Raw genomic sequence first — 56,927 nt, forward strand, 5'->3', positions numbered from 1 at the left:
AGCAAGCGGAATACCAGGCGCTGTTTACCAGCAAACGCGAGCTGGAAGAGGCCCACGGCGAAGCCCGGGTCAAGGAAGTCTTCGAGTGGACCACCACCCGGGAATACCAGGAGCTGAATTTTAAGCGCGAGGCGCTGACCATCGACCCCGCCAAGGCCTGCCAGCCGCTGGGCGCGGTGCTTTGTTCGCTCGGTTTCGCCCATACGCTGCCCTATGTGCACGGCTCGCAGGGCTGCGTGGCGTATTTCCGTACCTATTTCAACCGCCATTTTAAGGAACCCGTGGCCTGCGTGTCGGATTCGATGACCGAGGACGCGGCGGTGTTCGGCGGCAATAACAACCTGAATACCGGCCTGCAGAACGCCCATGCGCTGTATAAGCCGCAGGCTATCGCCGTCTCCACCACCTGTATGGCGGAGGTGATCGGCGACGACCTGAGCGCCTTTATCGCCAATGCCAAGAAAGACGGCTTTATCGACCCCGCGGTACCGGTGCCTTATGCCCATACCCCGAGCTTTATCGGCAGCCATATCACCGGCTGGGATAATATGTTCGAGGGTTTCGCCCGCGAATATACCGATAAAACCGACGCCCGGGATTACCAGCCCGGCCGTAACGGCAAAATCAACCTGGTGACCGGTTTTGAAACCTATCTCGGCAATTTCCGGGTGCTGAAACGCATGATGGAGCAGATGGGCGTTGGCTACAGCCTGCTGTCCGATCCCTCCGAAGTGCTGGACACCCCGGCGGACGGTGAATACCGCATGTATGCCGGCGGCACTACCCAGGACGAAATGCGCGACGCGCCGAACGCCATCGATACCCTGCTGCTGCAACCCTGGCACCTGCTGAAAACCAAAAAAATGGTGCAGGAGAACTGGCAGCAGCCGGCCACGCCGGTGGATGTGCCGCTGGGACTTGAAGCCACCGACCGGCTGCTGATGACCGTAAGCCAGCTGACCGGCAAACCGATTCCGGACGCCCTGACGCTTGAGCGCGGCCGGCTGGTGGATATGATGCTCGACTCCCATACCTGGATCCACGGTAAAAGCTACGGCCTGTACGGTGATCCGGATTTTGTCATGGGCATGACCAAGTTCCTGCTGGAACTGGGCTGCGAACCGACGGTGATCCTGTGCCATAACGCCAATAAACGCTGGCAGAAAGAGCTGAAGAAGGTGCTGGCCGCGTCGCCTTACGGCCAGGAAAGCGAGGTGTATATCAACTGCGATCTGTGGCATTTCCGTTCGCTGATGTTTACCCGCAAACCGGATTTTATGATTGGCAATTCCTACGGCAAGTTTATCCAGCGCGATACCCTGGCCTTGGGCGAGCAGTTTGAAGTGCCGTTGATCCGCATCGGCTTCCCGATTTTCGACCGGCATCATCTGCATCGTATCGCCACCTGGGGCTACGAGGGCGCCATGACGGTATTGACCACCCTGGTCAACGCCACCCTGGAAAAACTGGACCGCGACACCATGAAAATCGGCAAGACCGATTATAACTTCGACCTGATCCGCTGACCGACCGGCCCAGGCGCGTCCTGGGCCGCCCTACGGGAGAAAGCCGCTATGCCGAGTGTGTTATTCAGTGAAAAAGGCGCCGACCTGTACTGCTATATCGCCAAACAGGATTTGGAGGCGCGGGTCGTGCGCATTGAATTTGACGATGCCGCCTGCTGGGGCGGCATGTTCGAGCTGGAGGGCGGCAAGTCGTATTACATCTTTCCACAGCCGGGGAAACCGCCGTTCCCGGTGCGTTTACGCGCCAGTAAAAATGCCGGATAACCCCATGGCCACAGGAGCCTACCGATGAATGTCGCAACCGACGATCCTTTATTCTGGCGTCTATTCGCCCTGGCGCAGACCCTGCCGCAGCTGCCCCCACGGGAGATGATCCTCTGGCTGGAGAAGGCGTCCGTCCAGCCGTTGACGCCGGCGCGGCTGGCCCGGCTGAGCCTTGATCAACTGGCGCGGGCGTTTCCCGCCGGCGCCGGCCAGCCGACGGTGGCGCTGTGGCAACAGGTGATGTCTTGCCTGGCCGGAGAACTGCCGCAGCATCTGACCACCCAGCCGGAGCGGGCGGAGCCGTTGCAATTACGCGCCGCCTTCGCCTCCGGCGACGGCCTGGCGATCGACGGCCATTTCGGCCAGGCCAAGCTGTTTTTTATCTATGCTTTTGACGATCGGGGGCCTTACCTGCAACAGGTCAGGCGTTATCGCGACGATCCCGACGCGCTGGAGGAAGGCAACGAAGCGCGGGCGCGCATGTTAAGCGATTGTCATTTGCTGTTTTGCGAGGCGATAGGCGGCCCGGCCGCCGCTCGCGTGATCCGCAATAATATCCATCCCATCAAGATTAAGCCGCCGATGACCATTGAACAGCAATTACAGGCGTTGCGCGCCATGCTGGCGGGGCGTATCCCGCCCTGGCTGGCGAAACGCCTGGGAAAAACCCACCCTCTTGCGCAGCACCAGTTTTCGCTGTGACGTCCCGCGGGCTTGCCCGGCAGGCTTGGCCCGGGGGTATAACAGGGGCGCGCGGGGCGCGGCGGGCTCGCCGTCGCCCCGGCCAATCCCGTCGTCAGTCCGTTTAGGCGCCCCTGTGGGCGCCGTTTTTTTTTATCCTGACGAAAGTAGGGTGAAAAGCGGCCATCCTTTAACGCCGCGGCTAATATAGTCAGGATGGGCGTTTCAGCGCTGACGACGGTGATGGGCTGTTGTTCATGGTATCTGGCGATTAAGAGGCTAAGGGATGGTCGGTAAAAAAAGTAACGGCGCGTTTATCTGGCGGCGCGTCTGGCTGGCGTTGTTAGGGGGGATGCTGTGCGGCTGCATGGACATGCCGGGGAAAGTGCCCCAAATCGTCAACGATCCCGCCGCATCCGCAAGGATTGTTGCTACCGCGGACGGCCCGGTGCGGGGTGTCGTCTCGGCGCGCGGGCAAGCCTTCCTGGGGATTCCGTTCGCGGCGCCGCCCGTGGGGGAGCTGCGCTTCGCACCGCCGGCGCCGGCGATCCCCTGGCGCGGGGTGCGAAGCGCCGATCGCATCGGGCCGGCGTGTCCGCAGCCCGCCTTGCCGGTGGCCGGCAATAGCGCCGAGGATTGCCTGACGCTGAATATCTACGCGCCGCATAATGCCGGCAAGGGCGGGGTTTTCCCGGTGATGGTATGGATTTATGGCGGCGCGCTCGAACTGGGCTCCAACGGGCAATATGACCCCAGCGTCCTGGCGGAACGGCAGGGCGTGATCGTCGTCGCGCCCAACTATCGCACCGGCGCGCTGGGCTTCCTGGCGCATCCGGCGCTGCGGGGCCCGGGGGAGGGAAATTATGGCGTGCTGGATCAGCAGGCCGCGCTGCGCTGGGTAAAGCGTAATATCGCCGCGTTCGGCGGCGATGCGGACAACGTCACTCTGTTCGGTGAATCCGCCGGGGCGCTCAGCACCTGCGTTCATCTCCTGTCGCCCGGATCGCGGGGGCTGTTCCAGCGGGCGATCCTGCAAAGCGACAGCTGCGCGCAGCCGGACACGTCATTACCGCGCGCGGAGGCGGAGGCCGGCGGGCTGGTAATGGCGCGCGATCTGGGCTGCGGCGATGAGCGGACCGCGCTGGCGTGTTTGCGTCGCGTGCCGGCGAAAAAGCTTTACCAGGCGACCAGCCATCGGCGCGGCAATAGCGGCAGGGATGGCTGGGCGCCGATGACGGGAGGGGATGCGCTGCCTGAGCCGCCCTACCAGGCGTTTGCGGCGGGCAAGGGCGCACCGGTGCCGGTGCTGATGGGCAGCAACCGCGACGAAGGGCGGCTGTTCGCCAATTTCAAGGCGTTTACCTTTGCCATGAGTCACCGCCGGGGGTATGAGGACGCCGTCGCGCGCGCTTTGCCCGGCGATATCGCCCCCGTGCTGAAGACGTATGCGGACGTCGCCGCCCGGTCGTACTATCAGGCTTTCGCCGATATTGTCACGGACTCGCACTTCGCCTGTCCGATCCTGACGATGCACCGGCTGCTGGGCGGACGGGCGGCCTTCTACGCCTACGAGTTCGACGATCCCCACGCGCCGATGTCATTGCCGCGCGCGCCGTTTACCCCGGCCATGGGAGCCTATCATGCCGCGGAAATCGCCTATGTTTTCCAGCGGCCCTGGGCGCTGGCCGATCCGCGCGACTTCGATGCCCGGCAGCAGGACCTGGCCGCGCGTATTCAGCAGGCGTGGGGGACCTTCGCCCATACCGGCCAGCCCGCGGCTATGCCGGCCTGGCCGGTATTCGACGGCGCGCGGCCCTATGCGCTTGCCGTACAGCATACCGGTTTTGTGGAGGACTTCGCCCTCAGGCATCGCTGCGCATTCTGGAACGCCAGGGGCTACTGAGGGCAGCTTATGTCGCCGGGCAGGTATTCCCCTGTCAGGCCGGTTGTCTGTTTTGTCGCGTTCACGACAATAAAAATTCTTTTCAAAACAGCGGGTAGCCGCTGGCCCGTGATTTGCAAACCAGAGTCATAGCAAGACTATTGCCGGTTACGGAGAGAACCTGATGAAAAATACTGATATCGCCGCCCTGTTCGTGGAGCCTGCCTGCGAGCATAACGGCAAGCATAAAACCGGGTGCAAACCGCCCAAGCCGGGATCCACCGCGGGCGGCTGCGCCTTTGACGGCGCGCAGATTACCCTGCTGCCGGTGGCGGACGTGGCGCATCTGGTGCACGGGCCGATTGGCTGCGCCGGCAGTTCCTGGGATAACCGGGGCAGCCGCAGCTCGGGACCGGCCCTTAACCGGCTGGGTTTCACCACCGATTTAAGCGAGCAGGATGTGATCATGGGACGCGGCGAGCGCCGGCTGTTCCACGCCGTGAAGCATATCGCCGAGCGCTACCACCCCGCGGCGGTCTTTATCTATAACACCTGCGTGCCGGCCATGGAGGGCGACGATATCGAGGCGGTGTGCCGCTCGGCTTCGGCGGCGGCCGGCATTCCGGTCGTGGCCGTCGACGCCGCCGGTTTTTACGGCAGCAAAAACCTGGGCAACCGCATCGCGGGCGATGTGATGCTGCGCCAGGTCGTAGGGCAACGCGAGCCCGCGCCCTGGCCGGCGGATTATCCGGTGCCCGCGGCGCGCGGCCATAACATCTGCCTTATCGGCGAATACAATATCGCCGGCGAGTTCTGGCAGGTGCTGCCGCTGCTTGATGAGCTGGGCGTGCGCGTCCTGTGCACGCTTTCCGGCGACGCGCGTTTCGCTGAAATCCAGACCATGCACCGCGCCGAGGCCAATATGCTGGTCTGCTCCCGCGCCCTGATTAACGTTGCGCGCAGGCTGGAGGAGCGGTACGACACGCCCTGGTTCGAGGGCAGCTTTTACGGCATGCGTGAAATGTCGGCCTCGCTGCGCCAGCTGGCGCAGCTGCTGGACGATGCGGATCTCACCGCGCGCACCGAGCTGCTAATCGCGCGCGAGGAGGCGGCGACCCAGCTGCGCCTTGAGCCCTGGCGCGACCGGCTGCGCGGCAAGCGGGTGTTGCTGTATACGGGCGGCGTTAAGTCCTGGTCGGTGGTCTCGGCATTGCAGGATTTGGGGCTGGACGTGGTGGCCACCGGCACGCGCAAATCCACCGAGGAGGACAAGGCGCGCATCCGCGCCCTGATGGGGGAGGACGCGCTGATGCTTGACGAGGGCAACCCGCGCCTGCTGCTGGATACCGCCTATCGTTTCCGCGCCGACATGATGATCGCCGGCGGCAGGAATATGTATACCGCCTATAAAGCCCGGCTGCCGTTCCTGGATATCAACCAGGAGCGCGAAGAGGCCTTCGCCGGCTACGGCGGCATGGTTAACCTGGCCGAGGCGGTGTGCCGCACGCTGGAAAGCCCGGTCTGGACGCAGGTTAACCAGCCGGCGCCCTGGCAGATAAAAGCCTGAGGAGAAGATCATGACGCACGTTGTCCGTTCGGTAAAACCGCTGGCCACCAGCCCGATCAAGAGCGGTCAGCCGCTGGGCGCCATCCTGGCCGCCATGGGGCTGGAAAGCTGTATCCCGCTGGTGCACGGCGCCCAGGGTTGCAGCGCTTTCGCCAAAGTGTTTTTTATCCAGCATTTCCACGAGCCGGTGCCGCTGCAATCCACCGCCATGGAGCCGATCACCACCATCATGGGCGCCGACGACAATATTTTTACCGCACTGGAGACCTTGTGCGAGCGCAATACGCCGCGCATTATCGTCCTGCTCAGCACCGGCCTGTCGGAAGCGCAGGGCAGCGATTTGGGGCGGGCGGTGGCGCTGTTTCGCGCAAGCCATCCCAAGCACCGGCAGGTCGGCATCCTGACCGTCAGCACGCCGGATTTTTACGGCTCGATGGAAAACGGCTATGCCGCGCTGCTGGAAAGCGTGGTGCAGCAGTGGGTGCCCGCTGAACCCGCGGCCGGAATCCGCGGTAAACGGGTGAATATTTTTCTGAGCCATATGTTTACCCCGGGCGATCAGGAACTGATCCGCAGCTATGTCGAGGCTTTCGGCCTGCAGCCGGTGATCCTGCCCGACCTGACGCAGTCCATGGACGGACATCTGGCGGCGGGCGATTACAGCTCGCTGACCCAGGGCGGCACGCCGCTGCGCCTGATGGAACAGTTGGGACAAAGCGTCGCCACCTTTGTGATCGGCGTTTCGCTCACCCGCGTGGCCGCGCTGATTGAGCCGCGCGGACGCGGCATCTGCGTGCGTTTGCCGCATCTGATGACGCTTGCGCATATGGATGCGTTTATCGGACAGCTGCACCAGATTTCCGGTCGCGAGGTGCCGGCCTGGATAGAGCGGCAGCGCGGGCAGATGCTGGACGCGATGATCGATTGCCACGGCGAGCTGCAGGGCGGGCGCATGGCGGTGGCCGCCGAGGCGGATTTGCTGCGCGGCTGGTGCGATTTCGCCGTCAGCCAGGGCATGAGCGTGGTGAACGCGGTGGCGCCGGTCAACCAGCCCGGGCTGGCCGCGCTGCCGGTGGAAAAAGTCATCATCGGCGATCTGGAGGATTTGGCGGATCTGCTGGCCGAGACCCCCGCCGACATGATTTTTGCCAACTCCCACGCAGCCTCCCTGGCTGAGCGCCTGGACATGCCGCTGGTGCGCACCGGTTTCCCCCTCTACGACCGCCTGGGCGAATTTCGCCGCACCCGGCAGGGGTATGCCGGCATCCGCGACACCCTGTTCGAACTGGGCAACCTGATGCGCCATCGCCATCATCATCAGCCGGTGTACCACTCGCCGCTGAAACAGCAATTTCCTGCCGTCTCACTTGCACAGGACGCCGGCGTATGAACAACTTCCAGCGCAATCTTACGGTGACCACCGCCTCCGACTGGGCGCTGCGGGTCGCGTTCGCCAGCACCGACCTGCACCAGGTCAACCAGCATTTCGGCTCGACGCCCCGGCTGGCGATTTACGGCGTCAAACCCGATCGGGTGACGCTGCTGCAGGTCACGGATTTTATCGTCCAGCCCGGACATGACCTGGATAAGCTGGGCTGTCGTATCGCGGCGCTGGAGGGTTGCCTCTCGCTGTACTGCGTGGCGGTGGGCGAAAGCGTGTTCCGGCAGCTGCTGCGCGTCGGGGTACGGGCGGTGAGCGTGCCCGCCGCCACCTCCATCGTCCATCTGCTGACGGAAATCCAGCAAAACTGGGATGCGCCGACGGTACAGCGCCATCAGGAAAAACGCGATCCCAGGCGCTTCGAGCGTTTCCGGCAGGAGAGCCGCTGGGAGGAAGAGTAGCGCGGGAACAGCGCTGATTTGTGTCAATTCCCTGACAAAACCGACAACCAACCCCGACATGTTCGGGGTTTTTAGTGCGCCGCGCGGCGCTATCTTATTGAAATAACGATAAAGATGTGACTGGCATCACATTTGCTCATGATTAAGTACCCCCCACGCGGAGCGACATCATGATTCAGATTGAAGCGGAAGCCCTGCAACAGCTGCTTTTATTGCGCCGGCAATTGACCGCGCCCTGTGCCGGCCTGCGCCTTTGGCTTGAGGGCGATGCCTGCCAGGGCTGGCGGGTTTCCCTGGAGTGGAGCGCGGCGCAGCGGGAGGAGGAGTATCGCGTCGAGTATCAGGGATTGGTGCTGCTGGCGGCCGTTACGCACTGGCCCTATCTGCAGGGCGCGACGCTCGCGGCGGGCGCCCGGGACGGCGAGCCGGGACTCTGGATAGATCTTCAGGCGTCGGCCTGCCAGTGCGACCACCAGACCTGCGCATCATAACCGGCATTCAGCTAAGGCATTCACCCGGGGTATCGCCAAGCATCGCCCCGTGAACTGGAGAAAAATGTATGTGGAATTATTCAGAAAAAGTTAAAGATCATTTTTTTCATCCGCGCAATGCCAAAGTCGTCGAGCAGGCGAACGCCATAGGCGACGTCGGTTCGCTGAGCTGCGGCGACGCCCTGCGCCTGATGCTTCGCGTCGACCCCGAGACGGAAATTATCGAGGAGGCGGGTTTCCAGACCTTCGGCTGCGGCAGCGCCATCGCCTCTTCCTCGGCCCTGACCGAACTGATTATCGGCCGCACCCTGACGGACGCGGCGCAGCTGACCAATAAGCAGATTGCCGATTACCTCGACGGCCTGCCGCCGGAAAAAATGCACTGCTCGGTGATGGGGCAGGAAGCGCTGCGCGCCGCCATCGCCCAGTTCAGGGGCGAGGCGCCGGACGCCGATCACGAAGAAGGCGCGCTTATCTGCAAGTGTTTCGGCGTCGACGAAGGCCATATCCGTCGCGCGGTGCTGGAAAACGGCCTCACCACCCTTGAGGATGTGATCAACTACACCAAGGCCGGCGGCGGCTGTACCTCCTGCCATGAAAAAATCGAGCAGACCCTCGAGCAGATATTGAGCGCCAGGCCGGCAGTGGCGCAGGCCGTAGGCAAGCCCGCGCCGCAGCCGCAGCCCCGCGATGAAAACTGGCTGGCGGTGGAAGAGGTCATCGCCGGCCTGCGTCCGCACATCCAGGCCGACGGCGGCGATATGCGCCTGCTGAGCGTGAACGATAAACAGGTGACCGTCTCGCTGTCCGGCAGTTGCAGCGGTTGCATGATGACCGATATGACCCTGGCCTGGCTGCAGCAGAAGCTTATCGAACGCCTGGGCCGGTTTATGCACGTGGTGGCCGACCCGGCCACGGTCTCCACCAGCGAAGTTGAATGAGGTAAGCCGATGAAAGCTGTTTATCTGGATAATAACGCCACGACACGTCTGGACCCGATGGTCCTGGAAGCGATGATGCCGTTTCTCAGCGAACACTACGGCAATCCATCCTCGATTCATGATTTCGGCCAGCCCGCGGGTATTGCGCTGGCCAAGGCGCGGGAACAGGTGGCGAGCCTTTTGGGCGCGCGCCACGACAGTGAAATCATTTTTACCTCCTGCGCCACCGAGGCCACGTCCACCGCCATCCTGTCGGCGGTGGCGGCCTACCCTGAACGGCGGGAAATCATTACCAGCATTGTGGAACATCCCGCGACGCTTGCGGTATGCGAATACCTGGAACGGCAGGGCTACCTGATCCACCGCCTGCCGGTGGACGGCGAGGGCGCGCTGGATATGGCCGCCTACCGGGCGGCGCTCAGCGACCGCGTGGCGCTGGTTACCCTGATGTGGGCCAATAACGAAACCGGCGTGGTGTATCCGGTGGCGGCCATGGCCGAGCTTGCCCATGAACAAGGGATACTGTTCCATTGCGACGCGGTGCAGGCGGTGGGTAAATTGCCGGTGGCCGTCGGCGCGAGCGCCATTGATATGCTGTCCTGCTCCGGCCATAAATTTCATGGTCCCAAGGGGATCGGCTGCCTCTATCTGCGCCGCGGCACCCGGTTCCGGCCGTTGCTGCGCGGCGGCCACCAGGAGCGCGGGCGGCGCGCCGGCACCGAGAACATTGCCGGCATTGTCGGCATGGGCGCGGCGGCGGCGCTGGCGGATATCCATTTGCCGATGATGGACAGCGAGATTGCCCGCATGCGCGATCGTCTGCAGGACGGCATTCTCGGCGCCGTCGGCCATACCCTGGTGATGGGCGGCGGGCAGCCGCGCACGCCGAACACGGTCAATATCGCCTTCGAATATATCGAGGGCGAGGCCATCCTGCTGTTGCTAAACCATGTCGGCATCGCCGCCTCCAGCGGCAGCGCCTGTACGTCCGGTTCCCTGGAGCCGTCCCATGTGATGCGCGCCATGGGCATTCCGTATACCGCCGCCCACGGCACCATCCGTTTTTCGCTATCCCGCTATACCCGCGAAAAAGAGATTGAGTATGTCATTGAGCAATTGCCGCCGATCATAGCCCAACTGCGCGCCTTATCGCCGTACTGGCAGGGCGATCGTCCGCTAGCGGTGGAAAACGCCGCCTTTGCGCCGACCTATGGTTAACCCGGGGGAGCCAGGCCGATGACCGCTATCGTGATTAACGACACTACGCTGCGCGACGGCGAACAAAGCCCCGGCGTGGCGTTCAGCGCCGGGGAAAAGGTCGCCATCGCCCGCGCCCTGGCCGGGGCCGGGGCGGGCGAGCTGGAGGTCGGCACGCCGGCGATGGGCGATGAAGAATGCCGGCGCATCGCGCTGGTGCGCCGGGCGCTGCCGCGGCAGACCTTGATGTCCTGGTGCCGGTTGAACCGCCATGATATCCGGCTGTCGGCGGACCTGGGGCTGGACTGGGTGGATATATCGCTGCCGGCGTCCGGGCCGATGCGTGCTTACAAGCTGCATATGGGCTGGCCGCAGCTGGCGCGGGAGCTGTCCGGCCATATTGCCTACGCGCGAACTTTGGGGCTGCGGGTCAGCGTCGGCTGCGAGGACGCCTCGCGCGCCAGCGACGAGGAACTGCGTCAGATAGCCCTGGTGGCCGGCGACGCCGGCGCGCTGCGGCTGCGCTTTGCCGACACGCTGGGCGTGCTCGATCCCTTCGTGACCTTTGAACGCATCACAGCGTTACGCTGTCACTGGCACGGCGAAACCGAAATGCATGCCCATAACGACCTGGGGCTGGCGACCGCCAACACCCTGGCGGCGGTGCGGGCCGGGGCGACCCATGTCAATACCACGGTCTCAGGGCTGGGCGAGCGCGCGGGCAACGCCGCGCTTGAAAGCGTGGCGATGGCGCTGGAGGCCTGCCTGCAGGTCGACACCGGTATCCGGCTCGACCATCTGCCCGGCTTATGCGCGCAGGTGGCGCAGGCGGCGCGGCGCCCGATCGACCCCCAGCAACCGCTGGTGGGGGAACAGGTGTTTACCCATGAATCGGGTATCCACGTGGCCGGGTTGCTGAAAAATCCCGCCTGCTATCAAAGCATCGATCCGGCCCGGCTGGGGCGCGGCCACCGCCTGGTGCTGGGCAAGCATTCAGGGCGGCACGCGGTCGAGCGTATCTACGGCGAGCTGGGATACCGGCTTACCGGCGGCCAGGTGGAGCAACTGCTGCACGCTTTGCGCGCGCGCGCCGAGGAGTGGAAGCAGATTCCAAGCGACGAGCGGCTGCGCGATCTTTACAGCGAATTATTCGCTTTGCCCGGACCGAACTTCGGTTTGGCCCGTTGCGCGGGAGGCTAGAATGGAGTGGTTTAGCACATTACCCGGCGTTGATGAGCTGGAATCCGCCGAGGCGTTTTTCGCTTATTTCGAGCTGCCCTGCGACCCGGCGGTGATCCGCGCGAAACGCCTGCATATCATGCATGATTTCCACCAGCGCCTGGCGGGGGTGATAAGCCTGCCGCTGGCCGATCTGCCGCCGGGCGACGCCGGTGAACTGCGCAGAAACAAGGCGTACTGGTCGCTGGCCAGGAGCCTGCTGAACGACAGCTACCGGCACTTTCTGCAAGGCGAGGTGGCGGCGCAGTCGGGGCTATCGGTGTATCAACGCCACAAACGCTGTTTTATCCCCTGGAGCGGATTAATGGAGGTGCATCCTTGAAACCGACCTATGATTTTGGCGATCGGGTACGGGTTATCCGATCGCTGCGCAATGACGGCACCTTTCCCGGCAAGGCCCGGGGCGAAAAGCTGGTCCGCAAGGGCAGTATCGGCTACGTGCGGGAATGGGGCACGTTTTTACAGGATGAGATTATCTATCAGGTGCATTTCGTCGCGGAGGACTGCATCGTGGGCTGTCGCGAGCATGAGCTGATTTCAGGCTCGGCCCCCTGGATTGCCGGGCAATTCCAGTTCGGCGACTGGGTGAGCGCCGCGCTGCCGCTGGCGATTAACGGCGATCCGGTGGTGACGGAGGGCCAGGTGGGCCAGATTATGGATGAAATCCGCGATGTCCAGCCCATGGCCTATGTGGTGCTGTTCGAAGGCAGGTTGTTCCGGGTGCCGGAGGTGGCGCTGACCCCCCGGGTCTGCGAAAGCTGAGCCAGGCTCCTGGCGGCGCCACGGCGCCACGGCGGCACAGGACACGCCGCGGGCAAACGCATCAACCCACAGGAAACCCTAATGGAAACATGGCAGGTATTTTCCCGCTTAAAGCTGGCGCTGGCATTGTATCAAACGCCGCCGTGGCTATTAACCGCCGATCGGCTGACGGAGTTCGAGCCGCGTTATGTCCGCCAGCTGCGGCTTGAAAGCCGGGTGGTGGACCTGGCCGGGGCGCTTGGGCTGCGCGCCACGGAAAACGATATCCGCGCGGCGGTGGCCGAGCTCGATCAGCGCCTGGCCGATGCCGCGCTGCAGCCGCGGCAATTGGCGGCCATAGGGCTGGACGCCAGGGGCCTCTATGAGGCCATGACCCATGAAGTCCTGCTGGACAAGGTCCTTGAACACGTGGCGCAACAGGCCCCGGCGCCTTCGGCGGCGGACGTGGCGCAGTGGTACGCCGCCCATCGGGACAACTTTATGCGTCCGGAGCAGCGCGCATGCAGTCATATACTGCTGACGGTGGATGAAGAGCAGCCGGGTTGCCAGCCGGACCAGGCGGCGCGGCGCATCGCCATCCTGCACCGGCGCCTGCGCCGCGACGCGCGCGACTTCGCCGTGCTGGCGCAGCGTCATTCGCAATGTCCCACCGCCCTTGACGGCGGCAACCTGGGCTGGGTCAGCCGCGGCCTGTTGTATGCTTCCCTTGATGAAACCCTGTTTGCCCTGCCGGCGCGGCATATCAGTGACGTTGTCACAAGCCCCATGGGGCTGCATATCCTTTACTGCCGGGATATCCGCCCGGCCGCGCCGATACCGCAGGACGAGGCCATGAATGCCGTTGAAACCCGGCTCCGCGCCAAAGCGCGTCAGGCTTACCAGCGCCAGTGGCTGGAAACGCTGGCGCGGGACGGCCAGCCGCCGGCGGCGGCGCGCTAAGCCGGCAGGGCGGGCCGGCAACTAGACGATGGCCGGCAAGGAGGTCCGCGTGGCACGGCGTTATGGCTGTGTCGCCTCCGGCGGTCTGGATCGCGCGCCTGCGACATACTCCCGCGCTGCGGTTTCCAGCCACCGGCAAAAAATGTCGGCCTTGCTGTTTTGCTTTTGGCGACGCAGGGCCACGTAGCCAAGACCGCTGTCGATAAAGCCGAAGGGGGCGATCAGTCGTCCCGCCGCCACATCTTCCGCCACCAGCGGCCAGGGGGATATCGATACGCCCAGCCCCGCGATAGCCGCTTCCAGCATAAAATAAAAATGCTCGAACTCGGCCGCGCCTTCACCGGCTGCGGCGATGCCCGAGCGCGCGCTCCAGTCAGACCAGGCGTTGCGCCGGGAAACCGTGTGCAACAGCGCCGCCGGCCATGGCTTTGCGGCGGCAAGCCGGATTGACGGCGCATGGACCGGGCCGAATTTCTCGCTGAACAAAGGGATGACGTCGACGCCCGGCGGCCAGGGCCCGCGGCCCACCCTGATCGCCACGTCGACATTATCCCGGATGGGATCCGCCGAGGTGCCCGCCGAGTTCAGGCGTACCTCGACCCGGGGATGATGCGCGTTAAAGTGATGCAGGCGCGGTATCAGCCAGCGCATGGTAAAGGTGCCGGGACATGAAACGTCAAGCGTGCCCTCATCGGTATCCGCAATCTGCTGCACGGCCAAATCCACCTGATCAAAGGCGCAGGTCAAGGCCGGCAACAGCCGGTATCCCGCCTCCGTCAGCGTCGGCGCATGTTTCGGGCCGGCGAACAGGGCGACGCCAAGCCAGTTTTCCAGCTGTTTAACCTGCCTGCTGACGGCGCCGTGCGTGACGCACAGCTCCTCAGCCGCCAATTTCATCAGGCCCAGCCGCCCGGCCGCTTCAAAGGCCTTGAGCGCGTTCAGTGAGGGGATGCGGCGTCTCATGGTGATTTTTTCTCACTTAGCTTGTCAGCAAAAGTCGATTAACAGCCATCTAATCAGGAAGTAGGGTGGTATGCAAAAGAAAGGTGCAATGACAACAGGAGGCCGTATGCAACAACAAATGTGCCAGGCAGTGGATGATTATCTTAACCGCCTGCTGGTCCCGGAAGATCCGATCCTGCGGCGGGTCGCGGCGGCAAACCGCCGGGCGGGCCTGCCGCCCCATGATGTCGCCCCTAACCAGGGCAAACTGCTGTTTATATTTGCCCGCATGGTCAGGGCGCGGCGGATTCTTGAAATCGGCACGCTGGGCGGGTACAGCACCCTTTGGCTGGCAAGGGCGCTGCCTGAGGACGGCGAGCTGATAACGCTGGAATGCCAGGAAAAACATGCGGCCGTCGCGCGCGACAATCTCAAGCGCGCCGGCCTTGGCGCACGGGTCAGCCTGCGGGTGGGGCCGGCGCTGGCGACGCTTGCGGCCTGGGATGACATGGCCCCTTTCGACCTGATTTTTATCGACGCCGATAAGGTGAATAATACGGCTTACCTGGATTGGTCGCTGCGTCTGTCCCATCCCGGCACGGTCATTATCGCCGATAATGTGATCCGCGGCGGCGCCATCCTGGACAGCGCCAGCCAGGATGCGAGCGTGATCGGCGTGCGGCGCTTTTTTGCCGCCTTGTCTGCTAATATCAAGCTGACGTCGACAGCCCTGCAAACCGTGGGATGCAAAGGATGGGACGGGTTTTCCCTCTCCATCGTCAATTAAGCCGTCAGGGTCCCGGGCCAGGTATGGATGACGCTTTTACCGCTGCGCCCGCATCCCGCAGGAGAAACCTATGCCACAAGATGACTTTCGCCTCACCACGGCTGCACAGCTGGAGGCGATATACGGCGCGGTAGCGCCCCCCTCGATTGTCAAGGAAACGGATTATCTTCATCCGGCCTACCGGCCGTTTATCGAAGCCGCGCCGTTCGCGGTGCTGGCAACGGCGGGCGGCAGCGGCCTGGATGCGTCGCCGCGCGGCGATCCGGCCGGATTTGTTCATATCGAGGACAGCCGCACGCTGCTCTTGCCCGACCGGCGCGGCAATAACCGCATCGATAGCCTCAGGAACATCGTCGAGGACCCGCGCGTCGCGTTATTATTCCTGATCCCGGGCATCGGCGAAACGCTGCGGGTCAACGGCACGGCCGACATCAGCGTTGAACCGGCGCTGCTGGCGCGTTTCGCCATGGCGGGCAACCCGCCGCGCACGGTGCTGCGCATCAGGGTGCAAAGCGTGTTCTTCCAATGCAGCCGCGCCGTCATCCGCGCGCGCCTGTGGGATCCCGCCACGCAAATCGCGCGCGACAGGCTGCCCAGCGCGGGGGCGGTGCTGAAAGCGATTTCCAACGCCGGCATTGATGGCGACGCCTACGACCAGGCCTTGCCGGACCGGCTGAAAAAGACGCTTTACTGAATCAGCCGCACACGGGACGTAGCGGCCGACACGCCGCACGGCGGGCGGTGGTCCGGGATTAACCCGAAGTGTAATTCGGGAGATGAGGCACAATTTTCCCCGGCCGCCGGTGCATACTAGGCTTAACCTCATAAAGATAAGGGTTAAGCATGAAAAAAATCCTCTTATGCTGCGTTTCCGGCACCTCCTCGTCGGTGCTGGCCCGCAGGATGCAGGCGCTGGCCGCGGCCAAGGGCCTTGCTGTCCAGGTCAGCTTTGTCGATCTGGAGCATATCGGCGATACCTGCGCCGACTACGACTGCCTGCTGCTGGGACCGCATATTCAGTACAAACTGAATGAAATCGTCGGCATCTACAACTCGCCGTCCAAGCCCGTCGCCATTATCCGCAGCATTGACTACGGCATGATGGACGTGGAGAAAATCCTGCACGACGCCCTGGTGATGCTGGACGAGTCGACCCCGGCGGTCTAGAGCGCGGCTTTCACCAGGCTGACCCAGGTTGCCACCCGATCGGCGCTCAGGTCGGCCTGGTTATCCTGGTCCAGCGCCAGTCCGACGAATTCGTCGCCTTCCAGCGCCGCCGACGCGCTGAAGACATAGCCTTCCCGGGGCCAGGCGCCGACGACGTTGGCGCCCGCGTCCGCGACGATATCGTAAAGCTCACCCATGGCGCTGACGAAATTATCCGGATAGGCCTCCTGGTCGCCCAGGCCGAACAGCGCCACGGTTTTGCCGCTTAAATCCGCCTGCGCCAGGGTATCGGCGAATTCCGCCCAGGATTCGCTCTGGCATTCCGCGTCCAGGCCCGGCAACTGGCCGTCGGCCAGCGTCGGCGTGCCGAGGATCAGTACCGGGTAGGCGAGCAGATCCTCAAGGGTGGCGCGGTTGATGTTTTTCGGTTCGTCCGCCTCGCCGTCAAACTGCTGATGGATCAGCTTGGCGATCTTGCGGGTTTTGCCGGTGTCGGTACCAAAAAAAATGCCGATCTTAGCCATAAGAATGTTCCCCAATTGTTAACTTTGCCAAAAAAAGCCCTGGCCGGATAACCCGCGCCCCGACGCACCCCGCCGGGAGCGGGCGCCGGGCGGATAACGTGCCTTGCACCAGAGGATGATCCCGGCCGGCGTTAATCCTGCTCATCTTCATCATCTTCGGCGCGGCGCGTCGCCGGTAAATAAATCTCCACCCGATCGCCTTCGCCGACCTGCGTATCCGGCGGGCACAGCCGGCCGTAGATGCCGATGCGGTGCGTATCCGGGTCAAGATAAGGAAACAGCTGCGGCAGCGGCGAGGCCAGAATGGCCTGGCGCACCGTGACCGGCGCATCGAGTTTCATTTCAATACAGCGGCCCTGCGCGCCGTTGACGTGAGCCACGGAAAATTTCATCAGTGACAACCTCCGCTGGGTTGACGGGCAAGTTTAAGCGATGCGCTTTCCCGGCTGGTCAGGCGCTTTACCAGACGGATGCCGCTGAGCAGCATGCCCATCACCACAAACCCGCCGGGCGGCAGCAGCATCAGCAAAAAGCCGCGGTAGCCGGGCAGCAAATGCAGTTCGAGAAAATGAAAATGGGGACCGAGCAGCAGGGTGGCGCCGCTGAACAGCGTGCCGCTGCCGAGGATCTCGCGTACCGCGCCGACGCTGGTCAGGCCCAGGGTAAACCCCAGTCCGGTGGCCAGGCCGTCCAGCGCCGCCGGTATAATTTTATGGTGGGCGGCAAATGCTTCCGCCCGCCCAAGCAGGGCGCAGTTGGCGACAATCAGCGGAATAAACAGCCCCATGACCTTATGCAAATCGTGCATCCAGGCATTCATGGTCAGATCGAGAATGGTCACCAGCGACGCGATAATGGAAATGTAGACCGGAATACGGATCTGGTTGGGCGTGACCTTGCGCAGCGCCGAGACGATAAAATTGGAGCAGGCCAATACCATGGCGGTCATCAGGCCCAGGCCCAGCCCGTTGGTGGCGGTGGTGGTGATGGCCATCAGCGGGCACAGCCCGAGGATTTGCACAAAGGTGACGTTATTGGTCCATATGCCGGAGGTCAAAATATCCCGCAGCTGCGGCTGGCTGTTTTCACTCATCATTCGTTCCCCCCGTTTTCCGGCGCGCCTTGGCCGCCCAAGAATTCCGCCTGTTTTTCACGATACAGCACCAGGTTTTCATGCACGCCCTTGACCACGGCGCGCGGCGTGATGGTGGCGCCGGTAAAGGCGTCAAACTGACCGCCGTCTTTTTTGACATGCCACTGCTGCTCGGTAAGATTAGTCAGCGACTTGCCGTCAAAGCTGCGGATCCACGGGCTATGGCCGAGCTCGATGGCGTCGCCCAGGCCCGGGGTTTCCTTATGGCTAATCACCCTGACGCCGGTGATGGCGCCCTTGGCGTCAATGCCGGTCAGCAGCTGGATCGGGCCGCCGTAGCCCTGGGTTTCGCTGGTCATGACGATGCCGCTGGGTTGCCCGTTGAGGCTGGCGCGGAAAAAACTCACCGTCCGGCCGTCGATAACCAGGCTTCGCTGCGCGTCCGCCAATGCGTTGTCATAATGACTGGCGGGGAACACCTGCGACAGCATGGCCTGGGTATCCTCCTTTTCGCGCTGCACGATCTGTTCGTGGGTCAGCCACCAGCAGCCGGCCACCAGCAGACAAACGATCAGGGTAAAGGATCCCAGTAAAAACCCCTGGGTAAACGGGCTTTCCCGCGCCGGCAGGTAGTGCGCCGCCGCGCGGCCAGGCAGATTGCTCATGATGATTTCTCCTTGCCGCCCACGTAGCCGTAGGCCTTCGGCTGGGTATAGTTGTCAATCAGGGGCGTGACCGCATTCACCAGCAGCACGGCGAAAGCCATACCCTCGGGGAAATTGCCGAAGGCGCGGATGCAATAGGTGATAAACCCCGCCAGCAGGCCGTAGATCAGCCGGCCGCGCACGCTGCCCGGACCGGTGACCGGATCGGTAAGGATATAAAACGCCCCGAGCAGCAGCCCGCCGCTGGTGAGCTGGGCCAGGGGCGGCACGATGCCCGCCGGCGCGATCAGCCAGTGGATAAGGCCGGGGACCAGGCATCCCAGCAGGGTCGCCACCGGGATATGCCAGCTGAATACCCGCTGCTGAATAAGCCACAGCCCGCCGAGCAGCAGCAGCAGCGACGAGGTTTCGCCCAGGCTGCCGCTGCGGTTGCCCAGCAGGTTGGACAGCAGCTCCAGATGGGCGCGGCCGCTTTCCTTGAAGCCGCCCAGCAGGGTGGCGCCGGTCATGCCGTCCACGCCCAGGTGGTAAAAGGCGCCGTTGTAAAAGGCGGCGGGACTGACCCAACGGGTCATCTCCACCGGGAAGGCGATCAGCAATACCACCCGCGCCAGCATGGCGGGGTTAAACAGGTTTTGCCCCAGGCCGCCGTAGATATGTTTGCCGAAGATAATCGCCACCGCGCTGCCGAAAGCGCCCAGCCACAGCGGCGCATGGGGCGGCAGGCTCAGCGCCAGGATAAGCGCCGTGAGAATGGCGGCGCCGTCGAAGGTATGACCCTGGGCCGCCGGATTGAGTTTCAGGCACAGGGCCTCACAGATAAGCGCGGTCAGCAGGCAGCAAAAAATCAGCAGGACCGACTGGGCGCCAAATTGCAAAAAGGCCAGGATCACGACCGGGAACAGGGAAATATTGACCCGGTACATCAGCCGGTCGACGCTGAGTCCCTGATGGGCATGTGGCGCGGTTAACATGGTGTTTCCTCCGAGGGCGGTGCGGCGCGCCTGGCGCGCCTGGCGGGTTTCGCCGCCTGGGCGGCCGCTTTATCGGCGGCTTCCCGCGCCAGGCGTTCCTGACGTTTGGCGCTGTTGTGCCGGGTGCGCTCCAGCTTGTCTTCCTGGCGCTTGATAAGACGCAACTGCTGCTGACCCCAGTCGAAAAACTGCGTCAACGGCAGCGCCGCCGGGCAGACATACGCGCAGGATCCGCACAACAGGCAGGCATCCAGTCCTTGCTGCCGGGCCTTGGCGAAACCGTCGTTTTTCAGTTCGGCAAACATGGCCTGCGGCGCCAGGCTCATCGGGCAGGCATCCAGGCAACGGCCGCAGCGCAGGCAGGCGCTGGGGCGGGTTTGCGGCAATTCGTCGCCGTTAAGCAGCAGCAGCCCGCTGGTGCCTTTGGTGATGGGCGTATCCAGCGATTCCACCGCCCGGCCCATCATCGGTCCGCCGAGCACCATGCGCGCCGGCTGGGATTTCAGGCCGCCGCACTGGCTGATGATATCCTTAATCGTCGTGCCGATGGGCACCAGCAGATTGGCCGGCTGTTCAATGGCGCGGCCGCTGACGGTAATGACCCGGTGGGTAACCGGTTTGCCGAAACGGATGGCGTGGAAGATGGCGATACAGGTGCCGACATTTTGCACCAGCACGCCCATTTCGGTGGAACGGCGGTTTTGCGGAATCTGGCGCCCGGTCACCGCTTCTATCATTTGTTTGGCCGAACCGATGGGATAGAGCGAGGGTAGGATCACCACCTCGATATGCTCTTCCTGCCGGCACAGCGCGTCCAGTCGGGCGATGGCCTCGGTTTTATTATCCTCGATGCCGATATAAACCTGCCTGGCGTGGGTTATGGCCTGCAGGTAGCGGATGCCGCCGATGATAAATTCCGCCTGCTCACGCATTAAACGATCGTCGGTGGTGAGATAAGGCTCGCATTCGCCGCCGTTGACGATAAGGGTTTCAATGGGATAACGCAGGCTCATGCGTATTTTATCGGCGGCCGGGAACATGGCGCCCCCCATGCCGACAATGCCGGCCTGTTCAATCAGCGACAGCATGGCCTGCGCTTCGTCCAGGCCGGCGGCGGCCAGCAGGCGGGGTGCCGCCGGCTGGTCGGCGGACACGTTGACGGTAACCGCGCCTTGTTCGCCTTCAACGATGCGGGTGACCACGCCGGCCAGTGCGGTGTGTACCGGCGCGGACATTCTTTCGCGCGCCTCGGCGATCCGCTGGCCTGCGGTGACGCTGTCACCCAAGGCGACCAGCGGCACCGCCGCCGGCCCGGTATGCTGGCGCAGCGGGATAATCAGCTGGCGCGGCATGACCAGCGGGCGAATGGCGATATCGCGGGTCAGGGATTTATGGCTATAGGGGCGGATGCCGCCGTGGGGTTTTAAGCGGGCGCTAAACATAGGATGCCTCCCGGACGTCAAAACGGGGTTTTGCGGCCGATGGGGTGAGCTGCGGGTCGGCCCGCAGCGCGATGGCCTGCCGCGGGCAGACGGCGAGACAGGCGGCGCAGCCGGTGCAATCATCGCCCAGGATGCCGTGCTGTTGCCGCGTCGCGCCGATAATAGCGTCGAAATTACACTTTTTCTGGCAGCGGCCGCAGCCGTCGCAGGCCTGGGCGTCGATCACCGCCACCTGCGGTACGCTTTCGGCGCCGTCGTCCGCCGGCCGATCCAACAGCAAGGCGATGCGTTTCGCCAGCGCCGCCCCGCCCGGCGTACAGGCGCCGACCGGCGCTTCGCTGCGCACCATGGCGCCGGCGGCCTGGGCGCAGCCGGGAAAACCGCACTGGCCGCACTGGCCGTTGGGCAGCAGGGCGATGACCGCTTCGATGCGCGGATCTTTTTCCACCTTAAAATAGATGGCGGCATATCCCAGCAGGTAACCGATCAGGGTGCCGATGGCGGGAACCGCCAGCACCGGTAAGATACTCTCCACGCTGTTCTCCTTATCCGGCCAGCCCGGCGAAGCCGGTAAACGCCAGCGCCAGTATGCCGGCGGTAATAAAGTTAATCGGCGCGCCGCGAAACACCAGCGGCGGCGACGCGTTGCCCTGGCGCTCGCGCAGGCCGGAGAAAATCACCATCACCAGCGAATATCCCAGCGACGAACTGAAGCCGAAGACCACGCTGTGCAGGAAACTCAGATTGTCGTCCAGCACCAGCAGCGCCACGCCCAGCACCGCGCAGTTGGTGGTGATAAGCGGCAGGAAGATGCCCAGCGTGCGGTACAGCGCCGGGCTTTGTTTGGCGATAAACAGCTCCAGCAGCTGTACCAGCGAGGCAATCACCATAATCAGCGACAGCAGGCGTAAATATTCCATGCCCAGCGGCACCAGGATCCAGTGATAGATAACCCACCCCAGGCCGGCGGACAGGGTGATGACAAAGGTGGTGGCCATCGACATGCCCAACGCCGAATCCACTTTATTGGTGACGCCCATAAAGGAGCACAGGCCGAGAAAGCGCGCGAGCACGATGTTGTTCACCAGGCCGTTGGCCAGCACTATCAGCAATATTTCTTTCATTCGGATCCCCGACGACGCGATACCTGTTCATAGGGGGTATTGCGAAAGCTGTGCCAATGTGGGCTGGGCAAAAAATGGGCAAATACGGTGCAGTAAAGGGATCATAACGGCGCGCGCCGCCGCCGGCCGGGGCGCGGCAGGGGGATGATGATGGGCGCCGGCGGCCTTTTTTGGCCGCAAAACCCCTGTTCAGATCAAGGTTTTCGCCGGTTTTTCAACATGCGGTATTAATCTTGCACAATTTATCGGGTTACTGCGGTTCACATCATCCTGTCGGAAGATCAGACAAATTGTCGTGAATCGCACAGCCTGTTTTTATCCCGACCCGCAGGAGAGGTTATGCGTATTCCTTTATTTGATGATGCATCGTTGATAGCTACCCCCGTTTGTGCCCCGGCGTTGTCAACATTGCGTCCCGGGCTGTTTTATACGGCGGTGGAACAGTCGTCGGTGGCGATTTCGATAACCGATCCCAACGCGCGCATCGTTTATACCAATCTGGCGTTCCGGCAATTGACCGGTTATGACGAACCTGAGCTGACCGGGGTGAACCACAATATATTGGCCAGCCGCCAGACGCCGAAAAAACATTACCAGGAAATGTGGAGCACCCTCATCCAGGGTTTGCCCTGGGTCGGGCAGTTGATTAACCAGCGCAAGAACGGCAGCCTGTACCTGGCCGAGGTCAGCATATCGCCCATTTTCAGCCCCGACGGCCAGATCGAGCATTTCCTCGGCATGCATAAGGACATCTCCGACAGCTACGCCCTGATGCAGCGCCTGCGCAACCAGATGTCCCTGATCGCCGCGGTATTGAACAACGTGCCGGCGCCGGTGGTGGTGCTGGACGAACATGACGCCATCGTGATGGACAACCTGGCCTATAAAACACTGTGCGCCGACTACGGCGGCCGGGAACTGCTGGCGGAAATGGGGTATCCGGAAAATAAAGCGCGGCTGGCGTCCGGCGAGCGCGTTACCGTGCATATCGGCGGCGTGCCGCGGGTATTCGGGCTGAGTATCTGGCCGCTGTCGGAAGTTAATGAAGAGGTCAGCCGTTATTTTTCCGATATCGCGCCGCCGCGTACCCTGGTGACCCTGATTGATGACAGCGAACGGCAGCGACAGCGCGCGCAGCAACGGCTGGACCAGCTTAAGCAGAAATTGGTCTCCGGCAAACTGCTGGCGGCAATCCGCGAATCACTGGACGCGGCGATGGTACAGTTAAGCGGTCCGCTGAATATGCTGGCCGCCGCGCGCCGCCTGAGCCCCGCCGGCCTGGTGCATCCCGGGCTGGACGCCGCCTGGCAGGAAGGGCAGCAGGCGCTGGCGCGGCTGCAGGCTTGCCGGCCGTCCCTGGAACAAGAAGAAAGCGATTTCTGGTCGATAGGCGATCTGCTGCAGGATTTGACCGATCTGTACCTGCCGCGCATCCGCTCACTGGGCGAACTGCAATGGCGGTGCGAACCGGAAGTGCTGCTGGGCTACGGACAGCGCCACCAGATTCTGGCGTCGTTAAGCCTGTGGCTAGACCGCTGCCTGATCCTCGCCGGTGAACGTCCGGCCTCGCCGCTGCTCCTGACCCTGCATGCCTACACGCAGGATAATGCGTTCTTTTTTGCGCTTCAGGACAATCTGTCCCTGCATCCGGTGCAAAACGCCGTGCCGGCGCAAACCTTTACCCTGCCGGGGCACGGTATGGAGCTGCGGCTGATACAAACCCTGATCGGCAACCATCAGGGCATGATCGATCTTCATATCCACGCGGAGGGCGGGACCTTATTGACCCTGCGCCTGCCGCTGCCCGCTATGCCATTCCGGCGTCCGGTGATGACAGGAGAATCAAAATGAGCCAATTCCCCACTCCCACGCAGGCTTCACGGCGTTTTGATCTTTCCCAGCAGTTTACCGCGCTGCATAAAATAAGCGTGGCGCTCAGCCGTTCACTTGACCTGGGACAGACCCTGGAGGCCATGATCCAGGCCTTGTATGAACACGCCTATATGCAGTACGGCATGGTGTGCCTGTTTGACAAATCCCGCAGCGCCCTGTTTATCGAAGCGCTGTATGGCGCCGATACCGAGGTGGTGAAAGGATGCAAGAATGTCCGTTATCGCATCGGCGAAGGCATTCTGGGCACGGTGATGAGCCAGCAGCGTTCGCTGGTGCTGCCGCGCGTGTCCGACGACCCGCGCTTTCTCGACCGGCTGAACCTGTATGATTACGGGCTGCCGTTTATTTGCGTGCCGATACCGGGACCGGACGGGGTGCCGCTGGGCGTGCTGGCGGCGCAGCCGATGGAACTGCATGAGGATCGGCTGCCGGCCAGCACCCGCTTTCTGGAAATGGTGGCCAATCTGATTTGCCAGACCGTGCGCCTGGTCGGCCATATGAGCGTCGAGACCGAGGCCTTGCGCCAGGAACGCGACACCCTGCGCCGCAAGGTCAAGCATCAGTACGGCTTTGACAACATGGTAGGCAACAGCCAGCCGATGCGCCAGATTTTCGACGTGATCCGCCAGGTGGCGAAATGGGATACCACCGTGCTGGTGCGCGGCGAAAGCGGCACCGGCAAAGAGCTGATTGCCAACGCCATTCATTACAACTCGCCGCGCACCCTTGAGCCGTTCGTGAAGTTTAACTGCGCGGCGTTGCCGGACAACCTGCTGGAAAGCGAACTGTTCGGCCATGAAAAGGGCGCCTTTACCGGCGCGGTGCGCCAGCGCAAAGGCCGGTTCGAGCTGGCCGACGGCGGCACGCTGTTCCTGGATGAAATCGGCGAGAGCAGCGCGTCGTTCCAGGCCAAGCTGCTGCGCATTTTGCAGGAAGGCGAAATGGAGCGCGTGGGAGGCGATACCACCATTAAGGTCAACGTGCGTATCATCGCCGCCACCAACCGCAACCTGGAGGAAGAGGTGCGCGCGGGGCGCTTTCGCGAGGATCTGTACTATCGGCTTAACGTAATGCCTATTAACCTGCCGCCCCTGCGCGAGCGCCAGGACGATATCGTCGGTCTGGCCCAGTTCCTGATCGCCAAGCTGGCGGCAAAGCAGGGACGGGACCTGCGCATCAGCGACGGCGCGCTGCGCCTGCTGATGGGGTATGGCTGGCCGGGCAATGTGCGTGAACTGGAAAACTGTCTGGAGCGGGCGTCGGTAATGTCGGAAGAAGGGCTTATCGATCGCGACGTGATCCTGTTCAACCACAGCGAGGCGTCCGCCATGGCGCCGGCGGCGATACCACGCGGCATGGCGCCCGCGCCGCATGCGGAGGCGCCGGGGGATAGCGATATGGACGATCGGCAAAAGCTTATCGCGGCGCTGGAAAAATCAGGCTGGGTGCAGGCCAAGGCGGCGCGGTTGCTGGGCATGACTCCGCGCCAGGTCGCCTATCGCATCCAGATCCTCAATATCAATATGCACCGTTTGTAAGCGGTACGGCGACGTGTCGGCGGGCACAAAGGGGATGCTCACGGGCCAGGGCGGGCCGTTTGCCCGCAGGCCAGTACGACGACGGCATCAGTGCCAGCGTTCGGCGGCCCATTGCGCGCGCTGTTGCGCGTCATGGAAGGTCCAGGCGATAAAGCGGCTGATTTTCTGGCCCTGGGCCATTTCCACGGTGCGCACGTCGGCGGCCCCGGCCTGCTTTAGGGCCTCATAGAGCGGCGGCAGCGTCGTGTGCTTGGAAATCAGCGAGGTAAACCACAGGCAATTTTTGCTTTTGCCCACGCTCTCCGCCACCATTTTGCCGACAAACGCCAGTTCACCGCCTTCGCACCAGAGTTCGCTGCTTTTGCCGCCAAAGTTCTGCACCGGCTTGGCGGCCACCTCGCCTTTGCCCAGCTTATGCAATTTACGCCGCGTGCTGGCGATCGCTTCTTCCTCCGAGGCATGAAACGGCGGGTTGCACAGGGTGACGTCAAAACGCTCGGCAATACTGATCATGCCGTCAAGGATGGCGTTACTGTCTTTTTGCTGGCGCAACCGCACGCTGTTTTTAAGCGTCGGGTTCATGCTGACGATCATTTTCGCCGCGTTCAGCGACAGGGGATCGTTTTCCGTACCGGTAAAGCGCCAGCCGTATTCGCGCTGGCCGATAATGGGATAAATGCAGTTGGCGCCGATGCCGATATCCAGCACGGCCACACCCTTGCCGGTGGGAATCTCCCCGCCGTTGCTTTCCGCCAGCAGATCCGCGAGATAATGCAGATAGTCGGCGCGCCCCGGGATCGGCGGACAGAGATAATTGGCGGGAATATCCCAATGCTCGATGCCGTAATAATGCTTAAGCAGCGCGCGATTAAGCATTTTTACCGCATTGGGATCGGCGAAATCCACTGAAATATCGTCCCAGGCGTTGGGTTTGACAAAGGGTTCCAGCGCCGGAAGGCTGGCTATCAACGCGGTGAAATCATAGCGTGAACGATGACGGTTGCGCGGATGCAGGTGATTTTTCTGCTGCGGGAAGGTCTTCTTTTTTTCCATCATAAATTCCACCACGTAGTGATCCATCCATAAGCCGTCATGTTCTGACGGGCTTTTCCGGCGCTTAAGATAACACATAGCGGGCTAAAAGGCCGCCAGGCGCCTTCGCCGGCCCGGGGCCAGCGTTGCCTCCGCCGGCGGCGCCCCGCGGGAAAATTGTGGTGGGACAGGCTTGGCATCGCGGCCGGAAAAAGGGATGATGGGCGGCCTCAGGCGAATAAAAGTGTGTGTATTCATATATTTATATGTAAACGAATGCACGCCGTAATTGTTAGGGATAGAAGATTAAATGTTGTTAAAGACTATAAAATGCCGTTTTTCCCGGGCTGACGCCACCGGCGACGGCGCGCACGGCCGGATCCTGCTGCGCCGGGGCGCCTACCTGCTGTTTGCCGCCTATTTTTTGCTGGGTACCTTCGGTCGTTTCCCCTGGAAGGCGGATGAGCCGTATTCGTTCAGCATTGTCTGGAATATGCTGACCTACGGGCATTGGCTGGTGCCGCATGTGGGCGGGGATCCCTTTCTGGAAAAACCGCCGCTGATGTTCTGGCTTGGGGCGCTGTGCGCCAGGCTGATTCCCTGGCTGCCGCCCCATGAGTCCTCCCGGCTGGCGGTGCCGGTATGCCTTGTCGCGACGTTCTGGGCCTGCTGCCGGGTGGCGCGGCGTTTATATGACGAGAGGCATGATACGCGGCGGGAAGAGGGCATTATCACACGGCAAGACTGGCGTCTGACGGCGGTTTGTCTGCTGGCGGGCACCGCCGGGCTTACCGAACACGGGCATAAATTTACCGCCGACCTGGGACAGATGGCGGGCGCGGCGCTGGCGCTGGCCGGCTTGGCGTTGGCGGGTGCGCGGCCAGGTATCTCCGGCCCGGCGGGGTATGCCGCATCGCCGGGAAAGGGCGGTCGTTATGGCCTGCTGTTCGGGCTGGGCGCCGGCGTGGCCTTTTTGAGCAAAGGGCTGCTGGTGCCGGGTATTGCCGGCGTGACGCTGATGCTGTGCCTGGTGCTGATACCCGGCTTCTATCAGCGCGCGGGGCAGCGGTTTTGGCTTGGCGCGGCGACGGCGGCGCTGCCTTTCGCGCTGCCATGGCCATGGGCATTGTATCGCGCGGACCCGGATTTATTCGCCGAGTGGTTCTGGGTTAATAATATCGGCCGTTTCACCGGGAACACCCTGCTTGGCGGGCATGATAATCCATTCCAGGACAGGATCAGGGCGGTGCTGATCGGCGGCGCCCCCGCCTCCGTCATCGTGCTGGCGGGCGTGTTTGCCGGCTTGATGCGGGCCGCACGCGGAGGGCTAGGCCGGCTGGCGACGGGACGCTTATGGCACAAGGCGGCCGGGCCGGAGATGCGCCCGGCCCGCGCCGTGAACGCCGTGCCGCCGGCGGGGCGGATTGGACTATCGGCCTGGCTGGCGCACCGGCCGGCTTATGGCGTGACGGCGCTCTTTTCCGCCGTAGGCGTGGCGGTGCTGTGCGCCTCGGGATCGGCGCGCGATATCTATTTTTTGCCGGTTTATCCCGCCCTGGCGTTGCTGGCCCTGCCGGCGGCAGCCGGGCTGGCGTGCCGGGACGGCAAGGGATGGGCCGTCGCGCGGCGGGCATTGGACGCTCTGTTCGGCATGGCGCTGATGGTGGTCGTCGCCACCTGGTCTGCGCTGGCCAACGGCATCGAACCGGCGTTGCTGCGCGTCATATGGCCCGGGGTGGATCACGTTTTCCCGTTGCCTTTTACGCTGCGCCCCGATCCGCTGGCGGCGATGGCCGCCTGTGGGCTGGTGTCGCTATGGTGGCTGATATTGCGCGCGCGCCGCGGTGTCGGCTTGCTCCTGGCGTGGACTTCCGGTCTGTCGACCCTGTGGGGGGTGGCCTTTGTTCTACTGATGCCCTGGTTTGACGCGGCGCGCAGTTATAAAGAAGTCTTCTCGCCCCTGGCCAATTGGGTGGGTGATGCCGGTTGCCTGGCCACCGATGGCATGGGCGAGTCGGAACTGGGTATGCTGCATTATGTCACCGGTATGGCGGGCCGGCGCCTTTATGCGGGTCATTCCGGTCAGGGTGACGGTGTCACAAAAAATCCGGCCGTCCGGCTCTGCACGCTCCTGCTGGTGCAGGACAGCCTGACCCGCCCGGAGAAAAAACCAGGACCCCGGTGGTTACCGTTATGGCGCGGCGGCCGGCCGGCCGACGACAATGGCTTTACCCTTTACCGCCTGGCCAGCCAGGACGAACGGACGACGGACCAACGCTAAGCCCGGCGTCTTTGGCGTGTTGTCGGGTTTAAGACAATGTCGGCACGCCATGTTGTCATACGCCGGGGACGGTAAATGCTGCAGAGGCGTAATGGCTTGTAAAAAAAGAATTTTATTCTGCTTTTGTCTGGGCATGGCGATTGCAGCACTCCTGTCATGTCGTTTTGCATAAGGCGGTTCACATGGCATCTTGTCAGTCCTCATCCAGCGGCTGCGGCTCTTCCGGCCCCGGCGCTTCCCTGACTCCGCTTCAGGCGGACAAGGCGGCGCAGCATCCGTGCTATTCGCGCTTTGCCCATCACCGCTACGCCCGCATGCACCTGGCGGTGGCGCCGGCTTGCAATCTGCAATGCCATTACTGCAATCGCAAATACGACTGCAGCAACGAATCCCGCCCCGGCGTGGTATCGGAGGTCCTGACTCCCGCCGAGGCCATCGCCAAGGCGCGCCATGTGGCGGCGGCGTTGCCGCAGCTGTCGGTGATTGGCATCGCCGGTCCCGGCGATCCGCTGGCGAATATTGCCCGCACCTTTAAAACCCTGGAAGGACTGCGGCTGGCGCTGCCGGATATGAAACTGTGCCTGTCCACCAATGGACTGGCGCTGCCGGACGTGGTCGACCGGCTGGTGGATATCGGTGTCGATCACGTTACCGTGACGGTGAATGCGCTGGATGCGGATATCGCGGCGCGGATCTATCCCTGGCTCTGGTTTGACGGCGAGCGCCTGGAGGGCCGGGAGGCGGCGGCCCTGCTGCTGGACCGCCAGCAGGAAGGCATCCGCCGTCTCACCGCGCGCGGCGTGCTGGTGAAAATCAATTCGGTGCTTATCCCCGGCATTAACGACCGGCATTTGCCGGCGGTCAGCGAAAAAGCGCGGGAGTGGGGCGCGTTTTTGCATAATGTCATGCCGCTGATTTCCCGTCCGGAGCATGGCACGGTATACGGCCTGCGCGGCCAGCCGGAACCTACCGCCGGGGAAGTCGAGGCGGTGCGCGGTTTATGCGGCGGATCCATGCCGCAAATGGCGCATTGCCAGCAGTGCCGCGCCGATGCCATCGGCATGCTCGGGGAGGATCGCAGCCAGAGCTTCCCGCTGTCGGCGATACCACAGAACGCCGGATCCTACCTGCCGGTGATGCGCCAGCGCGCGCAAATCCAGGCCGGCATCGCCTCGCAGGGCGAGTCTGAGTCCGCCGGCGCCTGCCTGGTGGCGGTGGCGACCGCCCATGGAACCGCCATCGACGAGCATTTCGGCCATGCGCGGCGCTTCCAGATTTACAGCGTATCCGCCGCCGGCGTGATCCCCATCGGCGAACGTTTTACCCCGCCGTTTTGCAGCGGTAAAACCGACTGCGACGACGAGGCGCTCCAGCCGGAGCTGCGCCTGGACGCCGTGGTGGATTTGCTGGCGGACATGGCGGCGGTGTTCTGCGCCCGTATCGGCATGGGACCCTGGGAGCGCCTGGAACAGGCCGGCATCGAGCCTTGTGTCGGCGGCGCCTGGCAGCCTGTCGCCGCCACGCTCGGCCAATGGTGGCGACAGCGGGGCCAAAAGACCGCCGCCGCCGTCAAGGGGGTCGCCTGATGGTCGCCTGTCCCGCGCAACCGCTTAGCGCGCCGCCGGACATTTGGCTGCACCGGCTGCTGGCCAACCATCTGGCGGGAAGCGCGCGTTTTCCCGCCGCCATGGGACTGTCCCCCGAACAATACCAGGCACTGGCGCGGCGCGTAGGGCTGGATCCCGGTTCCCGCGGCGCGGTATTGCAGCAACAGGATGCGCTGCTCGCCCTGCTCGCGCGCACCCGCCAGCAGGAATGCCAGGCGCTCGGCGACTGGCTGGCGCAATATATGTGCGCCGGCGCCGAACCGCTGAACCGGCTGCTTGCCGTCGCCGCGCTGGGATTTAACCATTTGTGGCAGGATTTGGGCCTGGCCTCGCGCGACGAACTGCGGGAACTGATGCAGGCCTGCTTTCCGGCGCTGGTGGCGATGAACGATCGCAATATGCGCTGGAAGAAGTTTTTTTATCGCCAGGTTTGCCTGGCGCAGACCGGCGAGTTAACCTGCCGATCGCCAAGCTGCGACGGCTGCTGCGAATATACCCTCTGTTTCGCCCCCGACGACTGAGCGGGCGACGGCCCGCCGTCCGCTCAGCCGTCCGCTCAGCAAAGGGCCGCGCCGTACAACGCCGTGCGCGCGCCTCGGTAACCGGCGCGACACAACGCTAGCGCGGTTGCTGGCCCCAGCTCAGCAGCGTGGCAACCAGCGAGCGCAGCGCCTGCTGCAGCTGGCCGGCGCGCTCCGGCAGGTAGTCGAACGGCTGTTCCTCGCGCATATAATTGCACTGCGCCAGTTCCAGTTGCACCGCATGCTGGCGGGCGTGGGGCTGACCGTAGGCGCGGGTAATATATCCCCCCTTGAAACGGCCGTTAATCACATGGGTAAACGGCTGTTGCCGGCAAAACGCGGCCAGCGCCTCGCCCAGCGACGGCGCGCAGCTCATGCCGTCGTTGGTGCCGAAATTCAAATCGGGCAGGGTGCCGTCGAACAGCCGCGGGATAACCGAGGCGATGGAATGGGCGTCCAGCAACAGCGCATATTCATGCTGCGCCTTGATGTCGCTCAGGCAATCCTGCAGTTTGCGATGGTACGGATGCCAGATTTCATCAAGGTAACGCCGGCGTTCCGCCTTATCGGGCGTGGCGCCCGGTTTAAACACCGGCGTGCCGTCAAACAGCGTTTCGGGATACAGGCCGGTGGTGGCGGTGGTGTACAGGGGCTTATCGTCGGCGGGCCGGTTAAGATCGATAACCATCCGCGAGTAGGTGCCGATGAGGATATGCGCGCCGAGGGCGCGGGCGAAATCGTACAGCCTGGGGATATGCCAATCGGTATCCGGCAGCGGCCGGGCGGCGTCGCTCAGTCCGTCCGCCACCGCGGGCGTCAGCCGCGTGCCGGCATGGGGGATGCTCAATAACAACGGAATGGTGCCAGCTTCAAAAGTATAGGGTTCGGTAATGCTCATCGCGGATGCCCTCCTGGAAAACCCTGTTGAAAAGAAGGATTACGCGCGGCGTACGCCGCGGTAAATAACGCTGCCGGCCAGTTGCCCGCCCAGCCAGTAAGCTAATTCCGCCGGATGCGCCACCGGCCAGTGAACAAAATCGGCCAGCTTGCCGGCTTCAAGGGTGCCCTGCGATTCCGCCAGTCCCAGCGCCCGCGCCGCGTTAATCGTCACGCCGGCCAACGCCTCCTCCGGCGTCATGCGAAACAGGGTGCAGCCCATGTTCAGCATCAGACGCAGGGAGCAGGCGGGCGAGGTGCCTGGATTGATATCGCTGGCCAGCGCCATCGGCGTGCCATGCCGGCGAAACAGCGCCACCGGCGGCAGCTGGGTTTCCCGCAGCATATAACAGGCGCCCGGCAGCAGGACCGCCACGGTGCCGGACTGCGCCATGGCGCGGGCGTCGTCGTCGGTGGCATATTCCAGATGATCCGCCGACAGCGCGCCGTAACGCGCGGCCAGGCTGCTGCCGCCCAGGGACGAAAGCTGTTCGGCATGGAGTTTGACCGGCAGGCCCGCCTGCCGGGCGGCAGTAAATACCCGTGCTATCTGCGCGGGTGAGAAGGCCAGGTGTTCACAAAAACCGTCTACCGCGTCGGCCAGTCCCAGCGCCGCCACCTCGGGGATCCAGTGTTCACAGATAAGCGTAATATACTCGTCGGCGCGCCCCTGGTATTCCGGCGGCAGCGCGTGGGCCGCCAGCAGCGTGGTCCTGACCTGGACCGGATAGGCCTGCGCGATGCGCCGGGCGACGCGCAGCATTTTTATTTCGCTCTCAAGCGTCAGTCCGTAGCCGGATTTTATCTCGATACAGGTGACGCCGTCGGCCATCAGCATCGCCAGCCGGGGAACGGCCGCGGCCATCAGTTCATCCTCGGACGCGCCGCGGGTGGCGTTGACCGTGGACAGAATGCCGCCGCCGGCGGCCGCTATGTCCGCATAGCTGACGCCGTTAAGCCGCTGTTCGAATTCATGGCTGCGATTGCCGCCGAATACCAGGTGGGTATGACAGTCGATAAAGCCGGGGGTGACGATGCCGCCGCCGAAATCATGCCGGGCCGCCACGTCCGCCGCCGGCAGCTCGTCCCTGGGTCCGACCCAGGCGATGCGTTCGCCCCTGACGGCAATCGCGCCGTCCCTGATGATGTCATAGCGGCCGTTGCGCAGGGTCGCCACGTCGGCCCCCGACCAGACGGCGTCAAAATGTTCCGTTACCGGCATGGATTGATCTCCCGCTAGGTTGATAAAAAAGTCTATTGAAACCCCACAGCCGTTCAGGCAACGCGCCGCCCTGGACCGCGGCGCACCCCGCGCTAGGCGATAAAGCTGCCAAACAGCTGATAACGCGTGCCGGGATACAGCAGGCGCGCGGAGGTCACCACCAGTTTGCCGAACCAGGTGCGCCGGTGAATCAGCAAACAGGGTTCGTTATCCGCCAGCTGGAGCAGCTCGCGTTCGCGGCTGCTGGCGTTTACCGCCTCGACCCGATGCTCGCCGGCGGTAAGCGGCGCGGCCTGCGTCAGGTAGAAATAGGGCGTAATCAGGTTGAAATCCTGCCGCAGATAATCGGGCGCGGTCAAGGGATTGACGCAGCGGTCTTCCAACTGTACGGCAATATCGTTTTCATAATGCACGATCAGCGAATGGAACAGCTGCTCACCCGGCTGGATGCCCAGCGATAACGCTTCCTCGCCGGTCGCCTGGCGCGCTTCCAGGGTTAGCAGGGTGCTGCTGTGGCGATGGCCGCGCGCGGCGATTTCATCGGCGATATTGCGCACTTCCAGCATGGCGGTCTGGGGCTTGAGCTCGGCGACAAAGGTACCGACGCCCTGCATCCGCAGCAGATAACCCTCGCCGGTCAGCTCGCGCAGCGCCCGGTTAATGGTCATCCTGCTGACCCCCAGCTCCGCCACCAGTTCGCTTTCCGACGGGATGCGCCGATGAGGCTCCCAAGCCCCGGAACGTATCTGCTGCACGATCGCCTGTTTAACCCGTTGATAAATGGGCGCCGGCGTATCGCTCATGATGGCGGACAGTTGCGCCGCTGACAGTAGTTCAGACACGTTTCCGACCTCTGATGACAGGGATAATAACAAAACAGTTTACTGTTCAATTCAGCGTATGTATATGTATAGACAAGTGGATAAGCATTTCGTCTGGATAGACACTCCTATCACTCTCACTTTAACCGGAAACCGCCATGCCCGTTTACTTTGCCCCCCGTGCGCTGCTGGCGCAGGGATGGACCCACAATGTCCGACTGCAGATCGACGCCCAGGGAACGATCGTCGCTATTGAATCAGATGCCGGCGCACAGGACGCCGAGTCTCTCGCCGGGCCGGTATTGCCCGCCATGGCCAATTTGCATTCCCACGCCTTTCAGCGCGCCATGGCCGGACTGACGGAAGTCTTCGGCGATCCGAAGGACAGCTTCTGGACCTGGCGCGATGTGATGTACCGCATGGTGCAACGGCTGTCGCCGGAGCAGGTGGGCATTATCGCCCGCCAGCTGTATATCGAGATGCTAAAGGGCGGCTACAGCCAGGTGGCGGAATTCCATTACCTGCATCACGATCCCCAGGGCCATGCGTACGCCGATCCGGCGGAAATGGCGCTGCGCGTCAGCCAGGCGGCGGCCGAGAGCGGTATCGGCCTGACGCTGCTGCCGGTGCTGTACTCCTACGGCGGTTTTGGCGAACAGGCGGCGGCCCCCGGGCAGCGGCGTTTTATCCAGGATACCGGCAGCTACCTGCGCCAGCAGCAGGCGCTGCAAGCCCATCTGGCCACGCAGCCGCACCAGCGCCTGGGCCTGTGTTTCCATTCCCTGCGCGCCGTCAGCGCGCGGCAAATCCACGAGGTCCTGCAGGCCTCGGCGGCGGAATTGCCGGTACATATCCACGTGGCCGAGCAGACAAAAGAGGTGGAGGATTGCCTGGCCTGGTCGGGAACCCGTCCGGTTCGCTGGCTGATGGATCAGGTTAAGGTGGATGAACGCTGGTGCCTGATCCATGCCACCCATCTCGATGAGGAAGAACTGGCCCGCCTGGCGCGCAGCGGCGCGGTAGCGGGGCTGTGTCCCACCACCGAGGCCAACCTGGGCGACGGTATCTTCCCGGCCGACGGCTATGTTCGGCAGGGCGGGCGCTGGGGCATCGGCTCCGACAGCCATGTTTCGCTCAACGTGGTGGAAGAGCTGCGCTGGCTGGAATACGGACAACGCCTGCGCGACCGGCGCCGCAACCGTCTGGCCGACGCGCTGCACCCCACGCTCGGCGATAATCTTTACGGCGCGGCGCTGCGGGGCGGGGCGCAGGCCTGCGGCGTACCGCTGGGCGCGCTGGCGGTCGGTATGCGCGCCGACTGGCTGGTGCTGGACGGCGAAGATCCCTATATCGCCTCGGCCGACGACGGCGACCTGCTCAATCGCTGGCTGTTTGCCGGCGGCCCCGGCCAAATCCGCGATGTGTTCGTCGCCGGCCGCCGGGTAATCAGCGACGGGCACCATGCCCTGGAACGGGAAAGCGCCCAGTCTTTCGCCCGCGTGCTGCGCGACCTGCGCCGGGAGGCGCTGTGAGCCGGCCGGTCAGGTTTTCGTTCACCGGCCTGCCGGTGTCCCCCTGGCGCAACGGCGGCGGCGAAACGCGCGAAATTATCAGCTGCCCGCCTGATGCGCCCGCTGCGTTGCCGGCGGGCGGCGACCCGGCGGCGTTTGCCTGGCGCGCCAGCATCGCCACCATCGACCGCGACGGGGCCTTTTCCTCCTTCCCCGGCGTGGATCGGATTATCGCCCTGCTGGAGGGCGACGGCGTGACGCTGCATGACGCCGCCGGCGGATCCCATGCCCTGACCCGGCCCGGCGTGCCGCATGCCTTTGCCGGCGAGGACGCCATCAGCGCGCGGCTGGCGGGCGGCCCGAGCCGGGATTTCAATATCATGACCCGCCGCCGGGACCGGCGGGCGCGGGTAGAGCGCCTGACCGGCGAGCAGCGCCTGCCCGCGGGCGGCGACGGCGTAATCTATGTACTGGCGGGCCGCTGGCACCTTGAGGGCGAGACGCCGCTGACGCAACGCGAGGGCATCTGGTGGCGACAACTCGGCGCGCCGCTGCGCCTGTGGCCCGCCGACGGCGATGGCGTGGCGCTATGGGCGGATATCTCCCGTCGCTAGCCGCGCCAGGCGGCTCTTATGGCCGATAGAAGCATCGCCTGCATGGTTTTGGTGCATGGCGCGCCATAATGATTCATCGGCCGCGCCACGGGGTGCGCGCTGCCAACGCGGCGCGTCCGTGATTGCGGGACTCGCCCGTTCAGGGCGACGCTTATCGTCAAATAACCGGCCACGGGCAAGATGGCACAAGCTTTGCTTAGTTCCTGCCTAGGTAAAGAGTCTTGTATAGACAAGCTTATACAGTTGTTAGCCAGGGCGGCAGGCGCCTTAGCCGGCCGCGAACACATTTTTGCCGGTTAATTTAGCCGGCGTTATTTCAGGAGTGGGATATGAGCATCGCCTGTGTCAGTACGTCATTGCAACGCCGCGTTCAACCGCTGAAGACCGCCCTTATTCTGGCGCTCGGCCTGGCCGGCGCCCTGCCGGCGATGGCGGCCGACACGCCGCTGGCCATCGGTATTTCCGGCTGGACCGGGTTTGCGCCGCTGACCCTGGCGGACAAGGCGGGGATATTTAAACGCCACGGCCTGGATGTCACCGTCAAAATGATCCCGCAAAAAGACCGCCACCTGGCTATTGCCTCCGGCGACGTGCAGTGCGCCGCCACCACGGTGGAAACCTATATTTCCTGGAACGCCAACGGCGTGCCCATCACCCAGATTGTCCAGCTGGATAAATCCTACGGCGCCGACGGCCTGGTGGTGCGCAACGGCATCGACAGCATCAAGGCGCTGAAGGGCAAAACCATCAGCGTCGACGCACCGGGCACCTCGCCGTATTTCGCCTTGGCCTGGATGTTGGATAAAAACGGCATGAGCCTTAAAGACGTCAAGACCACCACGCTCTCGCCCGAAGCCGCCGCCCATTCGTTTATCGCCGGCAGCAACGATGCCGCCATGACCTACGAGCCTTATCTTTCCTCGGTGCGGCAAAGCCCGGATAAAGGCAAGATCCTGGCCACCACCCTCGATTATCCGATGGTTATGGATACGCTGGGCTGTACGCCCGCCTTCCTCAAGCAAAATCCCCAGGCCGCCAAGGCGCTGGTCGCCAGCTATTTCGACGCGCTGGATATGATCAAGGCTCAGCCGGATAAAGCCAATGAAATCATGGGCGCGGCGGTTAAGGAATCGGGCAAGGAATTTGCCGAGTCGGCCAGCTACCTGCGCTGGCAGGACCGGGCGCAGAACCGCCAGTTCTTTAACGGCGAAATCGACAGCTTCAGCCGGGAGGCGGCGCAACTGCTGCTGCAAATGAAGGTGATCCGCAAGATCCCCGATATCAAGACACTGTATGACGCCAGCTACGTTAATCAATAAGGGGCGCGCAATGTCCGTTGACAAGGCCTCGCCGGCCGCCGGGCAACCGGCGCCGTTGCCGGCGGCGAAGAAAGTACGGCACAACCCGCTGATGGTGCCGCTGCGCGCGGTTTCAACCGGGCAGCGCTGGTTTCTCGGGCTGGGTTTTTTTATCCTGTTTTTCGGCTTTTGGGCCTGGGCCACGTTCGCCGGCTGGGTGTCGCCGACCTTTTTGGCCGACCCGCTGACCATGGTGCACGAAGGCTACCTGCTGTTTACCGAGTACAATTTTTCGCTGGATATCGGCATGACGGTGATGCGCGTGCTGGGCGGATTTATCCTGGCGGCGGTACTGGCGGTGCCGCTCGGCATCATGATGGGGTCGTATAAACTGGTGGAGGCGTTTCTTGAACCTTTTGTCTCGTTTTGCCGCTACCTGCCCGCGTCGGCGTTTATTCCCCTGCTGATCCTGTGGGCCGGCATTGGCGAAATGCAAAAAATTCTGGTGATTTTTATCGGCTCGTTTTTTCAGATTGTGCTGATGATCGCGGTCACCGTGGGCGCGGCGCGGCGCGATCTGGTGGAAGCCGCCTATACCCTGGGCGCCTCGAACCGCAGTATCGTGCGACGGGTGCTGATCCCAGGCGCGGCGCCCGAGATTGCCGAATTGCTGCGCCTGGTGCTGGGCTGGGCCTGGACCTATGTGATCGTGGCTGAGCTAATCGGCTCGTCCAGCGGTATCGGCCATATGATTGTCGACAGCCAGGCGCTGCTCAATACCGGGCAGATTATTTTCGGCATTATCGTTATCGGCTGTATCGGCCTGATTTCCGATTTCCTGTTCAAGGCGGTGAACCGCCGCCTGTTTGCCTGGAGCATTTCCTCATGACCCCCGGAAAACTCGCCATCCGCCAGGTGTCGCGCGTCTTTAACGGCCCCAAGGGCCAGCAGACCCAGGCGTTGCTGCCCATCGACTACCGGGTGGAGGAAAACGATTTTATTACCATCCTCGGCCCGTCGGGCTGCGGTAAATCCACCCTGCTGCGGATTGTCGCCGGTCTCGATCGGCCCACCACCGGGGAAGTGTGGCTGGACGGGGGACTGATTGACGGCCCGGGCGCCGATCGAGGCATGGTCTTCCAGAGCTATACGTTGTTTCCGTGGCTGACGGTGGCGCAGAACATCTGTTTTGGGCTGCGGGAACGGGGCCTGAGCCCGGGCGTGCAGCGCGAGCGCTGCGATTATTTTGTCGATCAGGTCGGCCTGCGCGGGTTTGAGCAGCATTTCCCGCGCCAGCTGTCCGGCGGCATGCAGCAGCGCACCGCCATCGCCCGCGCGCTGGCCAACGATCCGAAAGTCCTGCTGATGGATGAACCCTTCGGCGCGCTGGACAATCAAACGCGGGTGCTGATGCAGGAATTATTGTTGAAAATATGGGAGTCGTCACGCAAGACGGTGCTGTTTGTCACGCATGATATCGACGAGGCCATTTTTATGGCCAATAAAGTCGCCATCTTCAGCGCCAGACCGGGACGGATTAAAACCGAGGTGGCGATAAACTTCCCCCATCCCCGTGACTACACCTTAAAGACCACGGCGGAATTTATGGCGCTCAAGGCGCGCGTTACCGAGGAAATACGCAGCGAAACGCTGCAAAGCATGGCGCTTTGACTTTGCAATCCGGACCGCAATGGTTCGCCAGGTTTCGCGGAGCAGGGCACAACAACGGGCCGCAACTGCGGCACCCGGGCGCAACCCAGTAATGCGCCCTAGTGCCGGTTTTACTTGTATAGACAGGAATAGATTATGTCATCTTCTGTAACATCTTTACGCCCATGCCGTCTGGTGCCGGGCGAGGTAGACCTGGCGACGCTGCGTGCCATCTATCATGGCGAGCTGGAACTGTCGCTTGATCCCGCCGCCTTCACCGCCATCAACGCCGCGCAGCAAACGGTGGAGGAGATCCTGGCCACCGGCGACGTGGTCTACGGCATCAACACCGGTTTCGGCAAACTGGCGCAAACCCGCATTCCCGCCGAACGGCTGGCGGAACTGCAGCGTAACCTGGTGCTGTCGCACAGCGTCGGCACCGGCGCGTTGCTCGAAGACAATGTGACGCGGCTTATCATGGCCTGCAAAGTGATAAGCCTGGCGCGCGGCCATTCCGGCATTCGGTTATCGGTGGTGGAGGCCCTGCTGTCCTTGTATAACGCCGGCGTCATGCCCTGTATCCCGGCCAAAGGCTCGGTGGGCGCCTCGGGCGACCTGGCCCCGCTGGCGCATTTGTCCCTGATGCTTATCGGCGAGGGGCAGGTGCGGGTCAAGGGAGCGCTGATAAGCGCGGTGGAAGGGCTGGCGCTGGCCGGCTTGCGTCCCATCGTGCTGGCGCCGAAAGAAGGGCTGGCATTGCTGAACGGCACCCAGGTTTCCACCTCGCTGGCGCTGGTCGGCCTGTTTGAAGCGGAACGATCCTTTGCCGCCGGGCTGGTGGCGGGCGCCCTGACGCTTGAGGCCATCAAAGGCTCGGTCAAGCCTTTCGACGCGCGTATCCACCAGGCGCGCGGCCAGGCCGGCCAGATAGCGGTGGCGCGGGCGGTGTCCACGCTGCTTGACGGCAGCGAAATCGTGGTATCCCATGCCGACTGCGGCCGGGTACAAGATCCCTATTCCATCCGCTGCGTGCCGCAGGTGATGGGCGCCTGCCTGGATAACCTGACCTATGCGGCGCGCATCCTGCAAATCGAGGCCAACGCCGCGTCCGATAACCCGCTGGTGTTTACCGATAGCGGCGAAGTGATTTCCGGCGGCAATTTCCACGCCGAGCCGGTGGCGTTCGCCGCCGATATCCTCGCGCTGGCGATAGCCGAAATCGGCGCTATTTCAGAACGCCGCCTGGCGCTGCTGCTCGATACCGGCCTGTCGGGCCTGCCGCCGTTCCTGATCAATGAAGGCGGCGTGAACTCGGGCTTTATGATAGCCCAGGTCACCGCCGCGGCGCTGGCCTCGGAAAACAAGTCCCTGGCGCACCCGGCCAGCGTCGACAGCCTGCCGACCTCCGCCAACCAGGAGGACCATGTGTCGATGGCCACCTTTGCCGCCCGCCGGCTGGGGGATATGTGTTTCAACACCTCGGTGGTGGTGGGCATCGAAGCCATGGCCGCCGCCCAGGGCATTGATTTTAACCGGCCGCTGAACAGCTCGGCGGCGCTCGAACAACAGCTTGTGGCTATCCGTAACCGTGTCGCCTTCCTGGCAAGCGATCGGCTCCTGGCGCCGGATATCGAAGCGATGCGTCTTTGGGTCGCTGAATTCACCCTGCCCGCGGAAGTACAATCCTTGTTACCCAGCTATGCGTCAACGCGCTAAAGATAAAGGAACCCCTGATGAAAAACGATTTTAGCAATGCCGTTTCACGTCCCGTCAGCGCGCCGCGCGGCACCACGCTGACCTGCAAAAACTGGCTGATTGAAGCGCCGTACCGCATGATCCAGAACAACCTCGATCCGGATGTCGCCGAGCGTCCCGACGATTTGGTGGTCTACGGCGGCATCGGCAAGGCGGCGCGTAACTGGCCCTGTTTCGAAACCATATTGCAAAGCCTGCGCGACCTGGAGGAAGACGAGACCCTGCTGGTGCAATCCGGTAAACCGGTCGGCGTGTTCCGCACCCATGTGGACGCGCCGCGCGTGATGATTGCCAATTCCAACCTGGTGCCGCATTGGGCCACCTGGGAACATTTCCATGAACTGGACCGGGCCGGGCTGATGATGTACGGGCAAATGACCGCCGGCTCCTGGATTTATATCGGCGCCCAAGGCATCGTGCAGGGCACCTTCGAAACCTTTGCCGAAGCGGGCCGCCAACATTACGACAACGATCTCAAGGGGAAATGGATCCTTACCGCCGGCCTGGGCGGCATGGGCGGCGCCCAGCCGCTGGCCGGCGTGCTGGCCGGCGCCTGCGTGCTGGCCATTGAATGCCAGGAGTCGCGCATAGATTTTCGCCTGCGCACCCGCTACCTCGACCGCAAGGCGTTTACCATCGACGAAGCGCTGGCGCTAATTGAAGACGCCTGCGCCAAAGGCGAGGCAATTTCCGTCGGGCTACTGGGCAATGCGGCGCAGATCATGCCGGAGCTGGCCAAACGCGCCGCCGGCGGCGGCGCCCGTCCGCATATCGTCACCGACCAGACTTCCGCCCATGACCCGCTCAACGGCTACCTGCCGGCCGGCTGGAGCCTGGAACAATGGAACCAGGCCAAAAAAGACGATCCGCAAAGCGTTATCAGCGCGGCCAGGGCGTCGATGGCCGAACACGTCAAGGCGATGCTGGCGTTCCATGAAATGGGCGTGCCGACGGTGGATTACGGCAACAATATCCGCCAGGTGGCGCTGGAGGAGGGGGTGGCGAACGCCTTCGATTTCCCCGGTTTTGTACCCGCCTATATCCGTCCGCTGTTTTGCGAAGGTAAGGGGCCGTTCCGCTGGGTGGCGTTGTCGGGGGATGCGGAAGATATCTATAAGACCGATGCCAAGCTCAAGGAGCTGTTTCCGGACAACCGGCTGCTGCATAACTGGCTGGATATGGCGCAGGAGCGCATCGCCTTCCAGGGCCTGCCGGCGCGCATCTGCTGGCTGGGGCTGGGAGAACGTCACCTCGCCGGGCTGGCGTTTAACGAGATGGTGCGCACCGGCGAGCTGAAAGCGCCGATTGTTATCGGCCGTGATCATCTCGACTGCGGGTCGGTCGCCTCGCCCAACCGTGAAACCGAAGCGATGAAAGACGGCTCGGACGCCGTCTCCGACTGGCCGTTGCTGAACGCCCTGCTCAGCACCGCCGGGGGCGCCACCTGGGTCAGTCTGCATCACGGCGGCGGCGTGGGTATGGGGTTCTCCCAGCATGCGGGCATGGTTATCGTCTGCGACGGCAGCGAAAAGGCCGATGAGCGCCTGGCGCGGGTATTATGGAACGACCCGGCCACCGGCGTGATGCGCCATGCCGATGCCGGTTACCCCGAGGCCATCGCCTGCGCGGAAAAATACGGCCTTAAGCTGCCGATGATTCGCTAACCGCCTGGCACGGCAACCACCGGCGGGGAACCCCGTCCCTCGCCGGCAATCCCCGCGCTTTCCCCCGCGCCTTCGCCCGTCAGGCTTGCCGCTCAGACGGCGACGGCGCTTTTTTATCGTGACGTGAAAACGCCGTTACTGAAAAAATAATCACCGCGGCGCCGGCAAACATGCCGGGGGTCGGCCGTTCGCCGAACAATGCCCAGGCAAAAAGAATGGCGTAGACCGGCTCCAGGGCGAAAAACACCGCCGCGGCGCGCGCCTTGACGAAACGTAAACTGGTGACCATCAGGCTGTGCGCCACGCCGGTACAGAATACCCCCAGCAGCACCAGGTAAAACCAGTCGCCGGCGGAGGCTTGCGGCAACGCGTGGAAAGCGAAGGGCAGCATCAGCAGGCAGATAACGGCGTTTTGACATAACGCCGCCTGTACCGGCCGGATACTGATGGCGGTAATGCGGTTGCAGATAATAAGCAACGCCAGCAGCGCGCCGGATAAAATTCCCCATAAAAACCCGCGCGTACTGCCGCTGCTGATATCAAACGACGGGCAGACCATCATCAGGCCAAGGCAAATCAGGACGATGAGCAGGATCTCGTTAAGCGAAATGCGCTCCCGGAAACCGATGCTTTCAAACAGGGTGGTAAAGGCCGGGAAACTGGCGAATCCAAGCGTGGCAATCGCCACGCCCGAGGCTTTGACCGAAATGAAGAAGGTGAGCCAGTGCCCGGCCAGGATAGCGCTGGCGCCAATGACCACCAGAGCGCTGCCGCCGCTGATGCGTTGCCAGCGAAAGCCGCGTACGCCGAGCATCAGCAGCGATAACGCCAGCACCGCGAACAGCGCGCGGCCAAATACTATGGCGGCGGGCGAGGTGGTAATGACTTTACCTAAAATGCCTGAAAGGCCAAAAAAGAAGGCCGCGATATTCAGCGAAACCAGGGCGTGGCGTTTATTCATACAGCATACCGGACAAAGGTGCAGACCTTCATGCTGCCCGTTATCAGGCTGTTTTAACAGCTTTTAATGACGTTTTATCATCGATTTCCCCTATGACAAGATTATTGATGTCCGCGTGTCCCAGCCTGCTATGCTGATAATGATGGCCTTGAGCTTATCGGGGGGGATGATGAATCAGATGATGCCGGAACAGATATACCGCAAAATCAACCCAGACGACTGGCGGCGTATCTTCGTGGTCGGGGATGTGCATGGCTGTTACGATTTGCTGCTGGCGAAACTGGCGCGCCAGCGGTTTGATCGCGCGCGCGATTTGCTGATCTCGGTCGGTGATCTGATCGATCGCGGCGCGCAAAACCTGCAATGCCTGGAACTGCTTGAACAACCCTGGTTCTGCGCGGTTCGCGGCAACCATGAGCAAATGGCCATCGACGCCCTTTCCCGCGGCGAAGAGAACCTGTGGCTGGCCAACGGCGGCCAATGGTTTTGGCGCCTGGATGAGGAACAGCGGCGGCGGGCGGCGGCATTGATTGAGCGCTGCGCTTATCTGCCGCTGATTATCGACCTTGAAATGGCGCAGCGTCATATTGTGATCGCGCACGCGGATTATCCCCTGGACAATTATCGCTACCAGCAGACCGTCGACCCCGAGCTGGTGGTGTGGAGCCGGCAGCGCATCAACCGCAACCAGCGCGGGCGCGGGGCGCCCATCAGCGGCGCGACGCACTTCTTTTTCGGCCATACGCCGCTCGAACGCGTCAGGCATTTTTATAATCAGTTCTATATTGATACCGGCGCGGTCTTCGGCGGGACGTTAACCTTGGTTGACATCACCAGCCTGCCGTTTTAGGCCTGGACATCGCGCCCGGTGTTTGCTATTCCGGTACTCAATGTTCTCTGTATTATTTCCAGCATAATCATGAGCATTGACTATAATAAAACAGGTTTCTGGTACTGCTCTTTCAGGCTAGGTATCCATCACGGATTTTTAAGTACAGGCAATCGCTATAAAGGAGTGTTGTTATGGGAATTTTATCTTGGATTATTTTTGGACTTATCGCCGGCATTATCGCTAAATTCATCATGCCGGGCAGGGACGGCGGCGGATTTATCATTACCATCATTCTCGGTATCATCGGCGCCGTGGTCGGCGGTTATATCAGCACGTTCTTTGGTTATGGACGCGTCGACGGCTTTAACTTCGGCAGTTTTGTCGTGGCGGTGATCGGCGCTATCGTGGTGCTGTGGATTTACCGGTTGGTACGCAGATAACCGGCGTTATGACCGCTCATACGCCGTAATCAATAATCAGGGTATTCCCTTTGCCTGCCTCAGTCGGCAGGGAATACCCGCTTCTCTCCCCCTTCACGCCTGCTGCTTTCCTGATTCATTCATATTATTTATTAAATAAATGAAGCTGCCTTAATGGCCCCTGTTAACCCGGATAAACCAGAGGTCCCAGCAAGGATACGTCATCTTCTTCATGAATATTATCCCTTTAAGCGCCGTTATCCCACGATGAATGCAGATTGCCAATTAATGCACGTAGTAGCATTAATACAGGCCATATTCAGGTATATCGGCCATAAAATATTATGAGTTATGTTTATTGAGTTTACAGGAAATTAAACATTAATTAAAAAAATTAAATAGTGACCAAGTTAATGCAATTCAATGAATTTAAAGGATTTGTAATTTTTTATCTATTTAATGGTTCAAGTGAATATTTTTAATTTCATTTCTGGTATGGTCTGCAATATTATCGACTAAAGCTATTTTCTTCGATATTGCTGCCAGTTATGCTGGCCTGTAACACTATTTAAATGGGGTCTTGTTACGCCGGATAACCTTTGCCGACGGCGGATTAATATGGCCGGGAATTGAAGTTATTGACCAGTGGGATAAATTGATGCTTTTTAAGAATCTCTTTAGCTATTATCAAATGAAAAAAATCCAATCTACGCCGCCGCCGGTAATTCATCAACGTTGGCGCGCGGTGGCGTGGCTGAATATCGCTTTCCAGATAGTCTTTCCGCTTAGCCTGTCTTTTACGCCGGCCATGGCGAAAGCCGCGCCCGCAGCGTTGCCGTCAACGGCGGCGCCCTTAATGGCCATCGCCACGGTTCCTTATGTTTTGGGGCCGGGCGAGACGACATTGTCGGTGGCGACACGCTATAACCTGACGCTGGAAGAGCTAAAAACGCTCAATGGACTGCGCAATTTCGCTAAATCGTTTTCCGCGCTGGGCACCGGCGACGAGATCGACGTTCCCCGCAGCCACACGTCTTTGTTTAACTCAGCCATCCCGGTCCAGTCATCTTCGCAGGCAGAGGATAAGCTGGCGCGCGGCGCACAGACGGCCGGCTCCCTGTTCTCGGGCGGCAACACCGGCGGCGCCGCCGCCGATTTGGCGCGTTCAAGCGTGGTGGGCGGCGCCGGGCAGGCGGGCGAGCAATGGCTGAACCAGTTCGGCACCGCCCGCGTCCAGCTCAACGCCGACCGGAATTTCAGATTTACCGACAGCGCGGTGGATTTGCTGGTTCCCCTGCGGGATACCGAACGCTCGACGGTATTTTCGCAATTAGGGGTGCGTAACAGCGACCAGCGCAATACGGTGAATCTCGGCCTGGGCGTGCGCACCGAAAAGGACGGCTGGTTGTACGGCGCCAATACTTTTTATGATAACGATATTACCGGCAACAATCGCCGGCTCGGCGTCGGGGCCGAAGCCTGGACGGATTATTTGCGGCTGTCGGCCAATAGTTATTTCGGCCTGACGGATTGGCACCCGTCGCGGGATTTCGCCGACTATAACGAACGGCCGGCCAACGGGTTCGATCTGCGCGCCCAAGCCTGGCTGCCATCTTACCCACAGCTGGGCGGTTCGCTGATGTTTGAGCAATACCGCGGCGATGAGGTGGCGTTGTTCGGTAAGGATAGTCGGCAAAAAGATCCCTATGCCCTGACCGCCGGCATTAACTATACGCCCATCCCCTTGTTCACCGTCGGCGCGCAGCACCGGACCGGCAAAGGCGGCGCGAACGACAGCAGCCTGAATTTCCAGCTGAATTACCGGCTGGGCGAATCCTGGCAGTCACATCTCGATTCCTCTAAAGTCGGACCGTCCAGAACGCTGGCCGGCAGCCGCTACGATCTGGTCGACCGCAACTATAATATCGTGCTCGATTATCAGCGTCGGGATCTGATCCGTCTGGCGCTACCGGCGCAAATCACCGGTGCGGCGGGCACGTCGGTTACCTTAACCGCCGACATCACCGCCGAACACGGGTTGGATCGCATTGATTGGGACAGCGCGCCGCTGCTGGCGAGCGGCGGGCGTATCACCCAGGTTTCTCCGCAGGCGATAACCGTTGTCATGCCGGCCTACCAGGGTACCCCGGGGGCGGACAATACCTATCGCATCAACGCGATAGCCCATGATAACCGGGGGAATCTCTCCAATCGGGCGGTGACCACGGTGAATGTGACCGCACCGGAAATCATTACCCTGGCAAGCCTGGCGGTAGAGAACAACAACGCGGTCGCCGATGGCCAAACCGCCATTCGCGTCCGGGCCAGGGTTATCGATGGCAACGGCAACCCTGTGCCCGGCGAGACGGTCGCTTTCAGCGCCGATAACGGCGCCACGGTATTATCCCCCACGGCGGTGAGCGATGACGACGGCTTTACCGAAACCGGTATTACCTCCCGCACCGTCGGTCCCGTTATGGCGCGGGCTAGCCTGGACGGCTCGTCGCAGCAGGCCGCCGTCGCCTTTGTGGCCGGCGGCGCCGACCAAACCCAGACACAGCTTGAAGTCCTGACCACGGGAAATAAGGCGGCGGATGGCATTGACGCGCATCGGGTCAGGCTGACGGTGCGCGATGCCCTTAATAATCCCATCGGCGGCCAGGCGGTGAGCTTTGGCGCCGACAACGACGCGCAGGTAACCCCCCTGGAGGGCGATGTTACCGGTGACGACGGCACCCTGATGGCGACCGTCGTGTCCTCCCGGGCGGGGCTGCAAACGGTTACCGCCACGGTGGGCGATTTTACCACCCGCGGCGTTGAGATGACGTTTATTGCCGGCAAAGCTTCCGAGGCTAATACCCTTATCCAGGTGCTGACCCAGGGAGATAAGATTGCGGGTTCACAAGCGCATCAGGTGCGGGTAACCGCGCGCGACGCCCAGGACAACCCGGTCGCCGGCGCGGTGGTGAAATGGGTGGCGGCGGGCGATGACGCGCATCTGTCCATCCCCGGCGGCGAAACCGGTGAGGATGGCACGCTGACGGTGGATGTGACCAGCAACCGGGCGGGGGTGGTCATTGTCTCCGCCGCGTTGCCGGGCTTTATCAAAGCCAGTGATGGCATGCGTTTTGTCGCCGGCGCCGCAGCGGAAACCCGCACCGTCGTCGAGGTTATCACCCGCGGCGACAAGATCGCCGGCGACAGCGACGGCCATCGGGTGAAGGTTACGGTGCGCGATGCCAATGACAATCCGGTTGGCGGACAGGCGGTGACCTTCGCCACCGCAAGCCCCGGCGCCACACTTTCCAGCCCCGGCGGCGATACGGCGGCCGATGGCACCCTCGAGGTCGGTGTCACCAGTAACCAGGCGGGCACGGTAGTGGTCAGCGCCACAGTGGCGGGCTTTACCCGGGACAGCGACGGCATGCGTTTTGTCGCCGGCGCCGCGGCGGAAACCCGCACCGCCGTCGAGGTGGTCACCACCGGCGATAAGGTGGCCGGCGACAGCGACGGCCATCGGGTGAAAATCACGGTGCGCGACGCCAATGATAATCTCATCAGGGGGCAGGCGGTCACCTTCGCCACCACCAGTCCCGGCGCCATGCTTTCCAGCCCCGGCGGCGATACGGCGGCCGACGGCACCCTCGAGGTCGGCGTCACCAATACCCTGGCGGGCACGGTAGTGGTTAGCGCTACGGTGGCGGGCTTTACCAAGTCCAGCGACGGCATGCAGTTTGTCGCCGGCCCCACGTCGGAGAGCCGCTCCACCATAGAGGTATTGACCACCGGTGATAAGGTGGCCGGCGACAGCGACGGCCATCGGGTGAAGGTCCAGGTGCGCGACGCCAACAGCAATCCCATTGCGGGGCAGGCGGTCAGCTTTGCCACCGTCACCCCTGGCGCCGCGCTGTCCAATCCCGGCGGCACGACAGCGGCCGACGGCACTATCGACGTGGGTGTCACCAGTACCCGCGCGGGCGCGGTAACGGTCTTCGCCACGGTGGCGGGCTTTACGTTAGCCAGCGACGGCATGACTTTTGTCGCCGGCGCGGCGGCGGAAAATACCACCTTGATAGAGGTCATCACCACCGGCGATAAAGAGGCCGGCCTTGAGGCCCATCAGGTCAAGGTCCGGGTGCGCGACGCCCACGATAACCCGGTTGCCGGGCAGGCGGTCACCTTTGCCTCCGCCAGCCCCGGCGTCACCTTTTCCCGGCAGGGCGGCGACACTGCCGCCGACGGTACGCTGGCCGTCGACGTCACCAGCGACCAGGCCGGTCTGGTCGTGGTTAACGCCGCGGTGGCGGGTTTCACCAAAGCCAGCGCGCCATTGAGTTTTATTGTCTCACCGGCCATCCTGACGCTTGATGTATTGCGTAACCGGTCGCTGGACAACGGCGCGGAATATAATGAAGTACAGCTGTTGGTGGAGAATGGCATGGGCGCCGGGATGGAGGGCAAGAGCGTCGTTTTCTCGGTGAACAATGGCGCGAGCCTGACGTCGCCGGCAAATGCCGTCACCGGCGCGGATGGAAAAGCCAAGGTTACCTTCACCAACACTCGTGGCGGTACCGCCACCGTGACGGCTCAGGTAGACGGCGTGGACGTCACGCAAGATACAATCTTCCTGTCTCCCCGGGCGATCAATTCCGTTTCGCCCGTCGCTAATCCTCACAGCTTTGGGCCAAACTCGGGTTTCCCCAACGTGGGTTTTGATGCGGGGCCGTATGCCGGCAGCAGCAAGCCAAGGTTCCAGATCAACCCTATGGGCAACATCGGCGACAATGGCAGTTTGACCTGGAGCAGTTCGAATGCGGTAAACGCGCCAATAGATGAGAACGGTATTGTTACCCTTAATGCCCGCCCCAGCAGTGAGGTCACCCTGATGGCGCGTGGTGATCAGTATTATTACACTTATAAATTTACTGTAAGAAAATGGCTTACCTATTATCGACCTAATTCCACCAACAGGTATTCGTGGGATGATACTCAAACATTGTGTGCCTCCAATGGTAAATCAATGCTGGTGGCGGCAGATCTGACCTCCGGCGTCAATCAGCGGGCGGTGGGCAGTATGTTTGGGGAATGGGGCGCGCGTCCCGGCGGCTGGCCGGGTGAAGCAGTAACGGAAGCGAATTCAGAGGGTTTTTGGACTAAGGATGGAAGTTATAACGGGCGCCCGGTCGTGAGCTTGTTTAATGGAGACCAAGTGGTGGGCCGCACCGATGGCGCCAGGTACAGGGAAGCGGCATGTAAAATGTAGGCCGGCGCCTGGCGCATATCCAAAGTAATAAAGGCTGGCATTGCCAGCCTTTGTTTATTGCAGGGTCACGGCGTCCAGCGCCCGCAGATGCCGCTCCTGCCAGGACAGGGTCACCGCGCCGCCCGGCACCCAGGCGGGGTCCAAATCGGCGGCGCTGAGTTTGACCATAAAATCGGGTTGTCCCGCCACCTCGGTTATCATGCGCACATGATCGCCCAAATAGATAAACTGCGTAATCCTGGCGCTAATTTGCTGCGACCCCGCCGGCAGCTGGCCGGCCGGCACATTGATTCTGACGCGCTCCGGCCGGATGCACAGCATGATCTTGCGCCCCGGCGAGCTGGGACGTACCTTCAGCGCGCGCAGCGAGGTGCCGTCATCCAGGACGGCGCGATAAAATTCATCCTCGCTGCCTGCCTGGGTAGCCAGCAGGCCGTTGTTCTCGCCGATAAACTGGGCCACGAAGCTGTTCTGCGGTTCCTCATACAGCGTGCTGGGGCTGTTGATCTGCTGGATAATGCCGTCGTTGAACACCGCCACCCGATCCGACATGGTCATCGCTTCGCTTTGATCGTGGGTGACATAGACGATGGTCAACTCCAGCGCCTGGTGCAGCGCCTTGATTTCCATCTGCATATGCTCGCGCAGCTGTTTATCCAGCGCCCCCAGCGGTTCATCCATTAATACCAGCTTGGGTTCAAACACCAGCGCCCGCGCCAGGGCCACGCGCTGCTGCTGGCCGCCGGACATCTGGGCGGGATAGCGGTCGGCGAGGGCGGTCAGCTTCACCCGATCCAATACCTTATCCACTTTTTCCTGGATATCGGCTTTATTCATGCGGCGAATCGACAACGGAAAGGCCAGGTTCTGCGCCACCGTCATATGGGGAAAAAGCGCGTAATTCTGGAACACCATGCCGATATCGCGCCGGTGCGGTGGAAGATGGTGCAGCGGCTGGCCGCGCAGGTAGATTTCGCCCTGGGTGGGCGTTTCAAACCCCGCCAGCATCATCAGGCTGGTGGTTTTACCGGAACCCGACGGGCCGAGCAGCGTCAGAAATTCGCCTTCGCCAATATCCAGGTTGAGATTTTTCACCACCAGCTTGTCGCCGTCGTAGGTCTTTTGAATATTTTTAAAACTCACGTAATTTTGCATAAGAAAATCCAACCTCGTAACTAGACCGGTTCGGAAACGACGTCTGTTAATGGGAGTTAAGCAGGCGCAGCGGTTTGCCGACGAGGTTATGGCACGAAATATGCTTATCCTAAGGCGGGCGGCATGTTTTTGTGCTTACGGTGAGTATATTTACCATCGCGCCCGCACCGCCACAAGCGATTTCCACGCTGAAAAGGCAAATATCCTGGGCAGGCTTAAGGTAAGCAAGCTCATGAATTTCTGCGCTTTTTATCCGTAAACAAGAGACCGCGCCGGCGTTCTTTGCCGTTCCCCCAGCAGGTCGGGCGCCTTGACGATTGCCGCGCTGATGTCGCCGGCATACCGCACCACAAAGCGGCAATCCGTTAATACTGCAACCCTTACCGTTCAGGCGCCGCGCGGGCGGCTTCGCCACTATCTGCGCCGTATCAACGCGGCGGCGCAACGGACACCGGTTGTCCCATGCAGCCCAGCAGGGTCATAAAGGCGCTTTCTATCCGCTCTTCGTCCACGCAGGCATATCCCAGCAATAACCCTTTTTTGCGCGCCGGGCCGAGGTAATAGGTCGACAGGGGCCTGACATAAACGCCTTGCCGTCCCGCCGCCTGCGACAGCTTGACATCATCGACATCGTCCGGCAGCGACATCACCAGATGCAGGCCGGCATTGCTGTCGTCGCGCAGCGCGTCCGCACCCAGATGCTGAAGGATCAAGCGGCTCAGGACGGCGCGGCGCTTACCGTACAGCAGGCGCATGCGGCGGATATGGGAGGCGTAATGTCCCTCGGCGATAAACTGCGCCAGGGCCAGTTGCGTTATCCAGTGACCGCCGCGATACAGTTCGGCGTGGGCCACGCGCATCTCATGCGCCAGCGCCGGCGGCAGCACCATATAGCTGATGCGCAGGCCCGGATACAGTGTCTTGCTGAAGGTGCCGATATAGATAACCGGCGCCTGCGGCGCCAGACTTTGCAACGCGGGAATAGGGTTGCCCGAAAAACGGAACTCGCTATCGTAATCATCCTCAATCACCCAGGCGTTATGTTCCTGGGCCAGCGCCAGCAGGCGCTGGCGCCGCTGCAGGCTCATTACCGCGCCGGTGGGGTACTGATGTGACGGCGTCACGCAAATCAGCCGCGGCGACGCCGCAACGGCCGTGTCCGGCGGGTTTAAACCCTGATCATCCACCGGCACCGGCTGTACGTCGACGCCGTTGATGGTCAACACATTGCGCATGCCCCAGTAGCTGGGTTCCTCAATCCAGGCGCGATCGCCGGGATTGCACAGCATTTTGGCCAGCAGATCGACGGCCTGGTGAGTGCCCTCGGTAATAATAATCTGCTGCGCGCTACAGTTCACCGAACGCGCCACCCGCAGATAATCCACCAGCGCCTGCTGCAGTTCCGGGCTGCCGCCCATGCGCGAATAGGTGAGGTAATCGGGCTTGATGCGCCGGATAAGCCGGGAATGGATACGGCGCCACAGACCGTGCGGAAAGCCGGACACATCAGGCACCCCCGGCATAAACGCCCCCCATTGATGGGGCGAGGCGCCCGACCGGGCCAGCAAATTAGCGCCGCGCGCCGAAAATTCTTCCCCGGCCGGGCGCTCGCAGGCGGGCTGCTGCTCGTTCACCGGCGCCATGGCCCCGTCGGGCATATGATCGGTCACAAAGGTGCCGCTGCCGGCGCGGGTAAATATATAGCCCTCGGCCAGCAGCTGTTCGTAGGCGGCGCTGACGGTATTGCGCGACAGCGCCAGTTCTTTCGCCAGGTCGCGCGTCGGCGGCAGGCGGCTGCCCGCGCGAATACCGCCGTCGAGGATCGCCAGGCGGATACAGTCATATAAACGCCGGTGCAGCGGCCCCCCGGTGCGGGCGGAGAGATGCTGCAGCAGCATATCGGTTAATAACGAACGCAATTGGCACCTGCAAAAAATTAAAACTGGCACTGGATTATAGAGCCACAAAGCGGATAAATAGAATCGGGAGTTAGGCTGGGATCTGTAATAGCGCACGTTTAGCCGCACCATTTTGGGAGAAGCAGCACCATGAACAACAGCGAACTGAACCAACGTCGTCTGGCCGCCACGCCGCGCGGCGTCGGCGTAATGTGTGATTTTTATGCCGCGCGGGCGGAAAACGCCACGCTGTGGGACGTCGAGGGTCGCGAGTATACCGACTTCGCCGCCGGCATCGCGGTATTAAACACCGGCCATCGCCATCCGAAAATCGTCGCGGCGATCAAAGGGCAGTTGGAGCTGTTTACCCATACCGCCTATCAGATAGTGCCTTACGGCAATTATGTCGAACTGGCTGAAAAGCTCAACGCCCGGGTACCGGTGGCCGGCCCGGCGAAAACCACGCTGTTCAGCACCGGCGCGGAAGCGGTGGAAAACGCGGTGAAAATAGCCCGCGCCTATACCCGACGCCCCGGCGTCATTACTTTCGGCGGCGCGTTCCATGGCCGTACGCTGCTGACGCTGGCGCTGACCGGTAAAGTCGCGCCCTATAAACTGGGATTCGGGCCGCTGCCCGGACAGGTTTTCCATGCGGCTTATCCCAATGCGCTGCACGGCGTGTCGGTCGACCAGGCCCTGGCCAGCATCGACAGCCTGTTCCATACCGATATCAGTCCTGATCAGGTGGCGGCCATTTTGTTCGAACCTGTGCAGGGGGAAGGCGGCTTTAACGTCGCGCCGCCCGAGTTTATCGTCGGCCTGCGCCAACTGTGCGACCAGCACGGCATTTTATTGATTGCCGACGAAGTGCAAAGCGGCTTTGCCCGTACCGGCAGGCTGTTCGCCATGGATCACTGCCCGCAGGTGAAAGTGGATCTGATTACCATGGCGAAAAGCCTGGGCGGCGGCATCCCCATTTCCGCCGTCGCCGGCCGCGCCGAGGTGATGGACGCTCCGGCGCCGGGCGGGCTGGGCGGTACCTACGCCGGCAACCCGCTGGCCGTGGCGTCCGCGCTGGCGGTGCTTGATGTAATTGATGAAGAACAGCTTTGCCAGCGCGCCCAGCGCCTTGGCGGCCATTTGGTGGAAGTGCTGCAACAGGCCCGGCAGACGTGTCCGTCCATTTCCGCCGTGCGCGGGCTGGGGTCCATGGTGGCGGTCGAATTTGCCGACCCGGCTACCGGCAAGCCTGACGCGCAGTACGCCAAGAGTATCCAAAAACAGGCGCTGGCACAGGGATTATTGCTGTTGACCTGTGGCGTGCACGGCAATGTGATTCGTTTTCTGTACCCGCTCACCATCCCCGATGATCAGTTCACCGCGGCGCTGGACCTGCTGAGCCGGTTGCTCAAGTCATAAATACGTAAGGATAGAAAGATGATGCAGCTTAATAACCCGCAATTGCTCCGTCACCAGGCGTTGATCGACGGTGAATGGTGCGACGGCGACAGCGGCGCGCGCGAAGCCGTCACCAATCCGGCGACCGGGGAAATACTGGCCGAGGTGGCGCAGGTGAGCGCCGCCCAAACGGCGCGCGCCATCGATGCCGCAGCGCTGGCGCTGGTGTCCTGGCGGGCGCTGACCGGTAAACAACGCGCCGTGCTGCTGCAAAAATGGGCTATGTTGATTGTCGCGCACCAGGAGGATTTGGCGCGGCTGTTGACCGCCGAACAGGGTAAATCGCTGGCCGAGGCGCGCGGCGAAATCGCCTATGCCAACAGCTTTATCGAATGGTTTGCCGAAGAGGGAAAACGGGTGGAGGGCAGCGTGCTGCAGTCGCCCCAGGCCCGGCAGCGGCTGCTGGTGCTGAAGCAGCCCATCGGCGTGACCGCGGCGATCACCCCCTGGAATTTTCCGGCGGCGATGATTACGCGCAAAGTGGCCCCGGCGTTGGCGGCAGGTTGCACCATGATTGTCAAACCCGCGGAACAAACGCCGCTTACCGCCCTGGCCCTGGCCGAGCTGGCGGTACAGGCGGGTATTCCGCGCGGCGTTTTGCAGGTGGTCACCGGCCCCGCCGCCGATGTGGGACAGGTGCTGTGCGCCAGTCCCGTGGTGCGCAAGCTGAGCTTCACCGGCTCGACCGAGGTGGGGCGTCTGCTGATGGCGCAATGCGCGCCAACTATCAAAAAACTTTCCCTGGAACTGGGCGGCAACGCGCCGGTACTCGTGTTTGACGACGCGGATCTGGACAGCGCCGTGGCCGGCATCATGGCCTCGAAATTCCGCAACAGCGGCCAGACCTGCGTTTGCGCCAACCGTATCTATGTGCAGCGGGGCATTTATCCCGCCCTGGTCGCCCGGCTGGTAGCCGAAGTGGCGCGGCTTAAGGTGGGCGACGGCATGGCGGAAGGCACCACGCAGGGGCCGCTCATCGATGCGGATGCCGTCGACAAAGTGCGCGCGCATATCGACGACGCGTTGTCCCAGGGCGCCACGCTGCTGGCCGGCGGTAAGCCCCACGCCTTGGGCGGCACCTTTTTTGAACCGACCCTGATAGGCGACGTCACCGGCAAGATGCGTTTTGCCCGCGAGGAGACTTTTGGACCCGTGGCGCCGCTGTTCCCCTTTAGCGACGAAGAAGAGGCCGTGGCTTTGGCCAATGCCACCGAATTCGGGCTTGCCGCCTATGTGTTTACCGGCGACGCCGCCCGGCAATGGCGCGTGCCCGAAGCGCTGGAGTACGGCATGGTAGGCGTGAATACCGGTCTTATCTCCAATGAAGTGGCGCCGTTTGGCGGCGTTAAGCAGTCAGGGCTCGGTCGTGAAGGATCGCGCTTCGGCATCGACGAATACCTGGAAATGAAATACCTGTGCGTGGCTATCGCCTCAGCGTGATAATCCGCTTTTCCCGGCCTGTCGCCGATACAGGCCGGCGAAGCAAACGCGGCTGCATCGCCAGGGTGCAACCTGTTGCAACTTTGCACGGCTTTAACGCATAACCCGGGTGCAACCCGGCATCCCTTCCACGCCAGACCCCCGTATTCACCGCGTGCGGACTCCCTGAAGAAAAAATGCCAGAGTGGCATGAAAGATGCTTGATGTATGATGCATCATTTAACTTTTCGTTGGCGCATTTTTTAGGGGACAGGATATGTTGAAACAATTAGCGGTATCCACATTGCTGGTCGGGCTGGCCTTCCAGGCCCAGGCGGAAACACTGACCGTGATTTCCTTCGGCGGCCAGAACAAAGTGGCGCAGGAAAAAGCCTTTTACCAGCCGTTTAAAGCATCGGGCAAAGGCGACATCGAGGCTGGGGAATACAACGGCGAAATGGCCAAGATCCGCTCCATGGTGGAAACCGGCCAGGTAGGCTGGGATCTGGTGGAGGTGGAAGGCCCGGAACTGCGTCGCGGCTGCGACGAAGGCCTGTTTGAAACCCTGGACTGGTCCAAGCTGGGCGATAAAAGCGAGTATGTGCCGGGTTCGGCCACCGAGTGCGGCGCCGGTATTTTCCTGTGGTCCACCGTGCTGACCTATGATGCGCAGAAACTGAAAAAAGCGCCGACCAGCTGGGCCGACTTCTGGAATGTGAAGGATTTCCCCGGCAAGCGCGCGCTGCGCAAGAGCGCCAAGTTTACCCTCGAAATCGCCCTGCTGGCGGATGGCGTAAGGCGCGAGGATGTCTATTCGCAGCTGGCGACGCCGGTGGGGGTTGACCGGGCCTTTCGCAAACTTGATGAAATCAAATCGAATATTCAATGGTGGGAATCCGGCGCGCAGCCGCTGCAGTGGCTGGTTTCCGGCGATGTGGTCATGAGCTCCGCCTATAACGGCCGTGTGGCCGCCGCCGCCACCGAAGGGCATGATTTCAAAATGGTATGGGACAACAGCCTCTACGATCTGGATAGCTGGGCCATCGTCAAAGGATCCAAGCATAAGGCCCTGGCGGAACAGTTTATCGCCTTCGCCAACCAGCCGGAAAACCAAAAGGTCTTTGCGGAAA

51 protein-coding genes (2 of these 51 cut by a window edge) are annotated in these 56,927 nt (G+C 62.2%); 35 read left to right on the top strand and 16 right to left on the bottom strand.

The annotated features are described in order from the left end of the window. The 14 genes from nifK to nifM all read left to right on the top strand — a co-directional run. Nucleotides 1-1,526, top strand: the 3' portion of a protein-coding gene (nifK, locus tag ACL2XQ_RS12610; RefSeq protein ID WP_413740438.1) for a nitrogenase molybdenum-iron protein subunit beta. It extends 46 nt beyond the left edge of the window; the window shows 1,526 of its 1,572 coding nt (coding positions 47-1,572); its start codon lies off the left edge, out of view; it ends in the stop codon at nt 1,524-1,526. 48 nt (nt 1,527-1,574) lie between these two features. Then, nucleotides 1,575-1,790 (top strand): putative nitrogen fixation protein NifT, encoded by a 216-nt coding sequence (nifT, locus tag ACL2XQ_RS12615; RefSeq protein ID WP_410014896.1) that lies wholly within the window; start codon nt 1,575-1,577, stop codon nt 1,788-1,790. A gap of 24 nt (nt 1,791-1,814) precedes the next feature. Beyond that, the gene (locus tag ACL2XQ_RS12620) at nt 1,815-2,492 is read left to right on the top strand and encodes a NifB/NifX family molybdenum-iron cluster-binding protein (RefSeq protein ID WP_413740439.1); all 678 of its coding nucleotides are present in this window, start codon (nt 1,815-1,817) and stop codon (nt 2,490-2,492) included. Nucleotides 2,493-2,757: 265 nt separating this feature from the next. Beyond that, nucleotides 2,758-4,374, top strand: a complete 1,617-nt coding sequence (locus ACL2XQ_RS12625; RefSeq protein WP_413740440.1) for a carboxylesterase/lipase family protein — start codon at nt 2,758-2,760, stop codon at nt 4,372-4,374. A gap of 163 nt (nt 4,375-4,537) precedes the next feature. Beyond that, nucleotides 4,538-5,920 (top strand): nitrogenase iron-molybdenum cofactor biosynthesis protein NifE, encoded by a 1,383-nt coding sequence (nifE, locus tag ACL2XQ_RS12630; protein ID WP_410014899.1) that lies wholly within the window; start codon nt 4,538-4,540, stop codon nt 5,918-5,920. Nucleotides 5,921-5,930: 10 nt separating this feature from the next. Next, entirely contained in the window at nt 5,931-7,310 is a 1,380-nt protein-coding gene (gene nifN / locus ACL2XQ_RS12635; RefSeq protein ID WP_410014900.1) for a nitrogenase iron-molybdenum cofactor biosynthesis protein NifN, read from the top strand. Beyond that, on the top strand, nt 7,307-7,762 hold the full coding sequence (locus ACL2XQ_RS12640; RefSeq protein WP_410014901.1) for a NifB/NifX family molybdenum-iron cluster-binding protein: 456 nt from the start codon (nt 7,307-7,309) through the stop codon (nt 7,760-7,762). Before nifN ends, ACL2XQ_RS12640 begins: the two co-directional genes overlap by 4 nt. A gap of 170 nt (nt 7,763-7,932) precedes the next feature. Continuing rightward, nucleotides 7,933-8,253, top strand: coding sequence for a hypothetical protein (locus ACL2XQ_RS12645; protein WP_413722948.1), 321 nt, complete (start codon nt 7,933-7,935; stop codon nt 8,251-8,253). 68 nt (nt 8,254-8,321) lie between these two features. After that, entirely contained in the window at nt 8,322-9,194 is an 873-nt protein-coding gene (gene nifU, locus ACL2XQ_RS12650; protein WP_410014903.1) for a Fe-S cluster assembly protein NifU, read from the top strand. Nucleotides 9,195-9,203: 9 nt separating this feature from the next. Continuing rightward, complete coding sequence (gene nifS / locus ACL2XQ_RS12655; protein WP_410014904.1) at nt 9,204-10,412, top strand: cysteine desulfurase NifS; 1,209 nt, start codon at nt 9,204-9,206, stop codon at nt 10,410-10,412. Nucleotides 10,413-10,430: 18 nt separating this feature from the next. Beyond that, nucleotides 10,431-11,591, top strand: a complete 1,161-nt coding sequence (gene nifV / locus ACL2XQ_RS12660; RefSeq protein ID WP_413722947.1) for a homocitrate synthase — start codon at nt 10,431-10,433, stop codon at nt 11,589-11,591. A gap of 1 nt (nt 11,592) precedes the next feature. After that, nucleotides 11,593-11,952, top strand: a complete 360-nt coding sequence (locus tag ACL2XQ_RS12665; protein WP_410014906.1) for a nitrogenase-stabilizing/protective protein NifW — start codon at nt 11,593-11,595, stop codon at nt 11,950-11,952. Next, complete coding sequence (locus ACL2XQ_RS12670) at nt 11,949-12,392, top strand: nitrogen fixation protein NifZ (protein WP_410014907.1); 444 nt, start codon at nt 11,949-11,951, stop codon at nt 12,390-12,392. The genes ACL2XQ_RS12665 and ACL2XQ_RS12670 overlap by 4 nt, the downstream gene beginning before the upstream one ends. Before the next feature lie 81 nt (nt 12,393-12,473). Continuing rightward, nucleotides 12,474-13,331: a nitrogen fixation protein NifM gene (gene nifM, locus ACL2XQ_RS12675; protein ID WP_413722946.1), complete on the top strand. Its 858-nt coding sequence runs from the start codon at nt 12,474-12,476 to the stop codon at nt 13,329-13,331. A 60-nt stretch (nt 13,332-13,391) separates the two neighbouring features. On the opposite strand, the gene ACL2XQ_RS12680 is transcribed toward nifM, so the two are convergent. Next, nucleotides 13,392-14,294: a LysR substrate-binding domain-containing protein gene (locus ACL2XQ_RS12680; RefSeq protein WP_413740441.1), complete on the bottom strand. Its 903-nt coding sequence runs from the start codon at nt 14,292-14,294 to the stop codon at nt 13,392-13,394. 106 nt (nt 14,295-14,400) lie between these two features. Here ACL2XQ_RS12680 and ACL2XQ_RS12685 point away from each other — a divergent pair, with 106 nt between their 5' ends. The 3 genes from ACL2XQ_RS12685 to ACL2XQ_RS12695 all read left to right on the top strand — a co-directional run bounded on the left by ACL2XQ_RS12685 (nt 14,401) and on the right by ACL2XQ_RS12695 (nt 16,227). Next, the gene (locus ACL2XQ_RS12685) at nt 14,401-15,060 is read left to right on the top strand and encodes an O-methyltransferase (protein WP_413740442.1); all 660 of its coding nucleotides are present in this window, start codon (nt 14,401-14,403) and stop codon (nt 15,058-15,060) included. Nucleotides 15,061-15,130: 70 nt separating this feature from the next. Continuing rightward, nucleotides 15,131-15,754: a pyridoxamine 5'-phosphate oxidase family protein gene (locus ACL2XQ_RS12690; protein ID WP_410014912.1), complete on the top strand. Its 624-nt coding sequence runs from the start codon at nt 15,131-15,133 to the stop codon at nt 15,752-15,754. A gap of 149 nt (nt 15,755-15,903) precedes the next feature. After that, nucleotides 15,904-16,227: a PTS sugar transporter subunit IIB gene (locus ACL2XQ_RS12695; protein WP_410014913.1), complete on the top strand. Its 324-nt coding sequence runs from the start codon at nt 15,904-15,906 to the stop codon at nt 16,225-16,227. On the opposite strand, the gene ACL2XQ_RS12700 is transcribed toward ACL2XQ_RS12695, so the two are convergent. The 8 genes from ACL2XQ_RS12700 to rsxA all read right to left on the bottom strand — a co-directional run bounded on the left by ACL2XQ_RS12700 (nt 16,224) and on the right by rsxA (nt 22,049). Next, complete coding sequence (locus ACL2XQ_RS12700) at nt 16,224-16,751, bottom strand: flavodoxin (protein WP_413740443.1); 528 nt, start codon at nt 16,749-16,751, stop codon at nt 16,224-16,226. The genes ACL2XQ_RS12695 and ACL2XQ_RS12700 overlap by 4 nt on opposite strands. A 131-nt stretch (nt 16,752-16,882) precedes the next feature. Beyond that, complete coding sequence (locus ACL2XQ_RS12705) at nt 16,883-17,143, bottom strand: RnfH family protein (RefSeq protein ID WP_410014915.1); 261 nt, start codon at nt 17,141-17,143, stop codon at nt 16,883-16,885. Then, nucleotides 17,143-17,847: an electron transport complex subunit E gene (locus tag ACL2XQ_RS12710; RefSeq protein WP_413740444.1), complete on the bottom strand. Its 705-nt coding sequence runs from the start codon at nt 17,845-17,847 to the stop codon at nt 17,143-17,145. The genes ACL2XQ_RS12705 and ACL2XQ_RS12710 overlap by 1 nt, the downstream gene beginning before the upstream one ends. Further along, the gene (gene rsxG, locus ACL2XQ_RS12715; RefSeq protein ID WP_413740445.1) at nt 17,844-18,509 is read right to left on the bottom strand and encodes an electron transport complex subunit RsxG; all 666 of its coding nucleotides are present in this window, start codon (nt 18,507-18,509) and stop codon (nt 17,844-17,846) included. The genes ACL2XQ_RS12710 and rsxG overlap by 4 nt, the downstream gene beginning before the upstream one ends. Next, a complete protein-coding gene (locus ACL2XQ_RS12720; RefSeq protein WP_410014918.1) occupies nt 18,506-19,483 on the bottom strand; it encodes an RnfABCDGE type electron transport complex subunit D in 978 nt (325 codons plus the stop codon). The genes rsxG and ACL2XQ_RS12720 overlap by 4 nt, the downstream gene beginning before the upstream one ends. After that, nucleotides 19,477-20,925, bottom strand: a complete 1,449-nt coding sequence (gene rsxC, locus ACL2XQ_RS12725) for an electron transport complex subunit RsxC (protein WP_410014919.1) — start codon at nt 20,923-20,925, stop codon at nt 19,477-19,479. Before rsxC ends, ACL2XQ_RS12720 begins: the two co-directional genes overlap by 7 nt. Beyond that, a complete protein-coding gene (locus ACL2XQ_RS12730; protein ID WP_413740446.1) occupies nt 20,918-21,460 on the bottom strand; it encodes an RnfABCDGE type electron transport complex subunit B in 543 nt (180 codons plus the stop codon). The genes rsxC and ACL2XQ_RS12730 overlap by 8 nt, the downstream gene beginning before the upstream one ends. A 10-nt stretch (nt 21,461-21,470) precedes the next feature. Beyond that, nucleotides 21,471-22,049 carry an electron transport complex subunit RsxA gene (gene rsxA, locus ACL2XQ_RS12735; RefSeq protein ID WP_162365699.1) on the bottom strand — a complete coding sequence of 193 codons (579 nt, stop codon included), beginning with the start codon at nt 22,047-22,049 and terminating at the stop codon, nt 21,471-21,473. 339 nt (nt 22,050-22,388) lie between these two features. Here rsxA and ACL2XQ_RS12740 point away from each other — a divergent pair, with 339 nt between their 5' ends. Both ACL2XQ_RS12740 and nifA read left to right on the top strand, forming a co-directional pair. Beyond that, a complete protein-coding gene (locus tag ACL2XQ_RS12740) occupies nt 22,389-23,900 on the top strand; it encodes a PAS domain S-box protein (protein WP_410014921.1) in 1,512 nt (503 codons plus the stop codon). Continuing rightward, on the top strand, nt 23,897-25,480 hold the full coding sequence (gene nifA, locus ACL2XQ_RS12745) for a nif-specific transcriptional activator NifA (RefSeq protein ID WP_410014922.1): 1,584 nt from the start codon (nt 23,897-23,899) through the stop codon (nt 25,478-25,480). The genes ACL2XQ_RS12740 and nifA overlap by 4 nt, the downstream gene beginning before the upstream one ends. Before the next feature lie 87 nt (nt 25,481-25,567). On the opposite strand, the gene rlmF is transcribed toward nifA, so the two are convergent. Next, nucleotides 25,568-26,533: a 23S rRNA (adenine(1618)-N(6))-methyltransferase RlmF gene (gene rlmF, locus ACL2XQ_RS12750; protein WP_413740520.1), complete on the bottom strand. Its 966-nt coding sequence runs from the start codon at nt 26,531-26,533 to the stop codon at nt 25,568-25,570. Between the two features lie 289 nt (nt 26,534-26,822). On the opposite strand from rlmF, the gene ACL2XQ_RS12755 reads away from it, so the two are divergent. From ACL2XQ_RS12755 to ACL2XQ_RS12765, 3 genes are all read left to right on the top strand, one after another. Continuing rightward, the gene (locus tag ACL2XQ_RS12755; protein WP_413740447.1) at nt 26,823-28,793 is read left to right on the top strand and encodes an ArnT family glycosyltransferase; all 1,971 of its coding nucleotides are present in this window, start codon (nt 26,823-26,825) and stop codon (nt 28,791-28,793) included. A gap of 182 nt (nt 28,794-28,975) precedes the next feature. Beyond that, the gene (gene nifB / locus ACL2XQ_RS12760; RefSeq protein WP_413722936.1) at nt 28,976-30,379 is read left to right on the top strand and encodes a nitrogenase cofactor biosynthesis protein NifB; all 1,404 of its coding nucleotides are present in this window, start codon (nt 28,976-28,978) and stop codon (nt 30,377-30,379) included. Then, the gene (locus ACL2XQ_RS12765) at nt 30,379-30,921 is read left to right on the top strand and encodes a nitrogen fixation protein NifQ (RefSeq protein WP_413740448.1); all 543 of its coding nucleotides are present in this window, start codon (nt 30,379-30,381) and stop codon (nt 30,919-30,921) included. Before nifB ends, ACL2XQ_RS12765 begins: the two co-directional genes overlap by 1 nt. Before the next feature lie 97 nt (nt 30,922-31,018). Here the strand turns inward: ACL2XQ_RS12765 and hutG are convergent, their stop codons facing one another. The 3 genes from hutG to hutC all read right to left on the bottom strand — a co-directional run bounded on the left by hutG (nt 31,019) and on the right by hutC (nt 33,882). Continuing rightward, nucleotides 31,019-31,819: an N-formylglutamate deformylase gene (hutG, locus tag ACL2XQ_RS12770; protein WP_410014926.1), complete on the bottom strand. Its 801-nt coding sequence runs from the start codon at nt 31,817-31,819 to the stop codon at nt 31,019-31,021. A 39-nt stretch (nt 31,820-31,858) separates the two neighbouring features. Continuing rightward, the gene (gene hutI / locus ACL2XQ_RS12775) at nt 31,859-33,079 is read right to left on the bottom strand and encodes an imidazolonepropionase (protein WP_413740449.1); all 1,221 of its coding nucleotides are present in this window, start codon (nt 33,077-33,079) and stop codon (nt 31,859-31,861) included. A 92-nt stretch (nt 33,080-33,171) separates the two neighbouring features. Then, entirely contained in the window at nt 33,172-33,882 is a 711-nt protein-coding gene (gene hutC / locus ACL2XQ_RS12780) for a histidine utilization repressor (RefSeq protein WP_413723444.1), read from the bottom strand. 176 nt (nt 33,883-34,058) lie between these two features. Here hutC and ACL2XQ_RS12785 point away from each other — a divergent pair, with 176 nt between their 5' ends. From ACL2XQ_RS12785 to hutU, 7 genes are all read left to right on the top strand, one after another. Beyond that, entirely contained in the window at nt 34,059-35,432 is a 1,374-nt protein-coding gene (locus ACL2XQ_RS12785) for a formimidoylglutamate deiminase (RefSeq protein ID WP_410014928.1), read from the top strand. After that, nucleotides 35,429-36,025, top strand: a complete 597-nt coding sequence (locus tag ACL2XQ_RS12790) for a HutD family protein (protein ID WP_413740450.1) — start codon at nt 35,429-35,431, stop codon at nt 36,023-36,025. The genes ACL2XQ_RS12785 and ACL2XQ_RS12790 overlap by 4 nt, the downstream gene beginning before the upstream one ends. 428 nt (nt 36,026-36,453) lie before the next feature. After that, on the top strand, nt 36,454-37,344 hold the full coding sequence (locus ACL2XQ_RS12795) for an ABC transporter substrate-binding protein (protein ID WP_410016816.1): 891 nt from the start codon (nt 36,454-36,456) through the stop codon (nt 37,342-37,344). A 91-nt stretch (nt 37,345-37,435) separates the two neighbouring features. Then, nucleotides 37,436-38,212: an ABC transporter permease gene (locus ACL2XQ_RS12800; RefSeq protein WP_413723443.1), complete on the top strand. Its 777-nt coding sequence runs from the start codon at nt 37,436-37,438 to the stop codon at nt 38,210-38,212. Beyond that, entirely contained in the window at nt 38,209-38,994 is a 786-nt protein-coding gene (locus ACL2XQ_RS12805; protein WP_410014930.1) for an ABC transporter ATP-binding protein, read from the top strand. Before ACL2XQ_RS12800 ends, ACL2XQ_RS12805 begins: the two co-directional genes overlap by 4 nt. A 135-nt stretch (nt 38,995-39,129) precedes the next feature. Beyond that, a complete protein-coding gene (gene hutH, locus ACL2XQ_RS12810) occupies nt 39,130-40,689 on the top strand; it encodes a histidine ammonia-lyase (RefSeq protein ID WP_410014931.1) in 1,560 nt (519 codons plus the stop codon). A gap of 17 nt (nt 40,690-40,706) precedes the next feature. Beyond that, nucleotides 40,707-42,392: a urocanate hydratase gene (hutU, locus tag ACL2XQ_RS12815; protein WP_413740451.1), complete on the top strand. Its 1,686-nt coding sequence runs from the start codon at nt 40,707-40,709 to the stop codon at nt 42,390-42,392. Nucleotides 42,393-42,471: 79 nt separating this feature from the next. Here hutU and ACL2XQ_RS12820 read toward each other — a convergent pair whose 3' ends face one another. Further along, nucleotides 42,472-43,353 carry a DMT family transporter gene (locus ACL2XQ_RS12820; RefSeq protein WP_413740452.1) on the bottom strand — a complete coding sequence of 294 codons (882 nt, stop codon included), beginning with the start codon at nt 43,351-43,353 and terminating at the stop codon, nt 42,472-42,474. 169 nt (nt 43,354-43,522) lie between these two features. Between ACL2XQ_RS12820 and ACL2XQ_RS12825 the strand changes: the two genes are divergently transcribed. The 3 genes from ACL2XQ_RS12825 to ACL2XQ_RS12835 all read left to right on the top strand — a co-directional run bounded on the left by ACL2XQ_RS12825 (nt 43,523) and on the right by ACL2XQ_RS12835 (nt 49,867). Beyond that, nucleotides 43,523-44,203, top strand: coding sequence for a metallophosphoesterase (locus ACL2XQ_RS12825; RefSeq protein ID WP_410016818.1), 681 nt, complete (start codon nt 43,523-43,525; stop codon nt 44,201-44,203). 173 nt (nt 44,204-44,376) lie between these two features. Further along, entirely contained in the window at nt 44,377-44,625 is a 249-nt protein-coding gene (locus ACL2XQ_RS12830) for a GlsB/YeaQ/YmgE family stress response membrane protein (RefSeq protein WP_410014934.1), read from the top strand. Nucleotides 44,626-45,295: 670 nt separating this feature from the next. Next, nucleotides 45,296-49,867, top strand: coding sequence for an Ig-like domain-containing protein (locus ACL2XQ_RS12835; protein ID WP_413740453.1), 4,572 nt, complete (start codon nt 45,296-45,298; stop codon nt 49,865-49,867). Between the two features lie 54 nt (nt 49,868-49,921). Here the strand turns inward: ACL2XQ_RS12835 and ACL2XQ_RS12840 are convergent, their stop codons facing one another. Beyond that, nucleotides 49,922-51,022, bottom strand: coding sequence for an ABC transporter ATP-binding protein (locus ACL2XQ_RS12840; RefSeq protein ID WP_410014936.1), 1,101 nt, complete (start codon nt 51,020-51,022; stop codon nt 49,922-49,924). A 428-nt stretch (nt 51,023-51,450) separates the two neighbouring features. Next, on the bottom strand, nt 51,451-52,941 hold the full coding sequence (locus ACL2XQ_RS12845; protein ID WP_413740454.1) for a PLP-dependent aminotransferase family protein: 1,491 nt from the start codon (nt 52,939-52,941) through the stop codon (nt 51,451-51,453). A 129-nt stretch (nt 52,942-53,070) separates the two neighbouring features. Between ACL2XQ_RS12845 and ACL2XQ_RS12850 the strand changes: the two genes are divergently transcribed. The 3 genes from ACL2XQ_RS12850 to ACL2XQ_RS12860 form a co-directional block, all read left to right on the top strand. Beyond that, nucleotides 53,071-54,339 carry a 4-aminobutyrate--2-oxoglutarate transaminase gene (locus ACL2XQ_RS12850; protein WP_410014938.1) on the top strand — a complete coding sequence of 423 codons (1,269 nt, stop codon included), beginning with the start codon at nt 53,071-53,073 and terminating at the stop codon, nt 54,337-54,339. A 21-nt stretch (nt 54,340-54,360) separates the two neighbouring features. Next, nucleotides 54,361-55,818 carry an NAD-dependent succinate-semialdehyde dehydrogenase gene (locus ACL2XQ_RS12855; protein WP_413731068.1) on the top strand — a complete coding sequence of 486 codons (1,458 nt, stop codon included), beginning with the start codon at nt 54,361-54,363 and terminating at the stop codon, nt 55,816-55,818. A 256-nt stretch (nt 55,819-56,074) separates the two neighbouring features. Continuing rightward, nucleotides 56,075-56,927, top strand: the 5' portion of a protein-coding gene (locus ACL2XQ_RS12860; protein ID WP_410014939.1) for an ABC transporter substrate-binding protein. It continues 176 nt past the right edge of the window; only the first 853 of its 1,029 coding nucleotides appear in the window; the start codon lies at nt 56,075-56,077; its stop codon lies beyond the right edge, outside the window.

Source organism: Sodalis sp. RH14 (assembly GCF_047324285.1).
In the GTDB taxonomy this organism is placed as follows: Bacteria; Pseudomonadota; Gammaproteobacteria; order Enterobacterales; family Enterobacteriaceae; genus Acerihabitans.

What these genes read in the sequence shown, in the direction of transcription:
- ACL2XQ_RS12850 (WP_410014938.1), top strand. Translation starts at nt 53,071, where the DNA reads ATGAACAACAGCGAACTGAACCAACGTCGTCTGGCCGCCACGCCGCGC.
- ACL2XQ_RS12690 (WP_410014912.1), top strand. Translation starts at nt 15,131, where the DNA reads ATGCCACAAGATGACTTTCGCCTCACCACGGCTGCACAGCTGGAGGCG.
- ACL2XQ_RS12625 (WP_413740440.1), top strand. Translation starts at nt 2,758, where the DNA reads ATGGTCGGTAAAAAAAGTAACGGCGCGTTTATCTGGCGGCGCGTCTGG.
- ACL2XQ_RS12805 (WP_410014930.1), top strand. Translation starts at nt 38,209, where the DNA reads ATGACCCCCGGAAAACTCGCCATCCGCCAGGTGTCGCGCGTCTTTAAC.
- hutU (WP_413740451.1), top strand. Translation starts at nt 40,707, where the DNA reads ATGAAAAACGATTTTAGCAATGCCGTTTCACGTCCCGTCAGCGCGCCG.
- ACL2XQ_RS12785 (WP_410014928.1), top strand. Translation starts at nt 34,059, where the DNA reads ATGCCCGTTTACTTTGCCCCCCGTGCGCTGCTGGCGCAGGGATGGACC.
- ACL2XQ_RS12855 (WP_413731068.1), top strand. Translation starts at nt 54,361, where the DNA reads ATGCAGCTTAATAACCCGCAATTGCTCCGTCACCAGGCGTTGATCGAC.
- ACL2XQ_RS12720 (WP_410014918.1), bottom strand. Translation starts at nt 19,483, where the DNA reads ATGTTAACCGCGCCACATGCCCATCAGGGACTCAGCGTCGACCGGCTG.
- ACL2XQ_RS12835 (WP_413740453.1), top strand. Translation starts at nt 45,296, where the DNA reads ATGAAAAAAATCCAATCTACGCCGCCGCCGGTAATTCATCAACGTTGG.
- nifM (WP_413722946.1), top strand. Translation starts at nt 12,474, where the DNA reads ATGGAAACATGGCAGGTATTTTCCCGCTTAAAGCTGGCGCTGGCATTG.
- nifA (WP_410014922.1), top strand. Translation starts at nt 23,897, where the DNA reads ATGAGCCAATTCCCCACTCCCACGCAGGCTTCACGGCGTTTTGATCTT.
- ACL2XQ_RS12795 (WP_410016816.1), top strand. Translation starts at nt 36,454, where the DNA reads ATGGCGGCCGACACGCCGCTGGCCATCGGTATTTCCGGCTGGACCGGG.
- ACL2XQ_RS12645 (WP_413722948.1), top strand. Translation starts at nt 7,933, where the DNA reads ATGATTCAGATTGAAGCGGAAGCCCTGCAACAGCTGCTTTTATTGCGC.
- ACL2XQ_RS12710 (WP_413740444.1), bottom strand. Translation starts at nt 17,847, where the DNA reads ATGATGAGTGAAAACAGCCAGCCGCAGCTGCGGGATATTTTGACCTCC.
- hutC (WP_413723444.1), bottom strand. Translation starts at nt 33,882, where the DNA reads ATGAGCGATACGCCGGCGCCCATTTATCAACGGGTTAAACAGGCGATC.
- ACL2XQ_RS12700 (WP_413740443.1), bottom strand. Translation starts at nt 16,751, where the DNA reads ATGGCTAAGATCGGCATTTTTTTTGGTACCGACACCGGCAAAACCCGC.
- nifN (WP_410014900.1), top strand. Translation starts at nt 5,931, where the DNA reads ATGACGCACGTTGTCCGTTCGGTAAAACCGCTGGCCACCAGCCCGATC.
- rsxC (WP_410014919.1), bottom strand. Translation starts at nt 20,925, where the DNA reads ATGTTTAGCGCCCGCTTAAAACCCCACGGCGGCATCCGCCCCTATAGC.
- ACL2XQ_RS12680 (WP_413740441.1), bottom strand. Translation starts at nt 14,294, where the DNA reads ATGAGACGCCGCATCCCCTCACTGAACGCGCTCAAGGCCTTTGAAGCG.
- hutH (WP_410014931.1), top strand. Translation starts at nt 39,130, where the DNA reads ATGTCATCTTCTGTAACATCTTTACGCCCATGCCGTCTGGTGCCGGGC.
- ACL2XQ_RS12695 (WP_410014913.1), top strand. Translation starts at nt 15,904, where the DNA reads ATGAAAAAAATCCTCTTATGCTGCGTTTCCGGCACCTCCTCGTCGGTG.
- ACL2XQ_RS12640 (WP_410014901.1), top strand. Translation starts at nt 7,307, where the DNA reads ATGAACAACTTCCAGCGCAATCTTACGGTGACCACCGCCTCCGACTGG.
- nifE (WP_410014899.1), top strand. Translation starts at nt 4,538, where the DNA reads ATGAAAAATACTGATATCGCCGCCCTGTTCGTGGAGCCTGCCTGCGAG.
- ACL2XQ_RS12705 (WP_410014915.1), bottom strand. Translation starts at nt 17,143, where the DNA reads ATGAAATTTTCCGTGGCTCACGTCAACGGCGCGCAGGGCCGCTGTATT.
- ACL2XQ_RS12825 (WP_410016818.1), top strand. Translation starts at nt 43,523, where the DNA reads ATGAATCAGATGATGCCGGAACAGATATACCGCAAAATCAACCCAGAC.
- ACL2XQ_RS12840 (WP_410014936.1), bottom strand. Translation starts at nt 51,022, where the DNA reads ATGCAAAATTACGTGAGTTTTAAAAATATTCAAAAGACCTACGACGGC.
- rlmF (WP_413740520.1), bottom strand. Translation starts at nt 26,533, where the DNA reads ATGGAAAAAAAGAAGACCTTCCCGCAGCAGAAAAATCACCTGCATCCG.
- hutG (WP_410014926.1), bottom strand. Translation starts at nt 31,819, where the DNA reads ATGAGCATTACCGAACCCTATACTTTTGAAGCTGGCACCATTCCGTTG.
- ACL2XQ_RS12820 (WP_413740452.1), bottom strand. Translation starts at nt 43,353, where the DNA reads ATGAATAAACGCCACGCCCTGGTTTCGCTGAATATCGCGGCCTTCTTT.
- ACL2XQ_RS12665 (WP_410014906.1), top strand. Translation starts at nt 11,593, where the DNA reads ATGGAGTGGTTTAGCACATTACCCGGCGTTGATGAGCTGGAATCCGCC.
- hutI (WP_413740449.1), bottom strand. Translation starts at nt 33,079, where the DNA reads ATGCCGGTAACGGAACATTTTGACGCCGTCTGGTCGGGGGCCGACGTG.
- ACL2XQ_RS12620 (WP_413740439.1), top strand. Translation starts at nt 1,815, where the DNA reads ATGAATGTCGCAACCGACGATCCTTTATTCTGGCGTCTATTCGCCCTG.
- nifS (WP_410014904.1), top strand. Translation starts at nt 9,204, where the DNA reads ATGAAAGCTGTTTATCTGGATAATAACGCCACGACACGTCTGGACCCG.
- nifV (WP_413722947.1), top strand. Translation starts at nt 10,431, where the DNA reads ATGACCGCTATCGTGATTAACGACACTACGCTGCGCGACGGCGAACAA.
- ACL2XQ_RS12830 (WP_410014934.1), top strand. Translation starts at nt 44,377, where the DNA reads ATGGGAATTTTATCTTGGATTATTTTTGGACTTATCGCCGGCATTATC.
- rsxA (WP_162365699.1), bottom strand. Translation starts at nt 22,049, where the DNA reads ATGAAAGAAATATTGCTGATAGTGCTGGCCAACGGCCTGGTGAACAAC.
- nifT (WP_410014896.1), top strand. Translation starts at nt 1,575, where the DNA reads ATGCCGAGTGTGTTATTCAGTGAAAAAGGCGCCGACCTGTACTGCTAT.
- ACL2XQ_RS12765 (WP_413740448.1), top strand. Translation starts at nt 30,379, where the DNA reads ATGGTCGCCTGTCCCGCGCAACCGCTTAGCGCGCCGCCGGACATTTGG.
- rsxG (WP_413740445.1), bottom strand. Translation starts at nt 18,509, where the DNA reads ATGAGCAATCTGCCTGGCCGCGCGGCGGCGCACTACCTGCCGGCGCGG.
- ACL2XQ_RS12685 (WP_413740442.1), top strand. Translation starts at nt 14,401, where the DNA reads ATGCAACAACAAATGTGCCAGGCAGTGGATGATTATCTTAACCGCCTG.
- ACL2XQ_RS12740 (WP_410014921.1), top strand. Translation starts at nt 22,389, where the DNA reads ATGCGTATTCCTTTATTTGATGATGCATCGTTGATAGCTACCCCCGTT.
- nifU (WP_410014903.1), top strand. Translation starts at nt 8,322, where the DNA reads ATGTGGAATTATTCAGAAAAAGTTAAAGATCATTTTTTTCATCCGCGC.
- ACL2XQ_RS12755 (WP_413740447.1), top strand. Translation starts at nt 26,823, where the DNA reads ATGTTGTTAAAGACTATAAAATGCCGTTTTTCCCGGGCTGACGCCACC.
- ACL2XQ_RS12800 (WP_413723443.1), top strand. Translation starts at nt 37,436, where the DNA reads ATGGTGCCGCTGCGCGCGGTTTCAACCGGGCAGCGCTGGTTTCTCGGG.
- nifB (WP_413722936.1), top strand. Translation starts at nt 28,976, where the DNA reads ATGGCATCTTGTCAGTCCTCATCCAGCGGCTGCGGCTCTTCCGGCCCC.